This is a genomic window from Streptomyces sp. DSM 120436, from assembly GCF_055778765.1.
Map to the genome: position 1 here is coordinate 1466438 of NZ_JBSKBS010000001.1, position 56237 is coordinate 1522674.

The 56237-nt window shown below is 72.8% G+C and carries 51 protein-coding genes and 1 tRNA gene (2 of these 52 running past the window's edge); 29 read left to right on the forward strand and 23 right to left on the reverse strand.

Translation table 11 applies throughout. The features are described 5' to 3' along the window. The 5 genes from ACWH4W_RS06730 to ACWH4W_RS06750 form a co-directional block, all read left to right on the forward strand. A protein-coding gene (locus tag ACWH4W_RS06730) for a sensor histidine kinase (protein ID WP_473077433.1) crosses the window boundary here: on the forward strand, positions 1 to 831 show its 3' portion. 672 nt of this gene lie to the left of the window's left edge; 831 of the gene's 1503 nt are visible here — the last part of the coding sequence; its start codon lies off the left edge, out of view; it ends in the stop codon at positions 829 to 831. A gap of 20 nt (positions 832 to 851) precedes the next feature. Continuing rightward, positions 852 to 1466 carry a GerMN domain-containing protein gene (locus ACWH4W_RS06735; RefSeq protein ID WP_473074888.1) on the forward strand — a complete coding sequence of 205 codons (615 nt, stop codon included), beginning with the start codon at positions 852 to 854 and terminating at the stop codon, positions 1464 to 1466. A 39-nt stretch (positions 1467 to 1505) separates the two neighbouring features. Further along, positions 1506 to 1772 carry a ribbon-helix-helix domain-containing protein gene (locus ACWH4W_RS06740; protein ID WP_473074889.1) on the forward strand — a complete coding sequence of 89 codons (267 nt, stop codon included), beginning with the start codon at positions 1506 to 1508 and terminating at the stop codon, positions 1770 to 1772. Further along, the gene (locus ACWH4W_RS06745; protein ID WP_473074890.1) at positions 1769 to 2212 is read left to right on the forward strand and encodes a PIN domain-containing protein; all 444 of its coding nucleotides are present in this window, start codon (positions 1769 to 1771) and stop codon (positions 2210 to 2212) included. Before ACWH4W_RS06740 ends, ACWH4W_RS06745 begins: the two co-directional genes overlap by 4 nt. A gap of 237 nt (positions 2213 to 2449) precedes the next feature. After that, entirely contained in the window at positions 2450 to 2953 is a 504-nt protein-coding gene (locus ACWH4W_RS06750) for a lamin tail domain-containing protein (protein ID WP_473074891.1), read from the forward strand. An 84-nt stretch (positions 2954 to 3037) separates the two neighbouring features. Here ACWH4W_RS06750 and ACWH4W_RS06755 read toward each other — a convergent pair whose 3' ends face one another. Then, complete coding sequence (locus tag ACWH4W_RS06755; RefSeq protein WP_473074892.1) at positions 3038 to 4606, reverse strand: serine hydrolase domain-containing protein; 1569 nt, start codon at positions 4604 to 4606, stop codon at positions 3038 to 3040. Between the two features lie 110 nt (positions 4607 to 4716). Between ACWH4W_RS06755 and ACWH4W_RS06760 the strand changes: the two genes are divergently transcribed. The 7 genes from ACWH4W_RS06760 to ACWH4W_RS06790 all read left to right on the forward strand — a co-directional run bounded on the left by ACWH4W_RS06760 (position 4717) and on the right by ACWH4W_RS06790 (position 9692). Next, positions 4717 to 5937 carry a sensor histidine kinase gene (locus ACWH4W_RS06760; protein WP_473074893.1) on the forward strand — a complete coding sequence of 407 codons (1221 nt, stop codon included), beginning with the start codon at positions 4717 to 4719 and terminating at the stop codon, positions 5935 to 5937. Beyond that, positions 5928 to 6575 carry a response regulator gene (locus ACWH4W_RS06765; protein WP_473074894.1) on the forward strand — a complete coding sequence of 216 codons (648 nt, stop codon included), beginning with the start codon at positions 5928 to 5930 and terminating at the stop codon, positions 6573 to 6575. Before ACWH4W_RS06760 ends, ACWH4W_RS06765 begins: the two co-directional genes overlap by 10 nt. Before the next feature lie 119 nt (positions 6576 to 6694). Continuing rightward, entirely contained in the window at positions 6695 to 6916 is a 222-nt protein-coding gene (locus ACWH4W_RS06770) for a type II toxin-antitoxin system VapB family antitoxin (RefSeq protein ID WP_473074895.1), read from the forward strand. Continuing rightward, a complete protein-coding gene (locus ACWH4W_RS06775; RefSeq protein ID WP_473074896.1) occupies positions 6913 to 7323 on the forward strand; it encodes a PIN domain-containing protein in 411 nt (136 codons plus the stop codon). Before ACWH4W_RS06770 ends, ACWH4W_RS06775 begins: the two co-directional genes overlap by 4 nt. 62 nt (positions 7324 to 7385) lie before the next feature. Continuing rightward, on the forward strand, positions 7386 to 7868 hold the full coding sequence (locus ACWH4W_RS06780; RefSeq protein ID WP_473074897.1) for a hypothetical protein: 483 nt from the start codon (positions 7386 to 7388) through the stop codon (positions 7866 to 7868). Between the two features lie 535 nt (positions 7869 to 8403). Beyond that, the gene (locus tag ACWH4W_RS06785) at positions 8404 to 8730 is read left to right on the forward strand and encodes a hypothetical protein (RefSeq protein ID WP_473074898.1); all 327 of its coding nucleotides are present in this window, start codon (positions 8404 to 8406) and stop codon (positions 8728 to 8730) included. 26 nt (positions 8731 to 8756) lie between these two features. After that, positions 8757 to 9692 carry a peptidoglycan recognition protein family protein gene (locus ACWH4W_RS06790; RefSeq protein ID WP_473077434.1) on the forward strand — a complete coding sequence of 312 codons (936 nt, stop codon included), beginning with the start codon at positions 8757 to 8759 and terminating at the stop codon, positions 9690 to 9692. Between the two features lie 735 nt (positions 9693 to 10427). Here the strand turns inward: ACWH4W_RS06790 and ACWH4W_RS06795 are convergent. Then, on the reverse strand, positions 10428 to 10970 hold the full coding sequence (locus ACWH4W_RS06795; protein WP_473074899.1) for a DUF1707 SHOCT-like domain-containing protein: 543 nt from the start codon (positions 10968 to 10970) through the stop codon (positions 10428 to 10430). A 250-nt stretch (positions 10971 to 11220) separates the two neighbouring features. Continuing rightward, positions 11221 to 11991 (reverse strand): calcium-binding protein, encoded by a 771-nt coding sequence (locus tag ACWH4W_RS06800; protein ID WP_473074900.1) that lies wholly within the window; start codon positions 11989 to 11991, stop codon positions 11221 to 11223. Positions 11992 to 12657: 666 nt separating this feature from the next. Between ACWH4W_RS06800 and ACWH4W_RS06805 the strand changes: the two genes are divergently transcribed. The 3 genes from ACWH4W_RS06805 to ACWH4W_RS06815 all read left to right on the forward strand — a co-directional run bounded on the left by ACWH4W_RS06805 (position 12658) and on the right by ACWH4W_RS06815 (position 15166). Next, positions 12658 to 13332, forward strand: coding sequence for a lytic polysaccharide monooxygenase auxiliary activity family 9 protein (locus ACWH4W_RS06805; protein ID WP_473074901.1), 675 nt, complete (start codon positions 12658 to 12660; stop codon positions 13330 to 13332). Positions 13333 to 14128: 796 nt separating this feature from the next. Beyond that, complete coding sequence (locus tag ACWH4W_RS06810; RefSeq protein ID WP_473074902.1) at positions 14129 to 14578, forward strand: helix-turn-helix domain-containing protein; 450 nt, start codon at positions 14129 to 14131, stop codon at positions 14576 to 14578. A gap of 39 nt (positions 14579 to 14617) precedes the next feature. Further along, on the forward strand, positions 14618 to 15166 hold the full coding sequence (locus ACWH4W_RS06815; RefSeq protein WP_473074903.1) for a VapC50 family PIN domain-containing toxin: 549 nt from the start codon (positions 14618 to 14620) through the stop codon (positions 15164 to 15166). 131 nt (positions 15167 to 15297) lie between these two features. On the opposite strand, the gene ACWH4W_RS06820 is transcribed toward ACWH4W_RS06815, so the two are convergent. Continuing rightward, positions 15298 to 15371, reverse strand: a tRNA-Gly gene (locus ACWH4W_RS06820). 277 nt (positions 15372 to 15648) lie between these two features. Here ACWH4W_RS06820 and ACWH4W_RS06825 point away from each other — a divergent pair. The 3 genes from ACWH4W_RS06825 (at position 15649) to ACWH4W_RS06835 (ending at position 16980) form a co-directional block, all read left to right on the forward strand. Further along, positions 15649 to 15807 carry a hypothetical protein gene (locus ACWH4W_RS06825; RefSeq protein WP_167534416.1) on the forward strand — a complete coding sequence of 53 codons (159 nt, stop codon included), beginning with the start codon at positions 15649 to 15651 and terminating at the stop codon, positions 15805 to 15807. A 103-nt stretch (positions 15808 to 15910) separates the two neighbouring features. Then, positions 15911 to 16486 (forward strand): dCTP deaminase, encoded by a 576-nt coding sequence (dcd, locus tag ACWH4W_RS06830; RefSeq protein WP_473074904.1) that lies wholly within the window; start codon positions 15911 to 15913, stop codon positions 16484 to 16486. Next, positions 16483 to 16980 carry a phosphoribosyltransferase gene (locus ACWH4W_RS06835; protein WP_473074905.1) on the forward strand — a complete coding sequence of 166 codons (498 nt, stop codon included), beginning with the start codon at positions 16483 to 16485 and terminating at the stop codon, positions 16978 to 16980. The genes dcd and ACWH4W_RS06835 overlap by 4 nt, the downstream gene beginning before the upstream one ends. Positions 16981 to 17053: 73 nt before the next feature. Here the strand turns inward: ACWH4W_RS06835 and ACWH4W_RS06840 are convergent, their stop codons facing one another. From ACWH4W_RS06840 to ACWH4W_RS06895, 12 genes are all read right to left on the reverse strand, one after another. After that, complete coding sequence (locus ACWH4W_RS06840; RefSeq protein ID WP_473074906.1) at positions 17054 to 18049, reverse strand: Yip1 family protein; 996 nt, start codon at positions 18047 to 18049, stop codon at positions 17054 to 17056. Positions 18050 to 18110: 61 nt separating this feature from the next. Continuing rightward, positions 18111 to 19556, reverse strand: coding sequence for a zinc ribbon domain-containing protein (locus ACWH4W_RS06845; RefSeq protein WP_473074907.1), 1446 nt, complete (start codon positions 19554 to 19556; stop codon positions 18111 to 18113). Next, positions 19553 to 20149, reverse strand: a complete 597-nt coding sequence (locus tag ACWH4W_RS06850; RefSeq protein WP_473074908.1) for a phage tail protein — start codon at positions 20147 to 20149, stop codon at positions 19553 to 19555. Before ACWH4W_RS06850 ends, ACWH4W_RS06845 begins: the two co-directional genes overlap by 4 nt. Beyond that, positions 20146 to 22104: a putative baseplate assembly protein gene (locus tag ACWH4W_RS06855; RefSeq protein ID WP_473074909.1), complete on the reverse strand. Its 1959-nt coding sequence runs from the start codon at positions 22102 to 22104 to the stop codon at positions 20146 to 20148. The genes ACWH4W_RS06850 and ACWH4W_RS06855 overlap by 4 nt, the downstream gene beginning before the upstream one ends. After that, positions 22104 to 22562 carry a GPW/gp25 family protein gene (locus ACWH4W_RS06860; RefSeq protein ID WP_473074910.1) on the reverse strand — a complete coding sequence of 153 codons (459 nt, stop codon included), beginning with the start codon at positions 22560 to 22562 and terminating at the stop codon, positions 22104 to 22106. The genes ACWH4W_RS06855 and ACWH4W_RS06860 overlap by 1 nt, the downstream gene beginning before the upstream one ends. Beyond that, positions 22562 to 24472 carry a VgrG-related protein gene (locus tag ACWH4W_RS06865; protein ID WP_473074911.1) on the reverse strand — a complete coding sequence of 637 codons (1911 nt, stop codon included), beginning with the start codon at positions 24470 to 24472 and terminating at the stop codon, positions 22562 to 22564. The genes ACWH4W_RS06860 and ACWH4W_RS06865 overlap by 1 nt, the downstream gene beginning before the upstream one ends. Next, the gene (locus ACWH4W_RS06870; protein ID WP_473074912.1) at positions 24472 to 25209 is read right to left on the reverse strand and encodes a CIS tube protein; all 738 of its coding nucleotides are present in this window, start codon (positions 25207 to 25209) and stop codon (positions 24472 to 24474) included. The genes ACWH4W_RS06865 and ACWH4W_RS06870 overlap by 1 nt, the downstream gene beginning before the upstream one ends. Before the next feature lie 90 nt (positions 25210 to 25299). Further along, positions 25300 to 25725 carry a phage tail protein gene (locus ACWH4W_RS06875; protein WP_024886434.1) on the reverse strand — a complete coding sequence of 142 codons (426 nt, stop codon included), beginning with the start codon at positions 25723 to 25725 and terminating at the stop codon, positions 25300 to 25302. A gap of 3478 nt (positions 25726 to 29203) precedes the next feature. Then, entirely contained in the window at positions 29204 to 29362 is a 159-nt protein-coding gene (locus ACWH4W_RS06880; protein WP_473074913.1) for a DUF6760 family protein, read from the reverse strand. Next, positions 29359 to 29877, reverse strand: a complete 519-nt coding sequence (locus tag ACWH4W_RS06885) for a hypothetical protein (RefSeq protein WP_473074914.1) — start codon at positions 29875 to 29877, stop codon at positions 29359 to 29361. Before ACWH4W_RS06885 ends, ACWH4W_RS06880 begins: the two co-directional genes overlap by 4 nt. Next, positions 29877 to 30320 (reverse strand): phage tail protein, encoded by a 444-nt coding sequence (locus ACWH4W_RS06890; protein WP_473074915.1) that lies wholly within the window; start codon positions 30318 to 30320, stop codon positions 29877 to 29879. The genes ACWH4W_RS06885 and ACWH4W_RS06890 overlap by 1 nt, the downstream gene beginning before the upstream one ends. 88 nt (positions 30321 to 30408) lie before the next feature. Beyond that, a complete protein-coding gene (locus ACWH4W_RS06895) occupies positions 30409 to 31998 on the reverse strand; it encodes a phage tail sheath subtilisin-like domain-containing protein (RefSeq protein ID WP_473074916.1) in 1590 nt (529 codons plus the stop codon). A 310-nt stretch (positions 31999 to 32308) separates the two neighbouring features. Between ACWH4W_RS06895 and ACWH4W_RS06900 the strand changes: the two genes are divergently transcribed. Further along, positions 32309 to 33697, forward strand: coding sequence for a ricin-type beta-trefoil lectin domain protein (locus tag ACWH4W_RS06900; protein WP_473074917.1), 1389 nt, complete (start codon positions 32309 to 32311; stop codon positions 33695 to 33697). Between the two features lie 57 nt (positions 33698 to 33754). Here the strand turns inward: ACWH4W_RS06900 and ACWH4W_RS06905 are convergent, their stop codons facing one another. The 3 genes from ACWH4W_RS06905 to ACWH4W_RS06915 all read right to left on the reverse strand — a co-directional run bounded on the left by ACWH4W_RS06905 (position 33755) and on the right by ACWH4W_RS06915 (position 37254). Next, positions 33755 to 35773: an ATP-binding protein gene (locus ACWH4W_RS06905; RefSeq protein ID WP_473074918.1), complete on the reverse strand. Its 2019-nt coding sequence runs from the start codon at positions 35771 to 35773 to the stop codon at positions 33755 to 33757. Beyond that, a complete protein-coding gene (locus tag ACWH4W_RS06910) occupies positions 35770 to 36414 on the reverse strand; it encodes a Pvc16 family protein (RefSeq protein ID WP_473074919.1) in 645 nt (214 codons plus the stop codon). Before ACWH4W_RS06910 ends, ACWH4W_RS06905 begins: the two co-directional genes overlap by 4 nt. A 156-nt stretch (positions 36415 to 36570) precedes the next feature. Further along, positions 36571 to 37254, reverse strand: coding sequence for a helix-turn-helix transcriptional regulator (locus ACWH4W_RS06915; protein ID WP_473074920.1), 684 nt, complete (start codon positions 37252 to 37254; stop codon positions 36571 to 36573). A gap of 383 nt (positions 37255 to 37637) precedes the next feature. Between ACWH4W_RS06915 and ACWH4W_RS06920 the strand changes: the two genes are divergently transcribed. Beyond that, a complete protein-coding gene (locus tag ACWH4W_RS06920; RefSeq protein WP_473074921.1) occupies positions 37638 to 40565 on the forward strand; it encodes a helix-turn-helix transcriptional regulator in 2928 nt (975 codons plus the stop codon). A gap of 493 nt (positions 40566 to 41058) precedes the next feature. Here the strand turns inward: ACWH4W_RS06920 and ACWH4W_RS06925 are convergent, their stop codons facing one another. Further along, a complete protein-coding gene (locus ACWH4W_RS06925; protein ID WP_473074922.1) occupies positions 41059 to 43365 on the reverse strand; it encodes a (Fe-S)-binding protein in 2307 nt (768 codons plus the stop codon). A gap of 322 nt (positions 43366 to 43687) precedes the next feature. Here ACWH4W_RS06925 and ACWH4W_RS06930 point away from each other — a divergent pair, with 322 nt between their 5' ends. The 7 genes from ACWH4W_RS06930 (at position 43688) to ACWH4W_RS06960 (ending at position 51536) form a co-directional block, all read left to right on the forward strand. Beyond that, positions 43688 to 44725: an MraY family glycosyltransferase gene (locus ACWH4W_RS06930; RefSeq protein ID WP_473074923.1), complete on the forward strand. Its 1038-nt coding sequence runs from the start codon at positions 43688 to 43690 to the stop codon at positions 44723 to 44725. 93 nt (positions 44726 to 44818) lie between these two features. Beyond that, positions 44819 to 46663, forward strand: a complete 1845-nt coding sequence (dnaK, locus tag ACWH4W_RS06935) for a molecular chaperone DnaK (RefSeq protein ID WP_473074924.1) — start codon at positions 44819 to 44821, stop codon at positions 46661 to 46663. Then, complete coding sequence (gene grpE, locus ACWH4W_RS06940) at positions 46660 to 47331, forward strand: nucleotide exchange factor GrpE (RefSeq protein WP_473074925.1); 672 nt, start codon at positions 46660 to 46662, stop codon at positions 47329 to 47331. The genes dnaK and grpE overlap by 4 nt, the downstream gene beginning before the upstream one ends. A 36-nt stretch (positions 47332 to 47367) precedes the next feature. After that, positions 47368 to 48540 (forward strand): molecular chaperone DnaJ, encoded by a 1173-nt coding sequence (gene dnaJ / locus ACWH4W_RS06945; protein ID WP_473074926.1) that lies wholly within the window; start codon positions 47368 to 47370, stop codon positions 48538 to 48540. 4 nt (positions 48541 to 48544) lie between these two features. Further along, the gene (locus ACWH4W_RS06950) at positions 48545 to 48997 is read left to right on the forward strand and encodes a heat shock protein transcriptional repressor HspR (protein WP_006134641.1); all 453 of its coding nucleotides are present in this window, start codon (positions 48545 to 48547) and stop codon (positions 48995 to 48997) included. A gap of 274 nt (positions 48998 to 49271) precedes the next feature. Beyond that, positions 49272 to 50375, forward strand: a complete 1104-nt coding sequence (locus ACWH4W_RS06955) for a sugar ABC transporter substrate-binding protein (RefSeq protein WP_473074927.1) — start codon at positions 49272 to 49274, stop codon at positions 50373 to 50375. 129 nt (positions 50376 to 50504) lie between these two features. Then, the gene (locus ACWH4W_RS06960; RefSeq protein WP_473074928.1) at positions 50505 to 51536 is read left to right on the forward strand and encodes a helix-turn-helix transcriptional regulator; all 1032 of its coding nucleotides are present in this window, start codon (positions 50505 to 50507) and stop codon (positions 51534 to 51536) included. Here ACWH4W_RS06960 and ACWH4W_RS06965 read toward each other — a convergent pair. Continuing rightward, positions 51499 to 52473, reverse strand: coding sequence for a helix-turn-helix transcriptional regulator (locus ACWH4W_RS06965; protein WP_473074929.1), 975 nt, complete (start codon positions 52471 to 52473; stop codon positions 51499 to 51501). The two genes, ACWH4W_RS06960 and ACWH4W_RS06965, sit on opposite strands and share 38 nt — an antisense overlap. Before the next feature lie 20 nt (positions 52474 to 52493). After that, on the reverse strand, positions 52494 to 53438 hold the full coding sequence (locus ACWH4W_RS06970; protein WP_473074930.1) for a helix-turn-helix transcriptional regulator: 945 nt from the start codon (positions 53436 to 53438) through the stop codon (positions 52494 to 52496). A gap of 360 nt (positions 53439 to 53798) precedes the next feature. On the opposite strand from ACWH4W_RS06970, the gene ACWH4W_RS06975 reads away from it, so the two are divergent. Continuing rightward, positions 53799 to 54134, forward strand: a complete 336-nt coding sequence (locus tag ACWH4W_RS06975) for a hypothetical protein (protein WP_473074931.1) — start codon at positions 53799 to 53801, stop codon at positions 54132 to 54134. 168 nt (positions 54135 to 54302) lie between these two features. Here the strand turns inward: ACWH4W_RS06975 and ACWH4W_RS06980 are convergent, their stop codons facing one another. Beyond that, positions 54303 to 54719: a pyridoxamine 5'-phosphate oxidase family protein gene (locus ACWH4W_RS06980; protein WP_473074932.1), complete on the reverse strand. Its 417-nt coding sequence runs from the start codon at positions 54717 to 54719 to the stop codon at positions 54303 to 54305. Positions 54720 to 54853: 134 nt separating this feature from the next. On the opposite strand from ACWH4W_RS06980, the gene clpB reads away from it, so the two are divergent. Continuing rightward, positions 54854 to 56237: the 5' portion of an ATP-dependent chaperone ClpB gene (gene clpB / locus ACWH4W_RS06985; protein ID WP_473074933.1), read on the forward strand. Its footprint extends 1214 nt past the window's final position; the window shows 1384 of its 2598 coding nt (coding positions 1-1384); its start codon is at positions 54854 to 54856; its stop codon lies off the right edge, out of view.

Consider the following 56237-nt stretch of genomic DNA (forward strand, 5'->3'; position numbering starts at 1 on the left):
GTCCGGCTGAAGGTCACCGGCTCCGACGAACTGGCCGAGCTGTCCCGCTCCTTCAACGAGACGGCCGCCGAACTGGAGCGGACGGTGGCCGAGTTGCGCCGCCTGGAGGCGCGGGGCCGCCGCTTCGTGGCGGACGTCTCCCACGAGCTGCGGACCCCGCTGGCGGCGATGACGGCGGTCACCGACGTACTGGACCAGCGGGTGGAGGGCGAGACGGGCGAGGCGCTGCGGCTCGTCAGCGAGGGCACGCGGCGGCTGAGCGTGCTGGTCGACGACCTGATGGAGATCTCCCGCTTCGACGCGGGGGCGGCGCGGCTCAACCGCGACGACATCGACCTCGCCGAGTCCGTCCGGCGCACGGTCGCTGCCCGCTGGCGCCCGGAGGAGGTCGAACTGCGGCTGCCCGCACCGGGCGGACTCCGCGCCCGCGTCGACCCGCGCCGGCTCGACCTGGTGACCGCCAACCTGGTCGGCAACGCCCTGCGCCACGGCGAACCGCCGGTCCGGGTGACGCTGGAGGCGCGGGACGGCCGGGCCGTCCTCGAGGTGACCGACGACGGCCCGGGCATCCCGGAGGAGGCGCTGCCGCACATCTTCGACCGCTTCTACAAGGCGAGCACGTCACGGGCGAGGAGCAGGAACGGAAGCGGGGACGGGGGCGGGGACGGGGGCGGAGACAGGGACAGCAGCGGCCTCGGCCTGGCCATCACGGCGGAGAACGTCCGCCTCCACGGCGGCCGCATCCACGCGGCCAACCGCCCCGGCGGCGGAGCCGTCTTCACGGTCGAACTCCCCCTGGACCTGAGCGAGGACGACGGAGGCACGGAGTGAGGCTCACGCCGGGACCGGTCATGACGCGCATGGGGCTCGCAGGGCTCGCGGGGCTCACGGCGCTGACGGGGTGCGGTGTCCCGGCGTCCGACGTCATCGAGGCGGGCGCCCCGGCGAGCGGCATGCCGGGTCCCCCTCCGACGGGCCCGGCCGTCGTCCCCCTCTTCTTCCTGGCCGACGGCGAGCTGACGGCGTACGGCCGCCCGGTCGCCGAGGCGGGCGACCTGGCCTCGGCGGTCCGCCTCCTCTTCGAGGGCCCGAACGATAAGGAGAGGGCGGCGTCGGTGACGACGGACCTCCCGCGCCTGACGAGCGCCCCCTCGGTGACGGTGACCGACGGCGCCACGGTCAGGGTCACCCTCCCGGACACCCCTACGCCGGTGTCCCGCACGGCCCTCCTGCAACTGACCTGCACGGTCCGCCACGCCTCCCCGCCGGCCCCCACCGCGGTCCCCCGCACGTCGGGCGCCCCCGAGGAGGCCGGCCCTCCTCCCGCCCTCACCCTCCGGGTGACCGGGACGTCCTGGACGATGACGTCCTCCACGACGGACTGCCTGCCGGAGCCGTCGAAGCCGCCGATCGAGACCGGAGCGGGGGACCTGTTCCACGGGAGTGCGGGTGGGGGCGGCGACTGAGCACCTACACCACAGTGGTACATGGGCTACCGTTGGTACATGTCCATGAAGCGCACGAACGTCTACGCCGACCCCGAGGACCTGGCGATCATCAAGGAGGCTGCCAAGCGCCGGGGCGTCAGCGAGGCCGAGATCATCCGGCAGGGGATCCACCTGGCCGCCATGGCGAACCGTGTCTGGGACGAGCCGCTGTTCTCCCGCACGGTGGAGGGCCGGGGGCGCACGCCGTCGAAGGCTGAGGTGCGCGACACGGTCGCCGACGCCGTCCGCCGTGAGTCCGCCGCGGATCCCGGGACCGCCGCGTGATCATCCTCGTCGCCGACACGTCGGGTCTGCTCGCCGCTCTCGACTCGACGCACCCGGAGCACCAGGCGGCGAACGAGGCCATCATGGCGGCGGGCCTTCTGGTGATGTCCCCGCTGCTGCTGGCGGAGCTCGATCACGTGGCCACGCGGGAGTTCGGACGCGAGGCGGCCGTCGGTGCGGTCGACGACCTGAGGCGCTGGATGGGCCGGGGCCGGGTCGTCCTGCCCGAGATCACGGAGGACCACCTGGCCGCCGCGCAGTCCGTCCGGGCCCGTTACGGTGCACTCGACCTGGACCTCGCCGACGCGGTGAACGTCGCCCTCGCCGCCGACTACGACACGGACGCGGTCCTCACCCTCGACCGCCGCGACTTCCGGGCCGTACGCCCGTTGAGCCGGCACAAGGCCTTCCGGGTGCTGCCGGACGACCTCCCGCTCTGAGCCGGACGCCCCGGCACCTTCAGTCTCTTGTTCCGCACCCCACCACCGCCGTCCTCGTCGGACCATGTGCCGGCGATGCCCGCTGATGCCTGCTCAGCGACGGGCGTGAAGAGGGTCAGGAGTGCTCGGAGTGGACCGAAGTGGCCGACTGTCACAACTTCTTCACATCAACATCATCGTATGAACACCTTAGGTAAGCTCCGGATGCTCCATTCGCACCACTGAGGGGGGAACCTCATGATCATCCGGCGCACCGTGACCGCTGCCGCCACCACCGCGGCCGTCGCCGCGCTCGCCCTCACGGCGGCCGTGCCGGCGCACGCCGCCGAGTACTCCTCGGCGCTCAAGATCAAGGGCGTGCAGTACGACGCCCCTGGACGGGACTCCAACAAGTGCTCCGGCGGGAACACGAAGAACGAGTACCTGACGATCAAGAACTACTCGAAGAAGTCGAAGGTGAACCTGAAGGGCTACAAGGTCAAGGACCGGGCCGGCAACACCTTCGTCTTCAGGGCCAACCACATCCTCGAGCCGGGCGACTACGTCCACCTGCGCGGAGGCCGGGGCACCGACTCGGACGGCAAGAACGTCGTGTACCGCCAGAACTGCAACTTCCTCTGGAACAACGACAAGGACACGATCTACTTCTACAAGCCGGGTGGCAAGCCGGCCGACATCCACGCCTACACCAAGAAGGCGCACGACAAGGACGGCAACGGCTACATCAAGTACCACGGCTGATCGCGGACGCCCGGACGCCCGGACGCCCGGCCCGGCACGGGAGGGCCCGGGGCATCGGCCCCGGCCCCTCCCCGCCGCACGGACCTAGGCACGCCCCGTCACGGCGACGGCCTCCCGCGCGCCCGGCCCTCCCGTCCCCTCCTCCGGACGCCGCCCGCAGCGGACCAGCGCCACGCCCCGCGCGACGACGACCGCGCCCGCCGCCAGCGCCCCGGCCCCCGCGCACACCGCCAGCGCCGGCCAGGCATGGGCCGCCTGTGCCAACGTCCCGGCCCGGAACATCAACAGGCCCACCAGCGTGCCCAGCTGCGCGAAGAACAGCACCGGCAGCACCAGCGGCGCCACCCGCAGAACGGTCCGCCACCACGGCCGCCCCGCCCTGCGCCGCGCCCACCTCCCCGCCCGCAGCACCCCGCGGCCACCGAGCCCCGCCGCCCCCGCCGTCAGCACCGCCAGCACCCAGTCCGCCGTCATCGAGAACGGCTTCTCCACCTTGGGCTCGACGCCCCGCGCGAGGTCCACGAGCCCCTGCGTGATCCGCTCGGCGTCGTCCCCGGCGAGCATCCCGGTGTTGGCGGCCACCGCGATGCCGACACCGCTGTCCGGCAGCAGGGTCGACGTGGCGTTGTGGGTGAGGAGCTGGCCGTTGTGCCGGATCACCTCGGTGCCGGCGTCGTCCCGGTGCCGCCACCACCCCATCGCGTACTCGGTGTCTCCTGGAGTCTCCGGCGGGGTGTGCGTCAGCGCGACGGTGCGGGCCGTGGCGACCCGGCGCCCCTCCGCCGACACGCCCCCGCCGTTCTGGGCGATCAGCCACCGCGCCAGGTCGTCGGCCGTGGTGACGACCCCGTGGCCCCCCGCCGCGAACCACCGCGGATGCGGGCGGGTGAACACGGTGCCGTAGGCACGGACGTACCCCCGCGCGCCGTCGGGCATCTCGCTCGTCGTGTCGACGGACACGGTGTCCCTCATCCCCAGCGGCCGGAACACCTCCGCGGACAGGTACTCCGCGAACGGCCGGCCGCTCACCACCTCCACCAGCCGTGCCGCGACGAAGTAGTTGGGGTTGTGATAGCGGTACCGGCTGCCGGGATCGGCGGAGAGCGGCGCTCCCCTCATCGCGGCGACGGCCTCCTTCAGTGTGTGCGGCTGCGCCCGCGTGAGGTCCGGGTACGCGAAGTCGTCCATCCCGGAGGTCTGCGTCAGGAGCTGCCGCACGGTGATCTCCCGGTGGCGCCCGTCGGCCATGACGAACTCCGGCAGACGCCGGACGACCGGCTGGTCCAGTTCCACCTCCCCCGCCTCGACGAGCCGCATGACGGCCAGCGCGGTCATCGCCTTCGACAGCGACGCGACGGGCACCCGCGTCCGCTCGGTCATGTCCCGCCCGGACGCGGTGCGCCCGTACCCGGCCGTGCGCACGACCCGGTCGCCCTTCGTCACGGCCACCACCGCACCCGGCAGCCCGGTCCGCTCCAGGTAGTCGTCGAGGAACCGGTCGATGGAGGCCGCGTCCAGCACGGCGCCGGGGGACGCCGGAGAGGCGGAGGCCGAGGGGGTGACACCGGCGGCGACGGCGGCCGCGACGCCGAGCGCGGCCAGCACCGTGGCGCACCGACGACGCCCGCCGCCGAGAACAGAGGTCAGCTTCATGCCGCCCAGTGCACCGCCCCCCACCCCTCCGGCACACGGGCGCGCACGCCACTCCCGGAGGTAGTGCACGCACTACTGTCCCGAGCCCACCGCCCCGCTAGGTTCGACGGATGCGACACCGAACCGCCTGGCAGGCGCTGGGCCAGAACCCGCTGAAGGTGCTCGGCTCCGGCTGGCCGTGGCGCTCGCTCGCGTACCTCCTGACGGGCGTCGTCCTCGGTGCCGTGACCGTCACGGTGCTCCTCGTGGCGCTCGTCGCGGGCGTCGTCTCGCTGGTGGTGCTGGTCGGCGCACCGATCCTGCTCGCCGTCGCCCTGTCCGGCGTCGCCGTCACCCGCTTCGAGCGCCGGCGCCTGCGCCTGGTGGACCTCGACCCCGTACCCGACCCGCACCGTGCTCCCGACGCCCCGGGCCTCACCGCCTGGGTACGGACCCGGCTGCGCGAGCCGGCGACCTGGCGTGAACTGGGCTTCACGGTGGTGTCGGCGACGGCGCTGTGGTGGGTGGACCTCCTCGTCCTGGCCTTCGCCCTCGCCGTCCCGGTCCTCCTGATCCTGACGCCCGTCGACGACCCCGGCGCCTGGCCGGTGGCGGTGGCCGGTGTGGGCCTGCTCGCCGCCGCGCCCTACACGATCACCGCCTGGACCGGCGCCCGCGCGGCCGTCACCCGCCTCATGCTGGCGCCCCGCGACGACGAACTGGGCCGCGAACTCACCGACGTACGAGCCTCCCGCGCCCGCCTCGTCGACGCCTTCGACGCCGAACGGCGCCGCATCGAGCGCGACTTGCACGACGGGGCGCAGCAACGGCTGGTCTCCCTCAACGTGATGCTCGGCCTGGCCGCGCTCGACGCCGCACCGCACTCACCGGTGGCGGCGCGTCTGGCCGAGGCGCAGGAACAGGTCGCGCTCGCGGTCGAGGAACTGCGCGAACTCAGCCGCGGCGTCCACCCGAAGTCGCTGACCGACCAGGGCCTGGCCGCGGCGGTCGAGAACCTGGCGGCACGCTCCGCCCTGCCCGTCACGGTCGACATACGCCTGCCGCACCGGCTCCCGCCGTCCGTGGAGACGGCCGCGTACTTCGTGGTCGCGGAGGCGCTGACCAACGCGGTGAAGCACAGCGGGGCGAGCGGGGCGGAGGTGCATGCGCGCCTGCACACCGACGTACTGACGCTGTCGGTCGGCGACGACGGCGTCGGCGGCGCCGAACCGTCCGCCGGCACCGGTCTCCTGGGCCTGGCCGACCGCATCGCCGCGGCGAACGGAAGATTCCGTGTGTCGAGCCCCCAGGGCGGGCCTACCCTGCTGCACGTGGAGCTGCCGTGCCGCTGACCGTTGTACTCGCCGAGGACTCCCCGCTGATGCGGGACGGCCTGGTCGGCGTGCTCACCCGCTTCGGCCACCAGGTCCCGGCCGCCGTCGGCGACGCGGACGCCCTGACCGCCGCCGTCCGGGAACACCGCCCGGACATCGTCGTCACCGACGTCCGCATGCCGCCGGACCACACGGACGACGGCCTGCGCGCCGCGGTCGCCCTGCGCCGCGAACACCCCCGCCTGCCGGTCCTCGTCCTCAGCCAGTACATCGAGCAGTCCTACGCCGCCCACCTGCTCGACCTGGGCAGCGACAGCGGGGTCGGCTACCTGCTCAAGGACCGGGTCAGCGCGGTGAGCGAGTTCGCCGACGCGGTCACCCAGGTCGCGGCGGGCGCGACGGTCGTCGACCCGGAGGTGGTGCGCCAGCTGCTCAACCGCCGCCGCGACCCCCTGCGACGCCTCACCCCGCGCGAGCGCGAGGTCCTCGCCCTGATGGCCGAGGGCCGCACCAACACGGCCATCGCCCGCGAGCTGTACGTCACCGAGGCGGCGGTCAACAAGCACGTCGGCAACATCCTGCAGAAACTCGACCTCCACCTCGACGGCCACACCCACCGCCGCGTCCTCGCGGTCCTCACCTACCTGCGGGCCTGACCGCCGGCCGGACCGGGAACGGTGCTCGTGCTTTCACCCCGGAGACAGGTCTGTGGACCCGGGAATGTTGGTGACGTATTCTTCTATGTACATCACCAACATTCCAGGGAAGGTGCGGCATGGCCGTGACCCAGATCGACATCGACGACGACGCCCTGGAGCGTGCCATGGCTCTGGCCCGCGTCCGTACCAAGAAGGAGGCCGTCAATCTCGCTCTGAACTTCTACGCCGACCAGCAGGAGCGTGCGGCGCGCATCAGCCGCCACTTCGAACGTGCTCGTGAGTGGGGTGCGGTCGAGGACGCCGAGCGACTGCACAGGGCGGAGAAGCACAGCCGGTGATCTACCTGCTCGACACGTCCGGCCTGGTCCGGCTGCTCCGTGATCCGAAACTGCAATCGGCCTGGCATGACGCGATCGATGCCAGGGCCATCGCATCCTGCCACGTACAACGCACCGAGTTCCTGTACAACGCCCGGAACCGTCGCGAGTACGACGAGATCGCGGAAATGTTCTCCGACCTCTACCCCGATGCGGCGGTGCCGAAGAACGCGGGGCGCTGGATCAGCGCGGTACAACACCGCATGGCCCAGGCCGGAGAGCATCGCAGTGCCTCGGCAGTGGACCTGGTCATCGCAGCCACTGCCGCCCACCACGGGCTGACCGTCCTTCACGATGACGCCGACTACGGCACTGTCGCCCGGCACGCGTCCGACCTGGCCGAACACAACATCCGCGACGTCGTCTGAGCACACCGCCCCGTGTCGAACGGAAACTCGGGGTTGTCGGTCCCGCATGACACCGTGCCGTCATGACGACAACGACGGAGCTCACCCTCTTCGCCGACTACTTCCAGATACACGTCTCCGATGCGGACTCGGACGGAGATCTGAGCGACGCGTGGACGGACCGGGCCGTTGCCGATCACCTCGCGGTTGCGCGGGACGCGCTGGGGGTCGGCACGGCGGTCAACGTCAACGTGTCCGTCATGGTCGCCGTGCTGCTCCAGGAACCGAGTGACGACAGCCCGGAATTCGATCACGTGGTCGAGGCCGGCCTCGATGTGCCGTCGGGCCGCCTGATGGTCCACGGTTGCACGGATTACGCCCCCGATGCGGCTACGTTCGAGGTCCCGCCGGGCTGGAACCGTGTCCGCGTGTCCCGGAGCAACCTGGCCCAGGCGGTCCAGGCCGGCATCGACTCCGACGAGAGCCCCGAGACCATCGAGAAGATCCGCATCCAGGTGTGGCCGGCCCCGGAACTTCCGGCAGAGGTCATCAAGCGGTGGCCGTGACCCGGCAACCCGGTTCTACGCTCTGACGATGGGTGCAGACGGCACGGGAACCGACGCCTGTGGGCGCCTGCCCCCTGGAGGCCGGCGGGCGCCTGCTGGAGATCAGCAACGCCCTGAACGGGGAGGAATGAGAGCCGCACCGCGCTTCTCCCGGCCGACCCCACCGTGTGCACCGCCCGCACGTGAGCGTAGCGGCCGACGGACGTGCCGAGCCACGGAGTTCCCCGCTCCCGCCCCGTCCGCCGACGACCCACCCACCGGGGAGCGGGTGACGAGAGCCGAACTCGCGCTCCCAGTCAGGGAAATGACGGCGCCAAGACAGACCCCGTGGATCCGACCGACAGGGACAGCCGTACTTCGAGGCGGCACCGAGGCGACCGGCGGCGGCAGCACCACGAACCCGTATGTCGTGTCCTCCACCGCCAGTTGTAAGGACGTACGGCCCTGCGTCTCCACCGGCCCGGTCCCGGACCACGCCCCGGCGACCGGTGTGACCGGTGCGCATATCTCGCCTCAGCCCGGCAGCACGAGGGAAATGGACTCGGACGGTGGCCTGTTCGTACCGCCGACGCCCTTCGCTTGTGCGGAGGTGCGCGGCTGTGTCACGGCGGATCCGGGTAGGGAACACGTACACCACCCGGACGGGGTGGTGCCGCTGACCGCGGAGGAGTACGTGCGGAAGACCGCCGAGTTCGACGCGCAAGGCAAGACCAAGGACCAGGCGGTCCGCGAGGCGCTGTCGGCGCTCGGGACGCCTGAGGAGACGGCGGCGCGGCTGGGTGGCTGCACTCCGCCCGCCGACGACGAGGACGACGACGAGACCGGCGGCGGCGAGCCGCCGGATCTCAAGGGCGGTGACTGATGGCCTGGTGCCCTTTCGTGAAGAAGATGGAGCTCCAGCCGGAGAGCGACCAGCAGCAGGCGATCCGGCCGACACAGCTCATCGTGCACAGCATCGTCGCGCCGTGGACGCCTGAACGGACGTACGAGTACTGGCGGGACTCGACCAACCTCGAATCGCACTTCGGGGTCGGGTACGACGGGTCGGCAGCGCAGTACATCGGTACGGAGACGCGGGCGGACGCGAACGCGGGCGCGAACCGGCGGCCGGACGGCACCGGCGCGGTGAGCATCGAGACGGCGTCGAACACGTCCGCCTCCGACGCGTGGACGGACGCGCAGATCGACACGATCGCCCGGATCGCGGTGTGGATGCACGAGCGGCACGGCATGCCGTTGAAGGTGTGCACCAGCCACAGCGCGCCGGGCATCGGCTACCACCGCATGTTCCCGCAGTGGTCGACCGGCGGCACGCAGTGTCCCGGCCCCGCCCGCATACGCCAGTTCACCGACGTACTCATGCCGCGGATCCTCAAGCTCGCCGCCGGCCAGAGTGAGAAGGACGACGAGATGCCCAGCTATGTGAACCTCGGTCTGGACAAGCCGTACCAGCTCAGGCCGGGGGTCTGGGACGCGATCGAGTTCACGAAGGAGTGGACCGACGAACTCAACCACCACCCGGACGACAACAGCGTCTTCGTGCGGGGGCCGGCCCGGTTCACCGGCACGCTCTCCCTGGGCTTCGACGACCTCCCGGCCGGGGAGGTCGTGCAGGTCCGCGCGTACGAGGCGGAGGGGGCGGAGATCACCGCCTATCACCCGATCGACGAGGTGGTCGGGAACGCGGGCGGCACCGCGCACGTCCTGCCGATCACGCAGCGGGTCCGGAGGAACCGGGCGATGCGGGTGCGGCTGAAGAACCTGTCGGGCCGGACCGTCACCGTCAGCAGTGCGGTGCTGTCGGCCCTCGTGTGGAAGGAGTGACCGCGCTTGCGAGTCGAGGACGACCGAGCGGATCTGGTTACGCCGAGGAGGACGACCGGGAGTTTCGCGTTCTGATCCGTGGCTCTGGCCGGGCCGGTCAGCAACGGCCGGTCCGGCCGCCCCGGGGCCCGGCGAGGGCTACCGGCCGGGGGCCGGCTGCTGGGGTGGTGGTACGGCTCCGTTGTACTGCCTCCAGTCCGGAGACCCCATCGAGCGCATGCGGGCGCCCCGTACGCGCCCACACCTCAAAGAGAACGGCGAATCTCGCATGCGCGTCCCCATGCGTCTGGTCCCCCTGGGCCTGCTCGCCGTCGCTGGTGCGATGGCCTCGACGGCTCCTGCCACTGCGGTGGTTGATCCCGTCTCCGCACTCGTCTGCCTGGCCGGTGCTCCCGGCAGTCTCCTCGATCCCACCGACGCGACGGCCCTCACCGTGCCTGAGGTCCCCCTGACGGGGCGCCTTGCTGATGTCGGCCAGTCAGGGTGAATCTTGGTGAAGTCTCTGAAGGGCCCGGAGTGACGGCTGTGTCTCGTGCTGTGCGAGGTATGCGGAGGGGGCGGGCCGACCGGCCGCGGGTGAGGCTGGAATCGGCCTGTCAGTGGCACCGACTGTGGCGGGACGACGGTCGTGAGGCCCTGGCTTCCCGTGGCTCGGGTGGCCACGCCGGCCGGCCGGAAGTTCCCTGTCTCCTGCGGCGTCTCGGGTGCGACGAGGCCGATGCACCGGATGGGGCCTTAACGCAGGGCGTGGCGGACCTTCAAGCGTCCGTATCCCATGGCCCCGGAGATCCGAATCGTCGGCCCGCCCGGCCGGGAACGCCGCGGGACCTTGTAGCGCAGGTCCTTCCATCCCGTGCTCAGACCTTCGATGTCGACCACCGCGTCACGAGGCACCGTGATCCTGGCCCCACCGGTTCCCAGTCGCAGCTCCATGTCGACCACCGGGTGCTCGATGATCGCCCGGGACAGGTCCAGGCGCACCCTTCCGTATGCCGAATCGACCTTGAGGACACGAGGCACCCGCCACGCGCCACGCCGCTTGATCCGTCCACCGGCGGCGGCGATCGTGGCCTTGCTTCCCGGTTGCTCCTCCGGGAGCCGGGCCAGAACGGGCGCGAGTTCGCTTGGGGTCCTGGCGCTGAGCACCTGGTGAAGGTACTCGTCCAACACCTCGTGTGCGATGAGTCCTTCCGCGTACGCCTTCTGCAGGCGTCGCACGGCTGCCTCGCGGTCCTCTTCGCCGATCAGCGACGGCGATTCTTCCGGTAAGGAGGTCACGGGTTCACCGTACTGCCGAGTCGGCGAAGTGAACCCGTCAAGAGGGCTTGGAGGGCGGGGTGCCTCCTGCCCCGCAAACCCCCCTTCGTGCGGGGCCCGCCGGGTCTCCAGCACCTCGCGCAGCGCGGTGCTGGAGGTGTCCCTCCTGGTGCTGGTGCCGAGAGCCCTGGCCACGTCCGCCGACAGTCGCCCGGCGCCCGCCGCGCTGTTCCGCGCGGCGGGACAGGACCTCCGGAGCAGGGAAGCGCGCTTACGGGAGAACGAGGTCGCGGCCGGGCCCGCCTTCGAGGACGTCCCTTCCGCCGCCACCGCAGACGATGTCGTCACCGCCTTCGCCGTCCAGTGTGTCGTTGCCGGAGCCGCCGAGGAGGATGTCACGGCCGTCCCCGCCCCTGGCGTGGTCGTCGCCGGGGCCGGCGTGCACGGTGTCGTCACCGCCGTAGCCCTCGATCACGTCATCGCCCCGGCCGCCCCACATCCGCTGGTCGCCGCCGTCGCCCATCAGGTGGTCCGTGCCGTCACCGCCGTGCAGGACGGCGGGTCCCATGACCATGTCGTCCCCCGCGCCGCCCAGCACCGTGCGTGCGGTGTGGGCGTGCAGTTCGTCGTCGCCGGTGCCGCCGCTGACGGTGCCGATCCCGGGGGTGAAGGCGGCGATCTTGTCGTTGCCGTCACCGAGTAAGACGTCGATCCTGTCGGGCCGGGGACTGTCGGCGGGCAGTTCGCAGACGACGGAGGTGGTGTCCCCGGCCCTGGAGTACGCGCAGTGGTCGCCCGGTTCGAGCGGAACCACGTCGCTGAAACCGATCCGCCGGATCCCGTCGCTGGTGTACATGGAGAATACGTTCAGGTTGTTGACCTGCCCCGCGGCGGCGGTGAAGAGGATCGACTGGGTCGCCCAGTCGGCTCCGACGCGGGCCTTCGCCTCGGTGGCGGTGGCGACGGCTGCCGGGCCGACGGCGAGGCCGGCGGTGAACAGGGTGACGGCGACCGCGCTGACGGCGGCTCGGTTTCGGTTCATGAGACCTCGTCTCGGTGGGGTGACGGTGGGCCGACCTGTTCGACGTGGTGCCGACGGGCACCGGGCGGCCCCGATCGTGAGGGCAGTCTTCCCTGCTGCTCCGGATCCGCAAGACCGCGAAGTGACCCGGCAACGTGGTGAGTTGCTGTCCTTCCGGAGTGCTGGTGGGGCTTCTCCGGTCAGGCATGTCACCGGTGGCGCCGCGGCAGGTGCCGCCGGCCGGCGTCCGGCTCGGCCCGGGGGAGCCGATCGACACGGCCGACGGTCGGAATCACCCGGGGGAGCGGAAGACGGCTGCCCGGATGCGGGCGGAGGGCTCGGCGGGGGGACCGCCGTCAGTCACGGAAGCGCACCGTCGGGACCGGGGACCCCGCGTGTGGTGGAACTGGGCCGCCCGCACGCCGGGACCAGGGCCGGTCGCCATGCCGCGAACGCGCCTCCCCGACACCTCCCCGCCACCTCCCCGACACCGCTCCGCGGATCGTTCCAGGCCGCATCCTCGCGTTCCGGTCCGGGAACGGTCCTGACTCCCCGGCTTACGGCAGATTGTCTGATCGCCACCCCTCCCTGTAACCAACTCCGCCCGCTCCATTGACATTTCACTCAGCTGTCCTACCGTTGGGAGCGCTCCCATCACAGCTCGCGACTGGAAGGAGTTCCCCCCACATGAGCAAACGGACTTCGTCAACCGGACGTTCGCGGCCGCTCCTCCGCCGGCCTCTCCAGGTGTTCGTCATGCTGTTCGCCGTAGTCGTCGGAGCGCTGACCTGGTCGGCCCCCGCCCAGGCTCACGGCACCATCGTCGGCCCCGCCTCCCGCGCCTACCAGTGCTGGAAAACGTGGGGCAGCAACCACATGAGCCCGGCCATGCAGACCGAAGACCCCATGTGCTGGCAGGCCTTCCAGGCCAACCCCGACACCATGTGGAACTGGATGAGCGCGCTCCGCGACGGCCTCGGCGGCCAGTTCCAGGCGCGGACCCCCGACGGGACGCTCTGCAGCAACAACCTCTCGAGGAACGACAGCCTGAACAGGCCCGGGCCGTGGAAGACCACCACCGTCGGCAACAACTTCTCGGTCCACCTGTACGACCAGGCGTCCCACGGTGCCGACTACTTCAAGGTCTACATCAGCAAGCAGGGTTTCGACCCCAAGACCCAGACCCTGGGCTGGGGCAACCTCGACTTCATCACGCAGACCGGCAGCTTCGCCCCGGCGCAGAACATCACGTTCCCCGTCCAGACCTCCGGCTACACCGGACACCACGTCCTGTTCGTGATCTGGCAGGCCTCGCACATCGACCAGGCCTACATGTGGTGCAGCGACGTGAACTTCGGCTGAGCCGGGAAGCGCCGCACACGGCAACGGCCCCGGTCGGGCGCCGGTGACCCGCCGCCCGACCTGCCGGCCGAGCTCCGTCGGGACAGGGGACCCCTCCGGTCACCCTGCCCCGACGGGGCTTCCCGCGCTCCTGGCACTGTGACCGGGAACCCTTGCCGGACCGACCTCGTCGTGCCGGATGCCTGGACGGCGTGCGGCAGGAAGCGGGTACGGCATCACCGGTGAGGGACGGCCCGTCGGCTGACCGAGCAGGAGGGGCAAAAGCCGCGGCAGGCCGGCGTCACAAGCGGCGCGGCCCTGCGACTCAGGGCACACCGCCGCCGGATTGGACCAGGCAAGAAGGGAATCCCCGGGTCGATGACCCGGGGGTTTCGCAGGGAGCGGGCGACGAGAATCGAACTCGCGCTCTCAGCTTGGGAAGCGACGGCGCTTGGGTGGTACCGGGCCTGTGACCTGTGGTTTCACCGTGCACGGCCGGCGGTGCAGGTGCCGGGAATCGCCGCTGCAGACCGTGGTTGTCCGTCCGTACGGGCACGCGAAGGGCACACGGCTCAGCGGCCTGCCGGGGAGCGGCCCAGGTGGCCTGAAGCAGCGGTTACCTGTTGCCCTGGAGGGCGGCCGTAAGTGCCCGGTTGCGACTGCGCATGGCCGATCGTCTGGGACGCCTCTCGCCTCAGCCTCACCTCGTTCGAGCCGCTGTTTCTCGGGAGCGACGCTGTATCGCTGGCGTGCGGCCCGATCTGAGGTTACGGTTATTTCAGATATGGTGGGCTTGGTTCCTCAGCAGGAGGCGGACATGGTGCGGAGCAGCGTTCTCGCTGGGGCGACGAAGGTGGATCCCGTTCCTGCCCACCGTGGTGCGCTGAGGGAGGCCAGTCGTCTGGGTGCCGACGACGTCGAGGCGGTGTTGCGGACGGCTGATGGCTCTGAGCTGGTGCTTCCTTCGGAGCTGGCCCGGATACTGATCGCTTCGGCCGGTGAGCTGGCTGCCGGGCATGCGGTAACGGTTCTTGCGTCGGAGACGCAGCTGACCCCGACGGAGGCCGCCGAGCTGCTCGGCCTGTCCCGGCCGTTCGTGGTCCGGCTCCTGGACTCGGGTGAGATCCCATCGGATCGCCTGCCCGGAAGTACCCATCGGGTGGTGCGTCTTGCTGATGTCCTGGCGTTTCAGGCTCGGAGGGAGCGCAGGCGGGAAGGCCGTCGGCGCATCGCGGACACGGTGGAACAGGCCGATCTGCCCTACTGATCGGTGACAGTCGGCAGGTGGCGGAGGGGAAGTCGTCCCGTGCGGGTCTTCGTGGATACCAATGTGCTCTTCCCGTTCTCGGTGATGGACCTGATGCTGGCTCTCACCGAGGACGCGGTTCACGAGCTCGTGTGGTCCGAGCGGCTGCTGGCCGAGTGGGAGCGTGTGATCGTCCGTGAGCAACGGCGCTCGGCGGCCTCGGCCGCGGCGGTCACGGGGGTGATCCGTGAGTTCTTCGCCGACTGCGAGGTTGGCGAGCATCGGTACGCGCATCTCGTTGATGTCATGCCGGGAAGCGACCCGGATGACCGGCACCACGCGGCAGCTGCGATCGCGGGCGGCGCGGGCTCGTTGATCACCTGGAACCTTGACGACTTCCCTGCCGAAGAGTTGGCAGAGCATGGCCTGCGCGTCGTAGACCCGGACAGTTACCTCTGCAGGCTCCTCGAGGAGTGGCCGCGCGAGGTGCGTGCGACGGTCATCCGGCTGGCGGCGGAGAAGCGCAACCCCCCTGTCACTCTTCACCAGGTTCTCGCCCGCCTGGCCAAGGCGGGTGTCCCGCACTTCGTCGACCGTTTCGGCGAGTAGGTCGCCCGTGGGCTCGCTCCGGCGCGGAAGGCGGGTGGGATGCCACCCGCTATGGGCACGTCGAGGGCACGCGGCACCGAAATGGTCTAGACAAGCAGTGAGCCCCAGGCCGTTGACCTGGGGCTTCTTCATGGAGCGGGTGACGAGAATCGAACTCGCGCTCTCAGCTTGGGAAGCTGATGTTCTACCATTAAACTACACCCGCGCAAGATCCAGATCCGCTCCGTCGGAGTGGTCCGGACGCTCGCTCACTCTACCTCATGCCAGGCCCCCGGTGTCCAAGACCCGGGGGCCTGACCGTGTTTCAGGATGTTCCAGGGTGTGGAAGACGCTGCGGGGGGCAGACGGCGGGGCGTACGGTGAGGCCGTGGCGTACGTCCGGGGTGCCGCCTGGAGGGCCGTTCCTTTCATCCCGTAACGTGGCTTTTGTCGTCAGGGCAGCAAGCCAGACGCGGTTCTTGGGGAAGGGACTCTTGGACTTGATGGAGCGCACCGTCGTCCGCTGTGCCGATGGGCACGTGTTCACCGCCACCTCGTTCCCGATGCAGCAGGCCGAGCGCCTCGGCCCCGGCCGGCTGCTGCGGTGTCCGCGCTGTGCGCGGCTTCGCAGCGTCGTGCCGGTGACCTTGCAGAAGCGGTAGCCGGCAGCTGTAAGCAGCGGCGGGGGAAACTCGCAGACAGAGGGCGTGGGCGCGTGGGGCGGCCGGTTTCGGCCGTCGCGCGCGCCTTGCGTATTCTCGGGGCGTGCTTCTCTCAGACAAGGACATCCGGGCCGAGATCGACGCCGGACGGGTGCGGATCGATCCCTACGACGCATCCATGGTGCAGCCGTCCAGCATCGACGTACGTCTCGACCGCTTCTTCCGGGTGTTCGAGAACCACCGGTACCCGCACATCGACCCCTCCGTCGAGCAGGCGGACCTCACCCGGCTCGTGGAGCCGGAGGGGGACGAGCCGTTCATCCTGCACCCCGGTGAGTTCGTGCTGGCCAGTACGTACGAGGTCATCACGCTGCCCGACGACCTCGCCTCCCGGCTGGAGGGGAAGAGCTCGCTGGGGCGGCTCGGGCTGGTGACCCACTCCACGGCCGGCTTCATCGACCCCGGGTTCTCCGGGCATGTGACCCTGGAGCTGAGCAACCTCGCCACGCTCCCCATCAAGCTGTGGCCCGGCATGAAGATCGGGCAGCTCTGCATGTTCCGGCTCAGCTCGCCGGCCGAGCACCCCTACGGCAGTGAGCGGTACGGCTCCCGCTACCAGGGGCAGCGCGGGCCCACGGCCTCGCGGTCCTACCTCAACTTCCACCGGACGCGGGTGTGAGCGGCGTGCGCGAGAACCTCAGCTACGAGCAGTTCGGCGTCGCCGTCCGCGAGCTCGCCCAGACCATCGCCGACGACGGCTACCGGCCGGACGTGGTGCTCAGCATCGCGCGCGGCGGTGTCTTCGTCGCCGGCGGGCTCGCCTACGCGCTCGACTGCAAGAACATCCACCTGGTCAACGTCGAGTTCTACACCGGCGTCGGCACCACGCTCGAGATGCCCGTCATGCTCGCGCCCGTGCCGAACGCGATCGACTTCACCGACAAGAAGGTGCTGATCGCGGACGACGTCGCCGACACCGGCAAGACCCTCAAGCTGGTCCGCGACTTCTGCCTCGACGCCGTCGCCGAGGTGCGCAGCGCCGTCATCTACGAGAAGGCGCAGTCGCTGGTGAAGTGCGAGTACGTGTGGAAGCGCACCGACGCGTGGATCAACTTCCCGTGGAGCGTGCAGCCGCCCGTGGTGCGGCGGGACGGGCAGGTGCTCGACTCCTGAGGCGGGCGGTGCCGGGGCCGGAACAGGAAGAAGGGGCTCCCCTCGGGGAGCCCCTTCTTCCTGTTCCGGCCGGTCAGAACGTGCCGAGCTTCACGATCGACAGCAGCGCGATGAGCTGGATGGACGACGCGCCCAGGGCCTTCGGCCAGGGGAGGTCGTGGGAGCGGCTGACCATCAGGGTGAGCAGCGCGCCGCCCGCCACCCAGGTGGCCCAGCCGAGGAGCTGCACGAACATCGCGTCGCCGCCCGCGAACATGGCGAAGACCAGGCGCGGGGCGTCGCTGAGGGACATGATCAGCATGGACAGGCCGACCGTGGGCTGCCACGCTCCGTTGCCGCCGAGCTGGCGGGCCAGCGTGTGGGTGACCACGCCGAGGATGAACGCGCTGAGCACCATCGCCACGGCCGTCGTCAGCACGATCGGGATCGCGTTGGACAGCGTCGCGTTGATGGCGTCCTCGCGGGCGCCGTCGAAGCCGAAGACGGCGAGCAGGCCGTAGAGGAACGTCACGATCAGGGCCGGGCCCCACACCGTGTAGTCGCGCATCTGGAAGAACGTCCGCTGCGGGGACGTGACGATGCCCTTCAGCAGGTCCTTCCAGGGCAGCCGGGGGCCGACCGGTCCGGGGGGCGCCTGGTAGGCGTCGTCCGGGTGGTAGTGGTCGTCGATCGAGAAGGCCTGGGTGTGACCGGGGTTGTTGGCCGCGTACGGGTCGTGCGGGGCGCCGTGCGGGCCGGGAGGGTAGCCGCCGTCGCCGAAGTACTCCGGCTCGCCGTGTCCGCCGTAGCCGCCCGGTCCGCCCTGGCCCGTGTGCGGCTGCGGCCACGGGCTGCCGCCTCTGCCGTGTCCGTGGGCGGGAGGCTGCGGCGCCGGGGGGTAGCCGTACGACGGCGCCGGCGGTGCCTGCCGCCCGTGCGGGGGGTGGGGCGGTCGCGCCTGGGGCGCCCCGTCGTTGTTCCGTCCGCGTCCGATCCTGAATCCAGCCACGTCCTTGAACGTACCTGTTCCCGGGCGGCCGTGTGTCCGGGGCCGGCCACCCGGCGGGGCATTGCTGCCGAGCTGTGACATCCCCTAAGGGGAGTACCCGGACCGGTACCCGGGCCCACCCGAGGCGGGCCCGGCGGGGGCGTCAGGAGGTGGTGTGGGACGGGCCGAAGAACTCGATCTCGGCGATCGCCACCTGCTTCTCCGGGCCGGCGCCGTAGGCCGACCGCAGGACGAAGCGCACGGCCGTCACCTCGCCGACCCGGAACGCTCGGCGCTGGCCGCCCGCGCTCTGGTCCAGGGTGAGGGTCCGGGTGATCTTCTCGCCGTCGGCGCGGGTGATCTGGGCGTCGATGCGGCGCGGGAGGGCGGACTCCGACAGCTCGTTCGCGCGGGTGGAGGTGCCGGGGGTGATCACGAGGTCCAGCAGGCGGGTCGGCTGGTCGAAGGTGACCTCCAGCCACTCGCCCTCCGCGGCCTGCGCGATGCCGGGGCCCCACCAGGTGTTGTTCAGCTTGTCGAAGGCGAGGCCCGCGCCGTGCCCGGTGTACGAGCGGGACGCCTTCACGGCGGACGGACCGACCGGGGCGCGCTTGGCGAAGTGGTCGCGGGTGGCCTGGATCATCGTGCCCAGGTTCATCACCAGGGCGACGACCAGGCCGATCACGACGGCGGCGACGACCCAGTTCCAGACCCGGCCGAAGCCCCGGCGCAGGCGCGGGCGTTCGCCCGCCCAGGCCGGCTCGGCGGTGCGGTCCGCGAACATCCGGCGCCACCACGGCAGCCGCTGCGGGGCGTCCTCGCCGCGGCTCATCGACATGGCGCAGCGCGAGCAGAAGTGCCGTTCGGGGCGGTTGAGGGTGGAGCACCAGGGGCACGGCACGCCGCCCTCCGCGTCCGCCTGCGGGCCCACGGCGCGGACCTGGGGGCGGCGGGCGGCGGTGCGGCCGGGCAGGACCGGTGCGACGGCGGGGTCCTCGGGCGCCTGCGGTCCGGGGTCGGCGACGGGGACGAGGAGGGACCTGGCCCGTTCGGCCGCGTCGGAGGCGGAGGCGGGGGCGGAGGCGGAGGCGGAGGCGGGGGCAGCGGGGGTGGGGGCGGAGGAGGGGCTGCCCGCCTCGCCGTCGCCCCTGCCGGGGCCGCCGGCGTCGTCGTTCCCGTCGTGGTCGGCGGGCCGCACGTGGGGGAGGGGCTCGGTGTCGTCCTCCGGCGCGGTGGACTGGTTCCGGTCGTCGGTGCGGGGAGCGGCCGTCCGGTCCGGGTCGCCCGTGCGGGGTGCCGTTGCGCGGTCCCGGTCATCGGTGCCAGGTGCCGCGGCACGGTCCCAGTCGTCCGTGCGGGGCGCGGTGGCGCCCGGGGCTCCAGTGTCACCCGCAGCCGCATCACCCCCGGCCGTACCGGCTGTACCGGCCGTACCGGCCGTCGCGGTCCGCGCCGCCGCCGTGGGCCGGGGGCGGCCCGCGCGGCTCTCGCCGGCCCAGCCGAGGACCGCCCCGCAGGAGTCGCAGAAGGACTGGCCGGGCTCCGCCGGGGTGCCGCAGTCGGCGCAGCGGGAGGCGGGCCGGCCGGGGCCGGGGGACGGGCTGGTCATCGGTCGGTGGTCCTTTCGGCGGCGGTCGCGGCGATGACCTCGACCGTGTACGGCATGTGGGCGGGGCGGGCGGCCGCGACGAGGGTGTCCAGCCGGTGGTGGTCGGCGGGGGTCGGGTCGGGCAGCGTGAGGGAGACGTGCAGGTGTGGGCGGCGGTCGCCGGGGACCGGGCCGAGCGGGCGGGCGTGCCAGTCGGCGGCGCCGCTCTCCCTGATCTCGGGCGGGACGCCGAAGACCAGGCGCACCGCCTCGGACAGGCCGTGCCGGGTGCCCCGTACGCGGTGCAGGCGGGCGGCGGCGGCGACGGCGGCCCGCAGGCGGGGTTCCGCCGGAGGGGCGCCCGCCGGGGTGGTGTCGTCGTCGATGCCGTCGGTCTCGGCGCCCACCCAGTCGGCGAGCCAGCGGGTGAAGTCCAGCGGGGCGAGCGCCGGGTCGAAGTACGCGTCCAGGTTGTCGAGGACGACCAGGAAGGGCGCGAGGACCTCGTCGAGTCCGGCGACGAAGCGCTGCGCCAGGTCGTCGTCGGCGAAGATCGCGGGCAGCATGGGGCCGATCGGCGCGGAGGAGCCCAGCCCGTCGACGGAGCCCCTCATGCGCCGTCCCCGATCACGCGGACCCGGTGGTCGAAGGAGAAGACGAGGGACGGGGCGGACAGGTCGATCCGGTCGGTGGCCTCGCCGCGCTTGCCGGTGATCGGGTCGGCGGGGTGGAGCAGGACCTGGTCGACGAGTTCGACGCCGGGGACGCGCTGGAGGACGGCGAAGATCTCGCCGGCCTGGACGGGCCGTCCGAAGGGCCAGCCGGTGCCGTCGGCGCCGCCGGTGAGCGGGTCGAGGTGCCGGTAGAGGGCGTCGTGCGCCTGGCGGCGGACCCGGTCGGTGTCGGTGCCGCGGAAGGCGTGCACGGTCGCGACGACGGTGACGCCCTGGTAGTACGGCGGGCCGACGGCGAGGCGGGTGCCGATCAGCCGGCGTTCGTCGAGGTGGCGGGTGATGCGGGAGAGCAGCGCGTCGCCGGGGACGAGCTGCTCGAAGCGGAGCCGCCCGCCCGGGTCGGGGACGGCCTGGGGGACGACGAGGACCCGCACCGCGTAGGCGCCGTGTTCGCTCTCCTCGCCCTCCAGGCAGGTGATGCGGGCGGTCTCGGGGGCGGCGCGGCGGGCGAGCTCCTCGTAGTCGCGCAGGGTGACCGCGCGTTCCTGGGCGCGCAGGGTGATGGGCGCCCGGCGCTTCGCCTCCTCGACGGTCTCGCCGTCGACGCCGCCGCGCGCGGCCTCCCGGTTGACGACCTCGGCGACGTACGGCACGGAGCGGCGCAGGACGCGGACGGCGCCGCGGGCGACGTTGCCGGCCCTGCCGCCGCCGGTGCGGTAGCGGCGGGCGCGGATGACGGCGCCCTTCGGGGGGACGGCGCCGTACTGGCGCAGGGAGCCGTCGGGTTCGCGGACGGCGGGGCCGAAGGCGATCTCGCCGGTGGTGGCGTCGAGGGTGATGTGCCGGTCGCGGGGGCGGGAGCCGGCGAAGTGGGGGACGACCTCCCAGTCGGTCCAGCCGTCGTGCTCGGCGGTCTGCAGCAGCACGGGCGGGGTGTCGCCCACGACCGGTGCGTGCGCCAGGCGGAGCCGCTGCCCGGGCAGGCCGGTGGACTCGCCGAGCGGTTCGTCGTGGACGGTCTCGGCGTGCACGGTGGAGGTCGTGCCGCCGAGCGTGTACGCCTCGGCGGCCCGCACGGACGGGGAGGTGGTGTAGAAGGGCTGGCCGGGGAGGGGTTCGGTGACCCGGCAGCGCAGCCAGCCGCCCTCGTGGCCGCCGTTGCGGGAGAGCACGTGCCCGCCGGGGACGTGCAGCACGACCTCGCCGGGCCGGTTGAGGCCGCCGGTGACGTCCCGCTCGACCTCGCACTCGGCCCAGCCGTCCTCGGTCCACGCCTCCCACACCAGCGGCGGCTGGCGCGGGTCGACGCCGACGCCGTCGACGCGGCTGTCGAGTTCCAGGGCGACGGCGCAGTGCGGCACGGCGCCGCTCAGCCCGAACAGCATGCAGTCGCCGGGCCGCGGCGCCTCGGAGAAGCACAGCACGTCCTTGCCCTCGGCGAGGTCGTCGGTGCGGTCGGCGACCGGCTCCCCCTGCTGCTGCACGGCGAGCCTGCCCAGCGAGCAGGGCACGAGGACGAGTTCGCGTTCGGTGGCGAAGACCACGGCCTCCTCCCGCTCGGTGCGGGTGGTGGCCACCTCGGTGCCCTCGGGCAGCACCACCGGCTCGTCCTGCGGCGCGGACAGCCAGAAGGTGACGTCGGTGCGCGCGGCGGTGGGCGGGAACAGGGTGACGCCGACGAGGTCGAGGAAGGCCAGGTGGTTCTTCTCGGGCACCCGGTTGAGGCGGTAGACGATCTGGTCGGCCATGTGCGCGACGGTCTCGATGAGGGTGACGCCGGGGTCGGAGACGTTGTGGTCGGTCCACTCCGGGGCGCGCTGCTGGATGTAGCGCTTGGCGTCGTCGACGAACTGCTGGAAGCGGCGGTCGTCGAGGTTGGGGGAGGGGAGGGCCATCAGCGGTCGCTTTCGGGGTGGGGGCCGGACTCGCCCGCGCCGGCCGTGCCGCTCGTGCCGGGCTCGTCGTGGGAGGGGATGACGTAGAAGGGGAAGACGAGGCTGCGCGGGTTGTTGGTGCCGCGGACGGAGTAGCGGACGTCGATGTGCAGCACACCGTCGCCGGGGCCCGCGGTGACCTGCACCTCCTCGACCTCGATGCGCGGTTCCCAGCGGTCGAGGCTCGTGTACACCTCGTGCTGGATGCGGCCGGCGGTGGCCTCGTTGACGGGGGCGAAGACCAGCTCGTGGATGGCGCAGCCGAACTCCGGGCGCATCGGCCGCTCGCCGGGCGCGGTGGCCAGGATGAGCCGGATGGCCTCCTCGATCTCCTTCTCGCCGCTGACCAGGGCGATGCCGCCGGTGGGTCCGATGCGCATCGGGAACGCCCAGCCGGAGCCGACGAACTGCTCGGCCATCAGATCACCGGCTTTCCGTTGGCGGTGAGCAGGCCCATGACCGGCACGGTGGCCGCGCGGATGCCCACGGCGGCCGCCGCGTTGATCTGCACGCTGCCCAGCGCGGTGAGGCTGGCCAGGCCCATGGCCTTGAGGGAGAGGGCGCCCTTGGCGTCCACGGAGACCGCGCCGACGGACGAGCTGAGGCTGACCGTGCCGCGGCCCTGGAGGGTGAGCGGTCCGCCGCTCTTGATGGTCACCGACCGTTTCCCGTTCAGGGTGAGGTCGGTGCCCGCCTCGACGGAGACGGAGCGGCCGCCCTTGATGACGACGGTGCCCTCGCTGTCGACGGTGATCTCCGTCTTGGTGCGGTCCAGGTTGATGACCAGTTTCTCGTCGCCGGAGACCACCCGGACGCCCTGTTTGCGGGCGCCGTTGGTCTGGCTGAGCAGGTCGACGCGGTTGGCGTCGCGGTCGGACAGGGTGTGCCGGATCGCCCGCCGTTTCACGTTGTCGTGCAGCGGGACGTCCCGGACCGGGGACGGCTTGTCCACGCCGTTGTAGAGGCCGCCGATGACGAACGGGTGGTCCAGCGCGCCCCGGTCGAACGCGACCAGCACCTCGTCGCCCACGTCGAGCGGGAAGACGCCCCCGCCGCGCTTCCCGCCGAGCTGCACGGTCCGCGTCCAGTCGGAGACGTACGTGTCGTCCAGCCACGGGAACCGCAGCTTGACCCGGCCCTGCTTCAGCGGGTCCTGCACGTCGGTGACCAGGGCGTTGGCGACGCTCGGCAGGCGGGGCGCGGCGGCCGCGGAGCCGCTTCCGCCGCCTCCGGAGGTGAGCCCGAACAGGGAGCGCCACTGGCGGCCGCTGACGGTGATCCAGGTCTCGTAGTGCTTGCCGTCGCCGAACACGTGCCGGGCGGACGTCACCGTGTACTTGCCCTCGAAGGGGGCGCCGACGTCGGTGAGGGTGACCGGCACGCCGGGGCGCAGCTTCGGGTTGCCGCGCACGACGACCTCCAGCTCGGCGAAGGACGAGGTGACGTCGTCGGCGAGGGAGTCGGCGGCGTGCTTCACCTCGTTCTGCCGGTCGTACGGCTTCTCCGTCTCGACGAGGGTGACGGTCCCGAAGGCGGAGGCGGCCTTCTGCGGGGTGGTGCCGATGGCGATGCCGGGGTGGGCGGTGGTCGGCGCGGTCGCGGTGAGCTCCTTCTTCGCGACGACGTCCCAGCCGCGCGCCTCGACCCGCCCGAACTGGTCGGCGGCGGTCACCGCGGCCCGGCAGCGCAGCACGTCGGCGCCGGCCTGGAGGACGTACGGGCTCTTCTCGCCCGGGGTGCTGGTGGGCGGTGCGCCGGACGCCGGGTCGGGGCCGGTGAACTGGAAGCGGCCCTTGGCGTCGAGGGACATCACCCGGTCGTTCTCGTCGGCGAGCCGGGACAGGAAGTCCCAGTCGGTGACGTTGGCCTGGCTGATGAACTCGTAGACCGTCCTCGTGCCCTGCACGGTGCCGACGGCGAGGCCGTCCTGCGCGGCGAGCGTGCGGGCGATGTCGGACGCGGTCTGGTTGCGGTAGGCGGCGACGCGGCGGCGGCGCATCATCCGGTGCCCGCGGTCGTACCCGCGGATCACCGTGAAGGTGCCGGTGCCGTCGTAGTCGGTCTCCATGCCGGTGACCTCGCCGGTCAGCAGCGGGTCACCGGCGCCCTTGCCGTGCGCGACGGGCGCGATCACCACCTCGGTGCCGAATTTGACGCCCAGTTTGCCGAGCACCAGCCCGTGCGCGTCCCGGAACGTCACCCGGAACGCGCCCGGCACGCCCGCGCCCAGATCGACCCAGCCGCCGACCAGCAGCGGCGCGAAGTACGGCGGTACGGGCTTCCCGTCGAAGGTGACGTCGACGATGTTGGAGAAGGAGGGCTTGACCATCAGTACGCGACCTCCCCGGCCGCCGGAAGGATCAGTTCGGTGCCGTTGGGCAGCCGGGACGGGTCGTCGATGTCGTTGGCCTCGGCGATCGCCCGCCAGGCCGCGGCGTCCCCGTACTCCCGCCAGGCCAGCGACTGCAGCGTGTCGCCCGCGACGACCCGGTGCACGCGCCGCGCGGTGAGCGCGCCCGACGTCGGGTTCTGGCCCTTGGTCTGTCCGGGGATCTCGTTCAGCTCCACCTGGCAGGCCGCCCGGATCGGCACACCGGTGGTGCCGAACAGCGTGTACGCCGCCTGCACACTGCCGATGTACGCCGTGAACCGCGCCGTCGAGAACGACCCCCACTCGAACACCACCCACGGCGTCGACGGCTGGTCCGCCGCGATGGACTTCGCGGTCACCTCGCAGCAGGAGAACAGCGCCTCGACCTTCTTCAGCACGCTGCTGTCGCCCGGGTCGCCGGAGGAGTCGAGGAAGATCTCCATCGACAGGCTCCGTCCCTCCACGCCCAGGAACTCGGGCAGCGGGCCGTCGCGCAGGGCGGCGGACGGGGTGCTCTTCCAGTGGGCGCGGCGGCTGAGGGTGAGCTGCGCCGGGTTGAAGTCGAAGTCGAAGGTCTTGATCAGACCGCCCGGTGTGGTGCTGTCGCCGATGGGGGGCTCGTGGATGGCGAGCGTGGCGCGCACCAGGCTCTTGCCCGCGCCGCCCCTGGAGCCCTTGCCTCCCTTGCCTGCCATGTCCTTCGTCTCCGTCCTCGGTGCGGTGGTGTGCTGGTCGTGCTCGTGGTCGTGGTCGTGCTTGTGCTCGTGTGTCGGGTGGGGCGTGGGTCAGTCGGTGAAGCCGTGGTGGGCGATCTCCAGGACCTCCGTGGCCACACCCGGGTTCGCGGGGTCCAGGGAGGGCCCCTGCCAGCTCACCGGCAGCACGTCGATGAGCCCCCAGCGCGCCACCTCGGAGCCGTCCGCGCGCAGCGCCGAGATCTGGGCGGTGGGGCGGGTGACGCCGGTCGTCACGGACGAGATCCACGCGGCGACCTTCGACGTGTCCGGGGTGAGCGGGCGGGTCAGCCGGATCGTGGAGAAGGTGACCCGGGTCGGGAGCTGCCACACGAACCCGTTGTTGCCGCCCTCCTGGTACTGCTCCACCTCCACCGTCGACGCGAGACCCTCACAGCCGTTGAAGGCGCCGAGGCTCTCGCCGTCGATGGTGAGGGTGAAGAAGATCGTGGATCCCGGATCGAGATCGCTGGGCATCGCGGGGCCTTTCGGGGCGGGTGGGGCGGTCGGAGGGGCGGGCAGGAAGGGCGGGCAGGAGGACGGGGGCGGGTCAGGCGCGCGGGTCGCGGAGCCGGCCGATGCGTTCCCGGTCCATCCGCAGCTCGGTGCGGAGCAGACGGGTGAGCGGGCCGACCAGACGGTGCGTCAGCTCGTCGAGCTGCCCGTCGGTGAGCGCACGCGGATCGAACGCCGGCTCACCGCGCGAGCCCCTCGCCCCCGGGTGCGGGTCACGGGCGCTGTACGGCGGGGGCGGCCCCGGATCGTACGGCGGGGGCGGCGGAAGCGGCCCCTGCGGGGGTGGGGTGTCGGGGGGCGTCGGCTGCGGGGTCGGGGTGGGGGCGGGGGCGGGGGTGCGTTGGACGGGGGGCGGCGGGGGTGCCGAGGGGGGTGCCGCCGGGGTGGGGGTGGCCGGGGTGGGGGTGGCCGGTGTCGCGCGTTGGACGGGGAGGGAGGGGGGAGCAGCGGATCGTGCGGGGGGTGCGGGGGCAGCGGTTGGCGCGGGCCGGAGGACCGGGACGGCGGGGGTGGGGGCACGGAGGGGGACGGGGCGCGTGACCGCGGCGCGCGGGGGTGTGGGCGTGGACGCGGGGGTGGGCGAGGGCGTGGAAACGGGTGCGGGGGAGGGGATGGGTGAGGGGGTGGGCGTGGCGGTGGTCGGCGAGGCGGTGCGCTGGACGGGGGTGGTGCCGGGAGCGGTGGCGGTGCGCTGGACCGGGGTGGTGCTCGGCCCGGCGGGGGTGGGGCTTTGGGGGGTCGGTGGAAGGGGCTGCCGGGGGGAGGGGCCGGGCAGCGGCGGTACGGATGTGGCCCGGGGCGCGGGCCCCGGGGTGGCCGGAGTGCTCGCACGGGCGGGGCTCGGCGCGGGCGCGGTGCTGCGTTGCAGGGGGGCGCCGAGGCCGGGGCGTGCGGCGGGGGTGGTTCCGGGGCGCGGGGCGGCGGGCGCGGGGCGGTGCTGTGGGGGTGTGGGGGCGGCCGGGCGGGTGGACGTCGACGGGGTGGGCCGGGTGAGGGGGCGCACGGGGGTGCTCGTCGTTTCGCTGCGGGGGGCCGGCGCGGGGGCGGGCACTGCGGTCCGGTCCTCACCGGTCGGGGCGGATGCGGTGGCCGGGGCTTCGTCGGCCGGGGTGGTGGCGGCGGAGCGCTGCACCACGGGCGCGGCGGGGGCGGACGGCGGTGCCGGAGGCGTGGGGCGTCCTGCCGCGAGCCGCTGGATGGGGGGCCCGACCGGCGTGGGGGCGGGGGCAGGCGCGGTGGGCGACGGGCCGGTACCGCCCGGCCTCGGCACGGAGACGGAGGTGGAGCCGAGCGGCGGCAGCACGGTACGGCCGCCCACGGGCTTCGGCGCTTCCCCGGAGGGCGTGCGGCGCCGGAGGGCGGGGGTGTCGAGGGGGGCGGCGGGTACGGAAGCGGCGCGGGGCTGGGGCCCGGAGACCGCCTGTTCGCCCACGCCGGGCACGGCGGCACGGGGAGTGGCCGCACCGGGAACGGACGGACCCGCGCCCGGAACGCCGGCCCGCTGGACGGGGGCCGCCCCGGGCGCCGGAACCGCGGCGGGCCGAGGGGCGCCGGACGCGGCCGGGGCCTCGCTCACGACGGGGTGAACGGAGGGAGCGGAGGAAGCAGGAGGAGCGGAGGGCACGGAGGGTGTGGAGGGTGTGGGCGTGGCGCCCGGAGTCGCGGGGACGTCCACGGCCCGGGGCACCGGTGCCGTCGGGATCCGCCGCAGCGGTGCGACGGGTGCGGCGGAACCGGGCCGGGTGAGGCGCTGAACAGCGGTCACGGGGAGGGGATTCACGGGAGCAGCGGTCGTCGTGGGCGCGGACGTGGGTGTGCCGCCCCCGACGCTCGCGGCCTTCCCGGTGTGCGCGGCGTTCGCGGGCGGCTCCGCCGACGCGTGCCGCAGTGCCGGAGCACCGTCCTGCGGCCCCGGCGTGACCGCCGGACGTGCCGACGGTGCCGGGGCGACAGGAGCAGCCGCCGGGACGGCGCCCGTGGGCACGGTGGCCGCCGCTGGGCCGCCGGACGGACCGGAGGGCTCGGGTTTCCGTGCGCCCGGGGCGCCCCCGCCGGACCGGGCGGCCCGGCGTTGCACGGTGGGCGCGGTCTGCCGCAGAGGCACGGCCGCGGGTGCGGGACGGAGGTGCGGGGCCACCGGTGACAGCGCGGACGGCGCGGAGGGAGCCAGCGCACGGGTCGGCGTCAGTGACCGCACCGGAGGTGCCACGGCGGGCGACACCGGGACCGGCGCCGTCTCCTCCGGCGTCCCCGGGACGGCCCGCTGCACCACGGGCTCCTGCCCACCGGCACGGCTGCCCGGCTCCCGGGAGACGGACCGCACCGGGGCGTCCGGGGTCACCGGAGATCCCGAGACCGCGCGGGACACCGGAGAGACCGACGACTTCGAGGAACCCGAGGAATCCGAGGACGCCGACGGTCCCGACGACCCCGAAGGCACCGATGGTGCTGAGCCCGACGGCACCGACGGCACCGCAGACACCGGAGAACCAGTACCTCCCCCCGCTCCCGAGCCGCCCGAAGCCCCCGCACCCGGCTCGGGCGCCCCCGACGGCGCACCCGGCGGCGGAGTCGTCAACGGCGCTCCGAGCAACGGCCGGCGACGCTGCACGGACGCACCACCGCCTTCGCCGGACCGGGCGTCCGGCCTGCCTCCACCGGACCGGGTGGCCGGCGCGTCGGCCGGTCCGGACGGGGAGACCGCACCGGACGGGGAGACCGCCGGGGCACCGGCCGGAGCGACCGCCGTGGCACCGGCCGGACCCGTGCCGGAGCCCCGCGTGCCCGGTCCCGCCGCCGCGACCGGCAGGGTCCGTCGCTGCACGGTCGCCGCCGGCGCCGTCGTCCGCGTCAGGGACGCGGACCGGCGGGCCGGGGCGGGAGCGGGGGTGACCCGCGGGCCCGCCGGGCGGGTGACGGTGAAGGGGACTGCCGCGCGCTGCACCGGCGGCAGCTCCTCGCCCTCGCCCGGGTGGCCGGCGCCGTGCTCACCGGGAGGCGTGGCGACGGGCAGGTCGAGCGTGGGCAGTTCCAGCCCCGCCGACGGACGCGCCGACGCGGTGAGGACGCCCTGGACCAGTCCGCCGGGCGCGCCGTCGAGCACGGCGTGGGAGAGCGTGCCGGCGAAGGCCGGGTTCTGCCAGGTGCTCAGCCGGCCGGCGAACCCGGCGTCGGCGACCGGCCACGACGGCCGTGCGGTCGCCCGCTGGATCGGCGGCAGCGCGGGCCAGGCGGCCGTACGCGCCGGGGCCGTGGAGCCGGGCGTACCGCCGCCGCGGCCACCGCCGCCACCACCGGTGTCCGCGGGAGCCGCCCCCGCGGGACCCGCGGAACCGGCGTCCGCGGGAGCCGCGGGTGCGGGAGCCACAGGTGCGGGAGCCACAGGTGCGTCGCCGCGCCGCGCGCCCTTCCGCAACCGGTCGAGGAATCCCATGCCGGGTCAGCCTTCCGCCGTGGCGCGGGTGACGAGCGCGGTGATCTGCTCCGTGTACCGGCGGCGGTCACCGTGTTCGAGGTCCAGGATGTCCTCCAGGCTCCAGTGGAAGTGGTAGGCGATGTACGCGATCTCCTCGTGCAGCCGGTCGGTCGCGTACGTCACGATTCCCCCAGGCGGCTCCCGCCGAGTTCGACCTCGAACGGCTGCTCGCAGTGGGGGCAGGTCACGCCGGCCCGGGTGTGGCCCTCGGCGTTCACCTGCCGGTAGAAGTCCTGGAGGAAGGCCAGGTCGGAGGCGAACATGTTCTCCACGACCCCGTCGTGCACCATCGGGAGCGTCCCCAGCCGGGTGATGACCCGGCCGAGCAGCACCACCGACAGGTAGGCGGGGTTCTCCTGCACCCGGACGTCGCGCAGCGGGACCAGTTCGTCCCGGGCGGTCGCCAGCCGCATCACCCCGTGCTTGTGCACGGTGCCGGTCTCGTCGACGTAGCCGCGCGGCAGTTCGAAGGGGAACTCGGTGCGCAGCGTCCCGCCGCCCGCGGGCTCGCCGGACGCCGCCGGGGAGGCGGGCCCGCCGGGAACGGCCTCCTCCGGCTCCGCGACCGCGACCGCGGTCGCGTCGGCGGGGGCCGGGCCGGCCGGGGGGATCCCCGGCCGGGCGGTGGTGCGTCGCATTACTCGATGACCAGTTCTTCGAACGTGATGGTCACCGTCTCGGTCAGCGCGGAGGCCTCGCCGGCCTTCACGGTGCTGGTGTCGATCTTGCTGCACCAGGCGTTGCGCATGTTGTACCGCTTGACCGGATTGTTCTGGTAGTCCATCACCATGATGGTCGCGTTCTTGCGGGCCGTGGCCATCGCGCCGTTGACCGACTCGTTGATCCACTCGTTGAACGCGGCGGACTGGGTCATGCCGCGCACGACCGTGCAGGTGCCGGCCTTCTTCACGCCCGGCATCTTCTTGGTGACGGGTTTGCCCTGGGCCGAGACCTGCTGGTACTCGATCACGTCCTGCTCGATGCTGAGGCCGCTGACCTCGGCGAGGTACTCGACCATCACGCCGTCGATCTGGAGGCCGAAATTGTGTGACGTGAGGGCGTCACCCGGCTGCAGACTCATCTGTCGTCACTTTCCTTCGGGAAGAGGAGGGGGAGCGGAGTTCGCGGGGGAGAGGGGGAGGGGGCGGGGAGCCCTCCGGGACGGCCCCCTACTCCTCCAGCTCCCCGCTGCCGCTGGAGAACTGGGCCAGCCGGAAGATCACGAACTCGGCGGGCTTGACCGGGGCGATGCCGATCTCGCAGACGACCCGGCCGAGGTCGACGGACTCCGGCGGGTTGGTCTCCTCGTCGCACTTGACGTAGAAGGCCTCCTCCGGGCGGGCGCCGAACAGGGCGCCGGAGCGCCACTCGTTGACGAGGAACGCGGAGACGTTGCGCCGGATCCGGGCCCAGAGCTGGTGGTCGTTGGGCTCGAACACCACCCACTGGGTGCCGATCAGGATCGACTCCTCCAGGTAGTTGAAGTACCGGCGGACGTTCAGGTAGCGCCAGGCCGGGTCGGAGGAGAGGGTGCGGGCGCCCCAGACGCGGATGCCGCGGCCGGGGAAGGCGCGGATGCAGTTGACGCCGATCGGGTTGAGCAGGTCCTGCTCGCCGCGGGTGATCTGCAGCTCCAGGTCGACGGCGCCGCGCACCACCTCGTTGGCGGGCGCCTTGTGCACGCCGCGCTCGAAGTCGTTGCGGGCCCAGACGCCGGCGATGTGGCCGCTCGGCGGGACGGTCCGGCTCTGGCCGCTGGCCGGGTCGAACACCTTGATCCACGGGTAGTACAGCGCCGCGTACTTGGAGTCGTAGCCGGCGGTCTCCTGGCGCCAGACGCGGATGTCGCGGGCGTTGAGGCCGGGCGGCGGGTCGATGACGGCGACCCGGTCGCCCATCAGCTCGCAGTGCGCGATCAGGCCGAGCTGGACGGCCTTGACGGCCTCCAGGTCGATGTCGCCGCGCTGGTAGGCGGCCATCAGGTCGGGGACGGCGACCATGGAGATCTCGTCGACGGCCTCCAGACCGCCGAAGCCGGTGCGGTCCGCGGAGTCGCCGACGTACTGGGCCGGACCGGGGTGGCCGGCGCCCTCGGCGGCGGCCGGGACGGCGGGCGCGGGCGCCGGGGCGACGAGCGCGACGGTCTGGTTCTCCGGGCGGGCGAGCTGCGCCGCCGGGGCCGCCTCCTGCACGGTGATGAGCTTGGAGCGCTCCTTCACCTGCGTGACGACGTAGGTGCGGCTGCTCTTCTTGGCGCTGACGTCGAACGTCTCGACGGGGCGGTCGCCGTCCTTGACGGTGAGCCGGAACCGCTCGGCGGGGCCCTCGCCCTCGGGGTCGGAGACCTCGACGCTGAGCGGGCCGGAGCCGGCGGCCACGGCGGTCACGGTGAAGGTGCCGAGCTGCGCCGGCGTCCCGGCGGGCAGGGCGGCCCGCGGGGCCGCGCCGGTCACCTCCGCGGGCGCGCCGGACGCCTCGCCCGCGATGCCGCCCGGGGCGCCGCCGACCCGCACCACGTAGGCCGCGCTGCCGCCGTTGTTGAAGAAGCCGTAGACGGCGTGCGCCAGGTGGTAGCCGTCCGTGAAGGCGCCGAAGGAGGCGACGAACTGGGTCCAGTTGGTGACCAGGGTCGGCTCGTTCAGCGGGCCGGAGGGGGCGAGGCCGACGAAGGCCGCCACCGATGTGCCCACTCCTTCGATGGGGCGCGAGCCGCTGGCCACCTCCTCGACGTAGACGCCCGGCGACAGGTAGGACGGCATGCTCTGCTCTCCTCGGGGTACGAGTCAGGTCTGTACGCACCCTCGCGCGCGCGGTGCGCCCACCGGAACGGCTGCGAGTGCCGTGTCCGGGGCATCGCCGTTGCCCGGAAAGGCAGGACGCGCGCCGCTGCGCCCCCGCGCGGGCGGGAATCCCGCGGTGGGAGCGGGGCGTCCGGCGGCCCTCCGGTCCCGGCGTGCGCGCCCTGCGGGACGCCCCGGCACCGCGCCGGGCAAGCGGGTGCCTTTCCGGGCAGCCGGCCCTGCCTCGCAGCCTCCTGACGCCTTCGGCGCCCGACCGTAGCGTCGACGCGTGAGCCTATGGACTTCTCTTGAACCGGCGTCGGCGACGGTCGACCCCGGCGGCCGTGCGACGGTGCGGCTGCGGGTGCGCAACACCGGCGACGTGGTGGACGAGTACCGGTTCGAACCGGTGGGCGACCTCGCGCCGTACGCGCGGGTGGAGCCGCCGTCGCTGCGCCTGTACCCCGGGACCACGGGGACCGTCGAGGTGTCCTTCGACGTGCCGCGCACCCCGGACGCGGCCGCGGGACCGCATCCGTACGCGGTCCGGATCACGCCGACGGAACACCCCGAGGCGACCACCGTCCCCGAGGGGAACATGACGGTCACCCCGTTCACCGAGGTGCGGGCCGAGCTGGTGCCGCCGGTGGTGAAGGGGCGGCTGCGGGGCAAGCCGGTGCTCGCCGTGGACAACCTCGGCAACACCAAGGTGACCGCCTCGCTGAGCGGGAGCGACAACGGCGACCAGCTCTCCTTCGACCTGGACCCGGGCAACGTCCAGATCGAGCCGGGGCGGGCGGCGTTCGTCAAGGCGCGGCTGAAGCCCCGGGAGATCATCTGGTTCGGCTCCAAGCAGGAGCGTCCCTACACCCTGACCGTGCAGCGCTCCGGGGTCGATCCGCTGGGCGTGGACGGGAAGTTCGTACAGCGCGGCTTCCTGCCCGGGTGGCTGGCCACGGTGCTGGCCACGACCCTGGCGCTGGCGGTCGCGTTCCTCGTGATCTGGCTGACGTACAAGCCGGACGTGCGGTCGCTGGCCACCGAGAAGACGGCGCAGGCCGAGGCCGGTGCGATCCCCGCCCCCAGCGCCTCGGCGGCCGCGCCCCTCACCCTGCCGAGCGCCGGGGCGTCCCCGGAGCAGAAGCCGCCCGAGCAGGAGGAGCCCGCGGACACCGGCGCGGAGGACGCGGGTTCCGGCGAGGAGGAGGAGCCGGCCTCCGGCGGGGGCGGCGGGGGCGGCGGAGGCGGCGAGGAGAAGCAGGCCGAACCCGAGTCCCTGGTCGGTGACTTCATCGTGGGCGTCGGTTCCGACCGGTGCGTCACCGTCCCGCTGAAGAAGGGCCAGGCGCACGACGGCACCGGCCTGGTGATCCGGGACTGCGACCCGAACGCCGCCAACCAGCGCTGGGAGTTCCGCGGCGACGGCACCGTCCGCTCGATGGACATGTGCATGGACGTGGCCTGGGGCTCGCGGGACGACGGCGCGCTGATCCAGCTCGCCCGGTGCAGCGGCAACCCCGCCCAGAACTTCGCGATGAGCCCCGCCGCCGACCTGGTCAGCGTGCTGGCCGACAAGTGCGTGGACGCCATGTGGAGCGGCACCGGCAACGACACCGGGCTGCACCTGTGGACGTGCGGGGGCACACCCAACCAGAAGTGGACGGTGCGCACGCCCTGACGGTGCGCCGCGCCCTCGTGGTCGGGGCGGCTGCCAGGTGCCCCGCGGCGGGGGCGGCTACCAGGTGCCCTCGCCCGGCACCAGCCGCCCCGCCTTGCGGTACTCCCGCCGCGCCCCCTCCAGCAGGTCGGCCGTGGTGACCGCGCCGTCCCGGTCCGCCGCCGCGTAGGCGGCGGTGACCACGGCGCTGCGGATGGAACCTCCGGCCAGCTCGAAGTCCCGCGCCACCCGGCGGACGTCGACGTCGTCCGCGCACGGCACCCGGGACAGGCAGTGCTCCCACAGCGCGAGCCGCTGCCCGGCGTCCGGGAAGGGGAAGTCGACCACCAGGTCCAGCCTGCGGGTGAACGCCTCGTCGATGTTGGCGCGCAGGTTGGTGGTGAGCAGCGCGATGCCGTCGAAGGACTCCAGCCGCTGGAGCAGGTAGGCGCTCTCCAGGTTGGCGTACCGGTCGTGGGAGTCCTTGACCTCGGAGCGCTTGCCGAACACCGCGTCCGCCTCGTCGAAGAGCAGCACGGCGTCGGTGCGGTCCGCCTCGGAGAAGACCCGCTCCAGGTTCTTCTCGGTCTCCCCGACGTACTTGTCCACCACCGACGACAGCTGGACGACGTAGAGGTCCAGGCCCAGTTCGGCGGCGACGACCTCGGCGGACAGGGTCTTGCCGGTGCCCGACTCGCCCGCGAACAGGCCCAGGACGCCCCGGCCCCGGCCGCCTCCGGCGCTCAGCCGCCAGTCGCCGAGCACCCGGTCGCGCAGCCGGGCCCGTCGGGCCAGTTCGCGCAGGTGCGCGAGGGGCGCCTCGGGCAGCACCAGGTCGTCCCAGGTGACCGCCGGCCGGATGCGCCGGGCGTGCTGCTCCAGGCCGGAGGTGGACTGCTGGCGCGCGCCGAGCCGGAGGTGGGCCGGGGCGAGGGGGGCGCCGTCGAACGCGGCGAGGGCCCGTGCGGCCCGCACCGCCCGCGTCACCCGGTCGGTGCCCAGGTGGTACGGGGCCACCGTGGCGGCCAGGTCGAGGCGGAGGTCCGGGTGCGAGGTGTCCGTCGGGGCGGCGGTGTCCGCCGTGCCGTCCCCGTCGTGCAGGGCGGCGGCCCAGGCGTGCACGACGTCCGTCCCCAGCCGGGGGGCGTCCAGCACCAGCGGGTCGTCGTCGCACCACTGCGGGTCGTAGGGCCGGGGGCCGGTGAACACCACGGGCACATCGGGCACCGACAGTGCCCGCACGAATGCCCCCGGGTCGTCCGGCAGCGCGGAGACGACCACCGCGCGGTCCAGCAGCCGGGCCTCGCGGACCAGGGCGGCCAGCGGCTCCTCGGTGTGCGGGCCGCGGGGCCGGTAGTGCAGGGCGCCGCCGGGCAGGGCGCGCGCGGCGTGCGCCAGGCCCTCGCCCTCACGGTGCTCGCGCAGGTAGACGGTGAGCGGCTCCTCCTTCAGCCGGGTGGCGAGCCGTCCGGTGAAGGTGTCCTCGCCGGCCGGCTCGGCGGCGGACGGCACGGTGAGCGGGCGGACCCGTCCGGTGAGCGACGGGTCGGGGGTGTCGTCGCCGAGGAGGTGGGCGACCACTCGGCCCGGCACCCGCAACGACCGGCTGAGGAACGGGCGTTCCGGCTCCTCGACGTCCAGCAGGGCGAGCGTCCGGAGGGGGGCGGAGGGGTGGAAGACCGCGCGTGCCTCGGGGCGGTGCACGGGCGCGCCGCACAGGTCGAGGGCGAGCCCGGTGGTGGCGCGGCGGCGGCCCACGTCGTCGTTGAGGTAGCCGTACAGCGGCTCGAAGGAGCGGTCGAGGTCCGGGGCGAGCGCCGCCAGCAGCACCATGACCTCCAGCGGGCGCAGGCCGAGCCGCCGCGCGAGCGGGCCGAGCCGGTCGCCGGGGGGTTCCTCGTCGTCGGCGGGTTCCGCCGGGGCCGCGGGGGCGGCGTGCAGGTGGTGGCGTACGGCCGCCTCGGAGAGGTAGAGGCCGCGCAGGGGGTCGTCGGCGGTGGGGTCGCCGGCGGAGCGGTGCTCGACCAGCCGGGCGACGCGGTCGCGGAGCCGGGTGACGCGGGTGAGGAGGGCGTCGGCGGGGTCGTGGGCGGTCACCGGGTGCGCCGTCCGCGCTCGACGTGGTGCGGGCGGTGGGCGCGGCCGGGAGTGCCGTCCTGGACGCCGTCGACGGACCGGACCCGGACGACCGCCCCCTCGGTGACGGGCGGGCCGGCGTCGTACTCGGGGTACGACGGGAACGGCACCAGCGCCACCAGGTCGAGGGACGGCTTGAGTTCGCCGCCGAGCGCGGACCAGATCTCGGCCAGCGACCGCGACTCGGTCTGCGTCCCGGAGACCGACAGCGTGACGGACAGTCCCAACGCGGCGAGCGGCGGCGGAAGTTCGACGGGCGGGAGGATCTCGCGGGGGAGCAGCGTGGCGAGCGCGGCCGACAACAGGCGGTGCTCGTCCTGGGGTTGCCGGGTCCAGGCGGTGACCAGGTACGACAGACGGAACCAGCGCGGCGGCACGCGGCGCTTCACCACCTGGCCCCGGTCGTCGGTGACCGCGACCGTGCCGCGCTCCCGCCGGGACACCTCCTCGCGGATGTCGTAGAGGTAGGCGTTCAGGGTGGGCGCGTTGCGGCGGGCCGCCCAGTCCCGGGTCGGGGCGTCCAGCGACACCTCGACGCCCGAGCCGGCCAGGGCGCCGCCCTTGAGAAGCTCCTTGAGGACCTCGTCCACCTCGTGGATCACCGTCGTACTCCTGCTCTGCCGTCGCGCGGTCCGCCGGCCGCCGCACCGTCCGGATCCGTCGATGGTGCCCGGGGCGCACGGCACAGGTGCGGGCGCCGGGGCGTGAGCGCGGGCAGCACGGGATGCCCGAGGGCGCCAATTCGATTGCCTGTGCGGTCAGATGTAACCTTCCCGAAGGGCGTACGCGACGGCGTGCGCCCGGTTGCGGAGGTGCAGCCGGGTGGTGATTCCGTGCAACACGTTCTTGACCGTCCGCTCGGAGTACGAGAGCTTTCCGGCGATCTCTCCCGTGTCCAGTCCCTCGGACACGAGCCGCAGGACGTCGACCTCGCGGGCCGTCAGGCCGCTCGCGGGGGAGCCGGAGTGCCCGGCGGACGTGCGGTGCAGCGTGCCCACCCGGTTGATGAGCCGGCCCAGCAGGTCACCGGGGAGGTCCCCGTCGCCCCGCGAGGCCGCGACGACGGCCCGCACCAGCCGCTGCGCGGTGGCCTCGTGACGCCAGACGATCGCGCCGACGCCGCACTCGACGACGTCGAGCAGTTCGTTCTCCCGGATCGCGCCGACCACGAGCACGGCGCGGCTGCCGTCGCTGCGGACCAGCTTGCGCATCCGTGTCAACAGCCCCTCGTCGAGCTGGTCGTTGACCAGGAGGGCCACGGTGCCGGGGCCGGGCCGCCCGTCCTCGACCAGGTCGATGACCGGGTGGCGGCGCAGTTCGCTGGCCGCGCCGGCCCGGGAGATGGGGTCCGGGGCCTCGACCACCACGGGGATACGGCTGCCCGGTCCGGCGGGCGCGGCCGTCTCGGGGCCTGTCAACGAGCTGTGCAACCGATTCCCCATACCCGACCGTGCGACCGCCGACGGGGCGGCCGCGTCCGACGCTTCGGTCCCACACTCCTGTGGCGGGTGGGGCGCGGGCAATCGTGGAGAACCACGAGACGCACCACGAGATCAGGGGCGGCGACCGCGCACGTCCCGGCGGGGTCCCCGCACCGGCGGCCGGGGGCTCGGTCACGGCTCTGCCCGGATGGAACACGACCGGGCACTCCGCGTCCATACCCGCGGCACGCATTCACCCCTCCGTCCCGTTCTCTGCCTCAACAGGCCGTCCGCGTCCGCCCGTCAGGGCACCCGAACGGCCGTTTCCGCGTCCTTCAGACCGGGGCCGGTGTCCGGAGCGACTCCGTCCCCCTTCCGCGATCCGTCCGGCCCAGGAGGAACCGTTGCCGTTAGGAGAACGCCTGAGCGAACGGGACGACGCCCTGCGCCTGCTGGCCGCGCAGGGCGAACGCGCCCGTGCCGGAGCGGGCCGGCTGGTCCTGCTGCGTGGCGCCACCGGCACCGGACGCACCGCGCTGCTGAGAGCCGCGGCCGGACAGGCGGCGCACCAGGGGATGCGGGTGCTGCGGGCGCGCGGGATCCCGGACGACGGCGGCACGGACTGGGGCGTGGCCCGGCAGCTCTTCGGCGCCGACGCGGGCTTCCTCCTGGAGCTCCCGGCGGCGGCCGGCACGTCCCCCGCCGAGCACCGGCGGACGCAGGGCGCGCTGCTGTGGCGGCTGCTGGAGACGTACGCGCGGCGGGGCCCGCTGTTCGTCGCCGTCGACGACGTGCACGCCGCCGACGCGTCCTCGCGCCGCTGGCTGACGGAGGCGGCGCGGCTCGTCGACGGGCTGCCGGTGCTCCTCGTGGTCACCGAGCGCAGCCAGTACGACATCGACCCGGCGGGACACGGACTCGTCCACGGGCTGTCCCCCGCCTTCGTCCACACCCACACCCTCGCCCCGCTGAGCGCCGGCGCCGCCGCGGAACTCGTGCGCGCCGCCCTCCCGGACGCCGGGCCCGGCCGGGTGGCCGACTGCGTACGCGCCGGGGCGGGCAGCCCGCTGCTGCTGCGGGCCCTGCTGCACGACCTGTCGTCCTGGACGGAGTCCTCGCCGGAGTCCTTGTCGGAATCCTCGTCGGAGCCGTCGTCGGCCGCGTTGCCGGACACCTGCGCGGCGCTGTACCCGGGCGCCTACCCGGAGGCCGTCTCGTGGTGGCTGGCCGGCGCGGGCGGGGCCACGGCCCGGGTCGCCCGCTGCCTGGCCGTGCTGGAGAGCGCGGAGGCGGACCGGGCGGCCGCCCGCGCCCCGGAGGGGGAGGGCACGGAGACCCGGTGGGACCGGTGCCCCGGGTACCGCCCCGACGAGCGCCGTGACACGCAGGCGCGGACCCTCGCCCGCATGGCGCGGGCCGATCCGGACCGGGTCACCGGCTGGCTCACCGCGATGACCCGGCTCGGCCTGCTGCGGCGGGACGCGGGCGGACCGCACCGGTACGCCCACCCGCTGCTGCGGGACGCCGTGCTCAGCGGCTGGACCGGCGGGCGGCGCCGGGAGGCGCACCGCGCGGCCGCCGAGGAGCTGATGCGGGAGGGCGCCCCGGTCGCCGTGGTGGCCCGGCACCTGCTGCACGGCTCCGCGGTGGCCGAGCCGTGGGCCGTCGACGTCCTGCTGGAGGCGGCGGCCGAGGAGGCCCGCGCCGACCGGCCGCGGTGCGCCGTGGCGTTCCTGCGGCGCGCCCTCGACGAACCGATGGAGCCGGTCCGGCGGGCCGCCGTCCTCATCCAGCTCGGCTCCCTGGAGTGCGCCGCCCACCCGTCCGGCGGACTCGCCCGGCTCGCCCAGGCCGTACGGCTGCCCGGCGACTCGCGGGACCGGGTACGGGCGACGGTCGCCCTGGCCACGGCGCTGGCCCGCAGCGGGGACACCGTGGCGGCGCAGCGGATGCTGCGGGAGGAGGAACAACGGCTGGCGGGGCGGCCCGGACTGGCGCGCACCCTGCGCGCGGTCACCGTGCTGCTGTCCGACGCCACCCCGCACGCGGCGCGCGCCGACCACGAGCCGCCCCCGTCCCCGCCCGCGCCGGACGAGGACGGGCCCGACCTGCTCGACGCGGCCCACCGGATGCTCGCCGTGCGGCACGGGGCGACGGCCGGCCTGATCTCCTCGTGGGAGGCGATGGAGCGCGTCCGCGCGCTCACCGAGGGGCCCGCCGACCCGCTCGCCGCGCCGTTCCTGCACGGCATGGCCGCGCTCGTGGCGCACTGGGCGGACGAGCTGGACACGGCCGAGCGGCTGGTCCGGCGGGCGCTGGACCCGCTGGCGTCGTTCCTGCTGCACCCGATGCACCACATCCTGACCGACGTGCGGGTGGACGTCGCGGCGGCCCGCGCCGACTACGACGCCGTCCTGGCGGAGCCGCGGGCCCGCACGCCGGGGACCTGGTCGTCCGGACCCGGCCCCACCAGCGCGCACACGCAGGCCGTGATCGCGCTGGTGGAGACGGGACGGCCGGAGGAGGCCGCGCGGCTGGTCGACGGGTTCGACCTGCCGACCGCCCCGGACTCCTGGCGCACCCACCGCTTCCTGTACGCGCGGGGCGTGCTGCGGGCCGCGTCCGGGCAACCGGCGCGGGCGCTGGAGGACTTCCTGGAGTGCGGGCGCCGCCAGGCGTCCCTCGGGGCGCGCCTGTCCGTGGTGTCACCGTGGCGCGTGGGCGCCGCCGAGTGCCTGCTCGCGCTGGGCAGGCCGCACGAGGCGCTGGCGCTGGCGGAGGAGGAGGCGCGGCTCGCCGAGGTCTGGGGCACCGCGCGGGTACGGGGCCGGGCGCTGCGGACGCTGGGCGAGGCGACGGGCGGCCGGCGCGGTCTGCGGCTCACGTCCCGCGCGGTCGGACTGCTGCGGGGGACGCCGGGCGGGGCCGAGCTGATCGCCGCGCTGATCGCGCACGGCAGGCTGCTGCTCGGTTTTCGGGAGCGCTCCCAAGCACGGGAGGCGCTGCACGAGGCGGTGGAACACGCGGAACGCCTCGGCGCGGTGCGGTTGCGCGGCGTGGCGGAGGACCTGCTCCACGAGGGCGGCGCCCGCCGCCCCGGCGCCCCCCGCACCGGCCCGGCCGCCCTGACCGACAGTGAACGCCGCATCGCCGGCCTGGCGGCCGAGGGCCGCACCAACGCGGAGATCGCGGCCTCCCTCCACCTGGCCCGCCGCACGGTCGAGACCCACCTGACGGCGGCCTACCGCAAACTCGGCATCACCCGCCGCACGGAACTCCCGTCGGCCCTCCCGCCGCCGTCCCCCTACGGACCTCCGGCCCGCGCGGGGTAGGGGACGGCGCCCGCCGCGGGGACGGCGGTCGCTCCGGCTCCTCCGCGCCGCCGCGCTCCGGTCCACGACGGCGCGGGCCGGTCCTCCTGCGGACCGCCGGACCGCGTCGGCTGAGGGGCAGCGCCGCCGTGCCCGCCCCGTGGGGACGGTGGCTGCTCGTACTCTGCCGGGTCGCCGCGTTCCGGCCTGCGTCGGCGCGGACGGCTTCCCCTGCGGACCGCCGGCCCGCGTCGGCTGAGGGGGTGGCGCGGCCGGGACGCCGGTTGTTCCGGCCCGCGTCGGCGCGGGCCGGTCCCCTTGCGGACCGCCGGACCGCGTCGGGGCGGGAGACCACGCTGCCGCACCCGCCCCGCAGGGACGGCCGTCGCTCCGCCCCGCCGCGGCGCGAGCCGTATCGCGTGGCGCGGCGGACGCGTGCCGGCGTCTCCGGAGACGCTCCCGGATCATGCCGAAGGGGCCGCCCGGAGGCGGCCCCTTCACTGCGCGGTGTGCGTCACTTCACCGGTTCCGGTTCGGGAGCCGGCTCCGGCTCCTCCTCGCCGGCCGGGCCGGCGGGGGTCTTGACGGACTCCAGCAGGAGCTGGGCGACGTCGACGACCTGGGTCGACTCCTTGGCCTTGCCCTCGTTCTTCTTGCCGTTGACCGAGTCGGTCAGCATGACCAGGCAGAACGGGCAGGCGGTGGAGATGATGTCCGGATCCAGGGAGAGGGCCTCGTCGACGCGCTCGTCGTTGATGCGCTTGCCGATCCGCTCCTCCATCCACATCCGGGCGCCGCCGGCGCCGCAGCAGAAGCCGCGCTCCTTGTGACGGTGCATCTCCTCGTTGCGCAGACCCGGGACCTTGCCGATGATCTCGCGCGGCGGCGTGTAGATCTTGTTGTGACGGCCCAGGTAGCACGGGTCGTGGTAGGTGATCAGACCCTCCACCGGGGTGACCGGGATCAGCCTGCCCTCGTCCACCAGGTGCTGCAGCAACTGCGTGTGGTGGATGACCTCGTAGTCACCGCCCAGCTGCGGGTACTCGTTGCCCAGGGTGTTGAGACAGTGCGGACAGGTCGCGACGATCCGCTTCGCCGACTTCGGCTTGCGCGAGGCCTCAGTCACCCTGCCCTCGTCGTCCGTCTCCTCGCCGAACGCGGCATTGAGGGACATCACGTTCTCCATGCCGAGCTCCTGGAACAGGGGCTCGTTGCCCAGCCGGCGGGCGGAGTCACCGGTGCACTTCTCGTCACCGCCCATGATCGCGAACTTCACACCCGCAATGTGCAGCAGCTCCGCGAAGGCCCGGGTGGTCTTCTTCGCACGGTCCTCCAGCGCACCGGCACAGCCCACCCAGTACAGGTACTCCACCTCCGACAGGTCCTCCACGTCCCTGCCCACGACCGGGACCTCGAAGTCGACCTCCTTGGTCCACTCCAGACGCTGCTTCTTCGCCAGACCCCAGGGATTGCCCTTCTTCTCCAGGTTCTTCAGCATCGTGCCCGCCTCGGACGGGAACGCCGACTCGATCATCACCTGATAACGGCGCATGTCGACGATGTGATCGACGTGCTCGATGTCCACCGGACACTGCTCCACGCACGCACCGCAGGTGGTGCACGACCACAGCACGTCCGGATCGATGACACCGCCCGCGGCGAAGCCGCCCTCGGACACAGCCCCGGCGGTGCCGACCAGCGGACGCCCGGCCTCGGCGAGCGCGGCGGCCGGCACACCGGCCAACTGCTCCGCCGACGCCCTCTCCTCGCCCTCCACGGTCCTGCCGCCACCCGCCAGCAGATAGGGCGCCTTGGCATGCGCGTGGTCACGCAGCGACATGATCAGCAGCTTCGGCGAGAGCGGCTTGCCCGTGTTCCACGCCGGACACTGCGACTGACACCGCCCGCACTCGGTACAGGTGGAGAAGTCCAGCAACCCCTTCCAGGAGAACTGCTCCACCTGCGAGACGCCGAAGACGTCGTCGTCACCGGGATCGCTGAAATCGATCGGCCTGCCGCCCGAGGTCATCACCGGCAGCGCACCCAGCGCGGTGGAACCGTCCGCCTCACGCTTGAACCAGATGTTCGGGAACGCCAGGAAACGATGCCAGGCCACCCCCATGTTGAGGGTGAGCGAGACGACGATCATCCAGACGAACGACGTCCCGATCTTGATCATGGCGGTCAGGTAGACCAGGTTCTGCAGCGTCTCGACGGACAGGCCGTCGAAGGCGAGGACCAGCGGGTACGAGGCGAAGTACGCGGGCTCGTAGCTGTCGACGTGGTGCAGGGCGCCCTCGAGGCCGCGCAGCACGTAGATGGCGAGGCCGATGGTGAGGATGACGGCCTCGACGAAGTACGCCTGGCCGGACTTGGAGCCGGTGAAGCGGGACTTGCGGCCGGGCCGGGTCGGCAGGCTGAGCAGGCGGATCACGATCAGCGCCAGGATGCCCAGGACCGTCATGACGCCGATGAACTCGATGTACATCTCGAACGGCAGGAAGCCGCCGATGACCGGCAGCACCCAGTCGGCCTGGAAGAGCTGGCCGAAGGCCTGGGCGAGGGTGGGCGGCAGGGTCAGGAAGCCGACGGCGACGAACCAGTGGGCGATGCCGACGATGCCCCACCGGTTCATGCGGGTGTGGCCGAGGAACTCCCGCACCAGGGTCACACTGCGCTGGTAGGGATGGTCGGTCCGGGCGCCGGCCGGGACCGGCTGGCCCAGCTTGAAGTACCGGACGAACTGGCCGATCGCGCGTGTGAGCAGCGCAACGCCGACCACGGTCAGGAGCAGCGACACGATGATCGCGGCGAGTTGCATGGGGGCTCCTCGGGCCTGCGAGGGGTTCAGGGTGTGGAGTGGGTCGTCGGGGGCTTCGCCAGGGCGCGCCGTCCGACTTCCCTGAGATTACTAAGCGGTAACTTACGCAGTTCGTCCGAGGTTACCCCCATCCTCGGCCGCACTGTAACCGGGTGTGGGGTGATCTGAGTCGCTGAGGGTCGCCTGTGCGGGCGACCCGTGCGCCTGCCCCGCACACCCGCAAGGGTGCCAGGTGAGGGCACCGACGACCGTACCGGAGGGCGTCCGGGACCCGATCGTGTTATTCACGCTAAATCGGTCGATACGCCCCTAACGTATATCCGTGCTCTACGGGACCGCCGCCGCCGCCACCGCACTGCTGCTCTCCGCCCTCCTCACCGGGGTGCTGCGGGTCCCCGCGCTGCGCCTCGGGATCACCGACCGCAGGCGGCGCCGGGCCGTGCCGCTGTCCGGGGGAACGGCCGTCGCCCTGGCCACCGCCCTGGTCGCGACGGCCGCCGACGCCACCGGTCTGGTGCCCCTCGGCGCCGGGGTGGGGCGGGTGGTGGCCGCGGCCGGCGGTGTCGCGGCGCTCGGGCTGGCCGCCGACGCCTGGCGGCTGCGCCGGTGGGTCACGCCGGCCGGTACGGCGGTGGCGGCGGCCTTCGTCGTGCCGTACGGCGAGACCGGGGTGGTCGGCGGGGTGCTGGCCGCCGGGTGGATCGTGGCCGTGACCGTCGCCTTCCGCGGGCTGGACCACGCCGACGGGCTGGCCGGCACGGTCGGCGCGGTGGGCGCGTTCGGGGTCGCCGCGTGCGCCACGGCCGAGCTGATGGACGGGATGGCCGCGCTGCTGGGCGTGCTGGCCGCCGCGCTCGCCGGTTTCCTGCTGCACAACTGGTTCCCCGCGCGGGCGGGCCTCGGGGCCGGCGGCGCGCTGTTCACCGGTTTCGTGCTGGCGTCGTCGGCGGTGTTCGTCCGGGCCGGGCAGGGGATCGGCGCCGGTGTCGCCGTGGTGTCCGCGCTGACGGCGCCGGCGTGTGCGGACGCCGTCCTGGTGGTACTCGGGCGGCGCCTCGACCGCCGTCCGGTCACGCGCGGGCGGCCGGACCACCTCGGGCACCGGCTGCGGCGGCTGGGCCTCGCGCCCCGCGCGGTGCCGGTGCTGCTGGGCACCGGGGCCGTGGGTGCGGCGCTGGTCGGGGTGTGCGTGCACACGGGCGCCCTGTCCCCGGGGGCGGTGGGGTGGGTCGTGGCGGTCGCCGCGGTGCTCGTCCTGGTACTGGTGAGGCATTCCGTCACCCCTGTTTTCCGTCCGCGTCAACGTGTCGCCAGTGTGTCGTCGCAGGTCAGTGAGCGGTTGCGTGTAAGGAGCGGATAAGAGTTGAGTCTGGCTGACTCAGCTCTGTTGACCCGACGGCGGGCGTCATGCATGCTTGAGTCTGATCCACTCAAGTCAGCTGGAGGAATCGAAATGGCACGTGCGGTCGGCATCGACCTGGGCACGACTAACTCCGTCGTCAGCGTTCTGGAGGGCGGCGAGCCCACCGTCATCACCAACGCCGAGGGCGCCAGGACCACGCCTTCCGTCGTCGCCTTCGCCAAGAACGGTGAGGTGCTGGTCGGCGAGGTGGCCAAGCGCCAGGCCGTGACCAACGTCGACAGGACCATCCGGTCGGTCAAGCGCCACATGGGCACCGACTGGAAGATCAACCTGGACGGCAAGGACTTCAACCCGCAGCAGATCAGCGCCTTCGTGCTGCAGAAGCTGAAGCGGGACGCCGAGGCGTACCTGGGCGAGAAGGTGACCGACGCGGTCATCACCGTCCCGGCGTACTTCAACGACGCCGAGCGCCAGGCGACCAAGGAGGCCGGCGAGATCGCCGGTCTGAACGTGCTGCGCATCGTCAACGAGCCGACGGCCGCCGCCCTGGCGTACGGCCTCGACAAGGACGACCAGACCATCCTCGTCTTCGACCTCGGTGGCGGTACCTTCGACGTCTCCCTCCTGGAGATCGGCGACGGTGTCGTCGAGGTGAAGGCCACCAACGGTGACAACAACCTCGGTGGTGACGACTGGGACCAGCGCGTCGTCGACTACCTGGTCAAGCAGTTCCAGGCCGGTCACGGCGTGGACCTGGCCAAGGACAAGATGGCGCTGCAGCGTCTGCGCGAGGCCGCCGAGAAGGCGAAGATCGAGCTGTCCTCGTCCACCGAGACCTCGATCAACCTCCCCTACATCACCGCGTCCGCCGAGGGCCCCCTGCACCTCGACGAGAAGCTGACCCGCGCCCAGTTCCAGCAGCTGACCGCGGACCTGCTCGAGCGCTGCAAGACCCCGTTCAACAACGTCATCAAGGACGCCGGCATCGCCGTCAGCGAGATCGACCACGTCGTCCTGGTCGGCGGTTCGACCCGGATGCCCGCCGTCGCCGAGCTCGTCAAGGAGCTGACCGGCGGCAAGGAGGCCAACAAGGGCGTCAACCCGGACGAGGTCGTCTCCATCGGCGCCGCGCTCCAGGCCGGTGTCCTCAAGGGCGAGGTCAAGGACGTCCTCCTGCTCGACGTCACCCCGCTGTCCCTCGGCATCGAGACCAAGGGCGGCATCATGACCAAGCTGATCGAGCGCAACACCACGATCCCGACCAAGCGCTCCGAGATCTTCACCACGGCCGAGGACAACCAGCCGTCCGTGCAGATCCAGGTCTACCAGGGCGAGCGCGAGATCGCGGCGTACAACAAGAAGCTGGGCATGTTCGAGCTGACCGGTCTGCCGCCGGCGCCGCGCGGCGTCCCGCAGATCGAGGTCTCCTTCGACATCGACGCCAACGGCATCATGCACGTCACGGCGAAGGACCTCGGCACCGGCAAGGAGCAGAAGATGACCGTCACCGGCGGTTCGTCGCTCCCGAAGGACGAGGTCGAGCGGATGCGCCAGGAGGCCGAGAAGTACGCGGAGGAGGACCACGCCCGCCGCGAGGCCGCCGAGACGCGCAACCAGGGCGAGCAGCTCGTCTACCAGACCGAGAAGTTCCTCGCGGACAACGCGGACAAGGTGCCCGGCGAGATCAAGACCGAGGTCGAGGCCGCCGTCGCCGAGCTGAAGGAGAAGCTCAAGGGCGAGGACACCGCCGGGATCCGCACGGCCACCGAGAAGGTCGCGGCCGTCTCGCAGAAGCTGGGCCAGGCCATGTACGCCGACGCCCAGGGCGCGCAGGCCGCGGGCGGCGCGTCCGCCGGCGCCGGTGAGGCCAAGGCCGACGACGACGTCGTCGACGCGGAGATCGTCGACGAGGACCGTAAGGACGGTGCGGCGTGACGGAAGAGACCCCGGGCTTCGACGAGCAGCAGCAGCCCGATGTCCCTTCCGGCGCACCGTCCGAGGACGCCGAGCCGCAGGCCGCCGCTCCCGCTGAGGAAGAGGCGGCCCCGGCCGGGGACACGGAGCAGAACGTCGCCCTGGCGGCTCAGCTGGACCAGGCCCGCACCGCGCTGAACGAGCGCACCGCGGACCTCCAGCGCCTCCAGGCCGAGTTCCAGAACTACCGCCGGCGGGTGGAGCGTGACCGGGCGGCGGTCAAGGAGGCCGCCGTGGCGAATCTCCTGTCCGAACTGCTCCCGGTGCTCGACGACATCGGCCGGGCGCGGGACCACGGCGAGCTGGTCGGCGGCTTCAAGTCGGTCGCCGAGTCGCTGGAGACCACGGTGGCGAAGCTGGGCCTCCAGCAGTTCGGCAAGGAGGGCGAGTCCTTCGACCCGACGATCCACGAGGCCCTGATGCACTCCTACGCGCCGGACGTCACCGAGACGACGTGCGTGGCGATCCTGCAGCCGGGGTACCGCATCGGCGAGCGCGTCATCCGCCCCGCGCGGGTGGCCGTCGCCGAGCCGCAGCCCGGCGCGCAGACGGCTCTGCCGGCCGAGGAGGGCGCCGAGGACCGGGCCGACGCGGAGAACAAGGAGAACGGTGGCCCGGAGGAGGGCTGACGTTATAGCTGACGCAGGGAAGGAGGGACGTCGGGGATGAGCACCAAGGACTTCATCGAGAAGGACTACTACAAGGTCCTCGGCGTCCCCAAGGACGCCACCGAGGCCGAGATCAAGAAGGCGTACCGGAAGCTCGCCCGCGAGTACCACCCGGACGCCAACAAGGGGAACGCCAAGGCGGAGGAGCGGTTCAAGGAGATCTCCGAGGCGAACGACGTCCTCGGCGACCCCAAGAAGCGCAAGGAGTACGACGAGGCACGCGCCCTCTTCGGCAACGGCGGGTTCCGTCCGGGGCCGGGCGCGGGCGGCGGCTCCTTCAACTTCGACCTGGGCGACCTCTTCGGAGGTCAGGCCGGCGGCCAGGCGGGCGGCTTCGGCGGCGGCCTCGGTGACGTCTTCGGGGGCCTGTTCAACCGGGGCGGCACGGGGACCTCGCGGACCCAGCCGCGCCGGGGCCAGGACATCGAGTCCGAGGTGACGCTCAGCTTCACCGAGGCGATCGAGGGCGCGACCGTTCCGCTGCGGATGTCGTCGCAGTCGCCCTGCAAGGCCTGTTCGGGCACCGGCGACAAGAACGGCACCCCGCGCGTGTGCCCGACCTGCGTCGGCACCGGACAGGTGGCGCGGGGCTCCGGCGGCGGCTTCTCGCTGACCGACCCGTGCCCGGACTGCAAGGGCCGCGGTCTGATCGCGGAGGAGCCCTGCGAGGTCTGCAAGGGCAGCGGCCGGGCCAAGTCCTCGCGGACGATGCAGGTGCGCATCCCCGCGGGGGTCAGCGACGGCCAGCGGATCCGGCTGCGCGGCAAGGGGGCGCCCGGCGAGCGCGGCGGACCCGCGGGCGACCTGTACGTCGTCGTGCACGTCGGCGCCCACCCGGTGTTCGGCCGCAAGGGCGACAACCTGACGGTCACCGTGCCGGTCACGTATCCCGAGGCGGCCCTCGGCGGCGAGATCCGGGTGCCGACGCTGGGCGGTCCGCCGGTGACGCTGAAGCTGCCTCCGGGCACACCCAACGGGCGCACGATGCGCGCCCGCGGCAAGGGGGCGGTCCGCAAGGACGGCACCCGCGGTGATCTGCTGGTCACCGTCGAGGTGAGTGTCCCGGGGGACCTGTCGGGGAAGGCTCGTGACGCCCTGGAGGCGTATCGCGAGGCAACCGCGGACCAGGATCCGCGGGCGGAGCTGTTCCAGGCCGCGAAGGGAGCTTGATGCGATGGACGGCCGTCGACGCAATCCGTACGAACTGACCCAGGACACCCCGGTCTACGTCATTTCGGTGGCGGCCCAGCTCTCCGGCCTCCACCCGCAGACGTTGCGTCAGTACGACCGGCTGGGGCTTGTGTCGCCGGACCGCACGGCGGGCCGGGGCCGCCGCTACTCGGCCCGTGACATCGAACTGCTCCGTCAGGTGCAGCAGTTGTCGCAGGACGAGGGCATCAATCTGGCCGGAATCAAGCGCATCATCGAACTGGAGAACCAGGTCGCCGCCCTCCAGGCCCGCGTGGCCGAACTGGAGGACGCGCTCGACGGCGCGGCGGCGGCGATGCGTCAGCGTGAGGCCGCCGTGCACGCCTCGTACCGCCGTGACCTGGTGCCTTACCAGGAGGTGCAGCAGACCAGCGCGTTGGTGGTCTGGCGTCCCAAGCGCCAGCAGCAGTCGGACTGACCGCGCGCGGACGCGGAGAGGGGCCCGGGAGTCCACGCGACCCCCGGGCCCCTTCTCTCCTGCCTGAGCACACCTGTGGCTATGGTATGCCTGCGTGCCCAGGTGATCCTCGCGGTGTTTCCGCAGGACTTTCACGAGTTCAGCGCGCTGTGTCGTGTCCATCTCGTTAAGTGGTTGCCCCTTGACGCGGACGGGCGTCGAAGCGTTGGCTTTTCAGTCACATGGGCCGCAAAGCTGTGCCCACGTCCAAAACGCACCTGAAGTGAGCCCTCGCATGCGTCGTATCGCCATATCCGTGGCCGCCGTCTCCATGTCCGTCACGCTCGCCGGCTGCGGCCTCGACGCGGCGGGCGGCAGCGACGACGCGAGCCCCGCCAAGGGGGACGACATCACGGTGGGCCTGCTCCTCCCGGAGAAGGCCAACACGCGGTACGAGCAGTTCGACTACCCCATCTTCAAGAAGAAGGTGGAGTCGCTCACCGACAACAAGGGCAAGGTCGAGTACGCCAACGCCGAGGCGGACGCCGACAGGCAGGCCGCCCAGATGCAGGGCATGATCGACAAGAAGGTCGACGTCATCGTGCTGGACGCGGTGGACGCGCACGCCATCGCGGAGAGCGTCAGCAAGGCCAAGGACGCGGGCATCCCGGTCATCGCCTACGACCGGCTCGCCGAGGGCCCGATCGACGCGTACATCTCCTTCGACAACTCGCTGGTCGGCGAGGTGCAGGGGCGCACCCTGCTGGAGGCGCTCGGCGGCGACCTGAGCATCACCGACAAGATCGTGATGATGAACGGCTCGTCCACCGACCCCAACGCCAAGCAGTTCAAGGCGGGCGCGCTGTCCGAGCTCAAGGGCAAGGTCACCATCGCCAAGTCCTTCGACACCAAGGACTGGGACCCCGAGAACGCCGAGAAGAACATGTCCGAGGCGATCAGCGAGATCGGCCTGGAGAACATCGAGGGCGTCTACTCCGCCAACGACGGCATGGCGGGCGGCATCGTCAAGGCGCTGCGCGCCGCCGGCGCGACCGATCTGCCGCCCATCACCGGCCAGGACGCGGAGATCGCCGCGGTGCAGCGGATCGTGACCGGCGAGCAGTACATGAGCGTGTACAAGTCCTACCCGGAGGAGGCCGAGAGCGCCGCGGAGATGGCCGTGGCGCGGGTCCAGGGCCGGGACATCCAGTTCGACGCGCTCACCCGCGACCGCGTCGACAGCCCCACCCAGCAGGACATCCCGGCGCAGCTGGTGCCGGTGGTCGCGCTGACGAAGGACAACATCGAGGACACCGTGATCGCCGACGGGTTCTACGAGGTGTCGGACATCTGCACCGGGGAGTACAAGGCCGCGTGCGCGGAGATCGGCCTCAAGTAACAGCCGCACGAATCCGGCCACCGGCCGGCCCCCCGGGTCGGCGCGGTGGCCCGTCCCGTGTTGCACGGCAGGTTCCGGCCGCGCATAGTTGCGCTGCGGAAAGACGCTGAACCGGGGGTGGTATGGGCGATGGCCGGGCACGGGGCGGAGGAGCATCCGCACGGTGCTGACCGACTGTGCGAGGCCGGGGACCGCGTGTACTCCCGGGCCGTACGGCGCGGACGGCTGCCGCGCCGGGAGGCCGAGCGGGTGCCCTGCCTGCTGGAGCTGGCCCTGCTGCACCCCGACCCGGACGACATGGACTGGCTGGTCCCGACCTCCCCGCAGGAGGTCATGACCCGGCTGCTGCGCGGCATGTACGACGAGGTGAGGGCGAGTCAGCGCCGCGTCGGCTCGGCGGTCGCCGCCTTCGAGTGGTACGCCGGTCTCGGCCGCCAGGTGCCGGCCGCGGGGGTGTCGTCCGAGGGCCCGGCGATCCGGGTGCTGGACGGACTGGCCCGGATCCAGGCCGCGATGGACGAGGCGACGCAGGCGTGCACCACCGAGGTGCTCACCGTCCAGCCCGGCGGCATCCGGCGCGAGGCCGAGCTGTCGGAGGGCCTGCACCGGGCGATGGCGCTGCGCGGGCGGGGCGTGCGCATGCGGGACCTGTACACCCATGTCGCCCGCCACGGGCACGGGTTGCTCAGCTACCTGGAGCTGATGGGCGACGCGGTGGAGGCGCGCACGCTGGACGAGGTCGTCGAGCGGCTCATCCTCTTCGACCGCACGGTCGCCTTCATCCCTGCCAACGCCGAGCGCACCATGGCGCTGGAGCTGCGCCATCCGGCGCTGGTGGAGTACCTGGGCACGGTCTTCGAGCGGCTGTGGCGGCTCGCCATCCCGCTGACCGCCCCGCTCCCGGACACCGGCATCGAGGGCATCTCGCACCGCGAGCAGTCCATCGCCGCCCTCCTCGCGGAGGGCCACCAGGACGCGGTGATCGCGGAACGCCTCGGCATCAGCGTGCGCACCTGCCGGGCGCACATCGCCCGCCTCTCCGAGACGCTGGGGGCGGCGAGCCGCACGCAGTTGGGCGTGCGGATCGCCCAGGCGGGGCTGGACGGCGCGCGCCCGCCGGTGGTCACTCCTCCCGGTCGAGGATCCCCGACCGCGCGATGAGGTAGCCGAGTTGGGCGCGGCTGCCGCTGCCCAGCACCGCGGCGAGCTTGGCGATGTGCTCCCGCGCGGTGCGGATGTTCATGCCGAGCCGGTCCGCGACGACGGCGTCGGTGTGCCCCTCGACGAGCAGCGCGGCGATGGCGCGCTGGCGCGGGGTGACGCCGTTGAGGGTGGGCTGCCGGTCCGCCCGCGGGTACATGGGGGAGCCGAGGCGCCACAGCCGGTCGAAGGTGGTGACCAGGAACGTCACGATCGCCGGGTGCCGGACCTCCAGGGCCGTCGCGCGTTCGGGACCGGCCGGGATGAAGGCGACCGCGCGGTCGACGATCACGAGGCGGTCGGTGATCTCGTCCAGGGAGCGGGCCTCGACGTCGCCGGTGAGGCGTTCGTAGCGGGCGGCCAGGGTGGGCGCGTGGCGCAGGGTGTGCTGGTACAGGGCGCGGATGCGGCCGCCGCGGTTCAGCAGGGCCTGGTCGCGCCGGATGGCGGGCTCGTGGACGGCCGGGTCGGACCGGACGTACGTGCGGTACGGCTGGACGGCGAGGAGTTCCGAGGCCTCGGCCATCGCGTCGTCGATGACCCGCCCGATGCGCTCCGTGCCGCTGTGCCGGGTGACGAGGGGGGGTTCCTGCTCCGGCGGTCCGGCGGCGCGCAGCAGCGGCGCCAGGGCCTGCGCGAGCTGTTCCTGGCGCCGTCGCTCCTCGGCGACGCGGTCCTCGGAGGCGCGCAGCAGCCGGTGCAGGGCGAGATGCGGTGCGACCGGCTCCAGCCGGCCGGGGTCGTCCCCGGCGGGCCGCAGCAGGCCGAGGCGGAGCAGGAGCGGGGTCTCCGCGTCCGCCGAGGCGGGCAGCCGGCCCTGGTCCAGGGCGCGGGCGTACAGGTCCAGCGCCTCCGCCCGCAGCGCGTCCGTCCCCTCGTGTGGCGCGTCGCCGCTCATGCCTGGTCGCCCCCCCCGGATCAGTGATCCTGCTCGAGAATGCCGGACTGTGCGATGAGGTACCCCAGTTGGGCGCGGCTGCCGCTGCCGAGCGCGGTGGCCAGCTTCGCTATGTGCGCCCGGCAGGTGCGGACGTTCATGCCGAGGCGGCGCGCGATGGCCTCGTCGACGTGTCCCTCGACGAGCAGTTTGGCTATCGAGTGCTGGATGTCGGTGAGACCGTCCGCGGCGGTCTCGTACGGGGTGCCGGCGGTGAGGGGGACCGCCCGGCCCCACATGAACTCGAAGACCTTGATGAGGTAGCGGACCAGGCCGGGGTGGCGCAGTTCGAGCGCGACCTGCCGGTCGTCCCGGACGGGGATGAAGGCGACCGCGTCGTCGCAGATGATGAGGCGCTCGACCAGTTCGTCGATGGTGCGGTACTCCACCTTGCCGTCGGCGAACTGCTCGGTCCAGGCGATGCGCTCGGGGTTGTACCGCGCGGTGTGCTGGTAGAGCGTCCTGATCCGCACCCCGCGTTCGATCAGGGGCCGGTCGCGCTCCAGCGCCTCGATCAGGCGCTGCTCGGGGTGCCGGTTCTTCGGCTGGACGGTGAGCACTTCGTTCCGGCACTGGGAGGTCGCCAGGTCGAGCGCCTCGTTGATGCGGTCGAGTCCCTCGAGCACCGTGATGGAGTGGACCGGTTCCGTCAGGGGGGCGCCGAGACCCATGAACGGCTCGAACGCCTCCGCCAGTTCCATGCTCAGGCGCCTGCGTTCGGTGATCTCGCGCTCGATCGGGTCCAGCCGCTGGGCCAGCACCACGGAGGGCGGTACGGGGCGCAGCCAGTCCGGGTCGTCGGGATCGGGGTGGAGCAGGGAGAAGTCGGCCAGACAGGGTGCGGCTTCGGCCTCCGCCCGGGCGATACGTCCCGTGCGCAGTGCGTTCGCGTACAGACGGCTTCCTTCCGCGCACAGCTCCGTCATGGGATGGGGATGCACGGTTTTGGTCCGATTCGTTGTCAAATCTCCACCCCCCAGGCTCCTGAACATGCAGGAACATGATGCACCGATCGTGTGGCCATGACGTGCCCGAATGAGCCATCGTCTTACTTGACGGGGGAAAAGGGGACCTTCGAGTGAGGACGAAGCCGACTATGCGTAAGAGAATGCTTCGCTCGGTGCTTGTCGCCGCCTTGTCCGCCGTTGTGGCCTTCGGTGCGCTGAGTGGCCTCTCTGGTGCGCAGGACAACGCGGAGGACGACACCGTCTGGTCGAGTGGCGCCGTGGGCGCGGGTGGCGGCGGGGACGCGGTGTTCCTCCCGGCGGACACCGTCTGGAGCTGACGTGACCACCCCACCAGACGACCGCTCCTTCCGGCGGGAGATGGCGACCGCCTACCGGTCCGGATGGCACTTCATCGACCTGGTCACCGCCCTCCCCCACAGCGGTGACTCGTTGATGGTGACCGTCTTCGGTGAGCCCGTGGTCGTCACCCGCGACGAGGACGGGGACGTGCGGGCGTACCGGTGCCTGCGCCGGCCCAGGGGGGCGCCGAAACCCGTCCGGTGTGCCGTCCGGTACGGCATGATCTTCGTGAACCTGGACCAGCGGGACCACCGGCAGGTGGAGTCCGACTCCCCGGTCCCCCGGACCATCTCGGCCACCCCCCGCAGTGCCTGACGCGATTCCCCCGTCGTAACAGATCGCGCAGGTGCTTCCCCCCGCAGCGGCGTCACCGTGACCTGAACACGGTGACGCCGCTGCAGTTTTCCGGGGACATTTCCGGGTATCGGCCGGATCGGTCGATGGCCGGAAGGCATCGCCCCCCGGTACGTCCCACCGCTTCCCTCAGTCGCGCCCCATCGCGCGCGTGAGCGCGATCTCGATGACCACCCGGTCCGGGTTGGGGCCGGGCGTCCGCCCGTAGCGCTCCGCGTACCGCCGCACCGCGTCCTCGACGCGCTCCGGTTCCGTGCGGACCCGTGCCCGTCCCTCCAGCGTCGCCCACCGTCCGCCGTCGACCTGGCAGACCGCGACGGGCGCGCCCTCGTCCCCGGCCGCCCGGATGTGGCGGACCTTCGCGCTGGTCCGGTTGGTGATCACCCGGGCGAGCGACTGCTCCGGGTCGTACGTGACGCCGACGGGTACCAGGTGCGGTGTGCCGTCCGGACGGAGCGTGGTCAGCGTGCAGAGGTGCCGCTCGCGCCAGAAGCTGAGGTACGAAGCGCCCGGATCGCCCGGATCCACCGAATACGTGAGGGTCATGACCCCGGAACTTAGCCCTGAGGTCCTCGCGGACACCACCTTGAGTGGAATAGACTCAAGTTTGTGGACGTTGGCGGAGTCAGCCACGCACACGCCGAGGGCCATCGAAGGGCATCAAGGAGGAGAACGGACACGTGGACGCCGAGCTGACCAACCGGAGCCGGGACGCACTGGCCGCCGCCGGCAACCGGGCCGTGACCGAGGGACACCCCGACCTCACCCCCGCGCACCTGCTGCTCGCGCTGCTCGCCGGGCAGGAGAACGAGAACATCACGGACCTGCTCGCCGCGGCCGACGCCGACCAGGCCGCCGTACGCGCCGGGGCCGAGCGCGTCCTCGCCGGGCTGCCGAGCGTCACCGGATCCACCGTGGCGCCGCCTCAACCCAACCGTGAGCTGCTCGCCGTCGTCGCGGACGCCCAGTCCCGCGCCCGGGACCTCGGCGACGAGTACCTGTCCACCGAACACCTGCTGATCGGCATCGCCGCGAAGGGCGGGGCCGCCGGGGAGGTACTGTCCCGGCAGGGCGCCACCGCGGACAAGCTGCAGGAGGCCTTCCAGAAGGCGAGGGGAGCACGCCGGGTGACCACCCCCGACCCGGAGGGCCAGTACAAGGCCCTCGAGAAGTTCGGCACCGACCTGACCGCCGCCGCCCGCGAGGGCAGGCTGGACCCCGTCATCGGACGGGACCAGGAGATCCGGCGGGTGGTGCAGGTGCTGAGCCGCCGCACCAAGAACAACCCCGTGCTGATCGGTGAGCCGGGCGTCGGCAAGACCGCCGTCGTCGAGGGGCTCGCCCAGCGGATCGTCAAGGGCGACGTGCCCGAGTCGCTGAAGAACAAGCGGCTGGTCGCGCTCGACCTGGGCGCCATGGTCGCGGGCGCCAAGTACCGCGGCGAGTTCGAGGAGCGGCTGAAGACCGTCCTCGCCGAGATCAAGGACTCCGACGGGCAGGTCGTCACCTTCATCGACGAGCTGCACACCGTGGTGGGCGCGGGCGCCGGCGGCGACTCCGCCATGGACGCCGGCAACATGCTGAAGCCGATGCTCGCGCGCGGCGAACTGCGCATGGTCGGCGCCACCACGCTGGACGAGTACCGCGAGCGGATCGAGAAGGACCCGGCGCTGGAGCGGCGCTTCCAGCAGGTGCTGGTCGCCGAGCCGTCCGTCGAGGACTCCATCGCGATCCTGCGCGGACTCAAGGGCCGCTACGAGGCGCACCACAAGGTGCAGATCGCCGACAGCGCCCTGGTCGCCGCCGCGACCCTCTCCGACCGGTACATCACCTCCCGCTTCCTGCCCGACAAGGCCATCGACCTGGTCGACGAGGCCGCCTCCCGGCTCCGCATGGAGATCGACTCCTCGCCCGTCGAGATCGACGAGCTGCAGCGCGCCGTGGACCGGCTGCGGATGGAGGAGCTGGCCATCGGCAAGGAGACCGACGCCGCCTCCCGCGAGCGCCTGGAGAAGCTGCGCCGCGACCTCGCCGACAAGGAGGAGGAGCTGCGCGGCCTCACCG

Bases quoted from the DNA above. Each gene is read 5' to 3' on its own strand.
- ACWH4W_RS06735 (WP_473074888.1), top strand. From the start codon at position 852: ATGACGCGCATGGGGCTCGCAGGGCTCGCGGGGCTCACGGCGCTGACG.
- ACWH4W_RS06740 (WP_473074889.1), top strand. From the start codon at position 1,506: ATGTCCATGAAGCGCACGAACGTCTACGCCGACCCCGAGGACCTGGCG.
- ACWH4W_RS06750 (WP_473074891.1), top strand. From the start codon at position 2,450: ATGATCATCCGGCGCACCGTGACCGCTGCCGCCACCACCGCGGCCGTC.
- ACWH4W_RS06755 (WP_473074892.1), bottom strand. From the start codon at position 4,606: ATGAAGCTGACCTCTGTTCTCGGCGGCGGGCGTCGTCGGTGCGCCACG.
- ACWH4W_RS06760 (WP_473074893.1), top strand. From the start codon at position 4,717: ATGCGACACCGAACCGCCTGGCAGGCGCTGGGCCAGAACCCGCTGAAG.
- ACWH4W_RS06770 (WP_473074895.1), top strand. From the start codon at position 6,695: ATGGCCGTGACCCAGATCGACATCGACGACGACGCCCTGGAGCGTGCC.
- ACWH4W_RS06780 (WP_473074897.1), top strand. From the start codon at position 7,386: ATGACGACAACGACGGAGCTCACCCTCTTCGCCGACTACTTCCAGATA.
- ACWH4W_RS06785 (WP_473074898.1), top strand. From the start codon at position 8,404: ATGGACTCGGACGGTGGCCTGTTCGTACCGCCGACGCCCTTCGCTTGT.
- ACWH4W_RS06790 (WP_473077434.1), top strand. From the start codon at position 8,757: ATGGAGCTCCAGCCGGAGAGCGACCAGCAGCAGGCGATCCGGCCGACA.
- ACWH4W_RS06800 (WP_473074900.1), bottom strand. From the start codon at position 11,991: ATGAACCGAAACCGAGCCGCCGTCAGCGCGGTCGCCGTCACCCTGTTC.
- ACWH4W_RS06805 (WP_473074901.1), top strand. From the start codon at position 12,658: ATGAGCAAACGGACTTCGTCAACCGGACGTTCGCGGCCGCTCCTCCGC.
- ACWH4W_RS06810 (WP_473074902.1), top strand. From the start codon at position 14,129: ATGGTGCGGAGCAGCGTTCTCGCTGGGGCGACGAAGGTGGATCCCGTT.
- ACWH4W_RS06825 (WP_167534416.1), top strand. From the start codon at position 15,649: ATGGAGCGCACCGTCGTCCGCTGTGCCGATGGGCACGTGTTCACCGCC.
- ACWH4W_RS06840 (WP_473074906.1), bottom strand. From the start codon at position 18,049: ATGTCACAGCTCGGCAGCAATGCCCCGCCGGGTGGCCGGCCCCGGACA.
- ACWH4W_RS06845 (WP_473074907.1), bottom strand. From the start codon at position 19,556: ATGACCAGCCCGTCCCCCGGCCCCGGCCGGCCCGCCTCCCGCTGCGCC.
- ACWH4W_RS06850 (WP_473074908.1), bottom strand. From the start codon at position 20,149: ATGAGGGGCTCCGTCGACGGGCTGGGCTCCTCCGCGCCGATCGGCCCC.
- ACWH4W_RS06855 (WP_473074909.1), bottom strand. From the start codon at position 22,104: ATGGCCCTCCCCTCCCCCAACCTCGACGACCGCCGCTTCCAGCAGTTC.
- ACWH4W_RS06860 (WP_473074910.1), bottom strand. From the start codon at position 22,562: ATGGCCGAGCAGTTCGTCGGCTCCGGCTGGGCGTTCCCGATGCGCATC.
- ACWH4W_RS06865 (WP_473074911.1), bottom strand. From the start codon at position 24,472: ATGGTCAAGCCCTCCTTCTCCAACATCGTCGACGTCACCTTCGACGGG.
- ACWH4W_RS06870 (WP_473074912.1), bottom strand. From the start codon at position 25,209: ATGGCAGGCAAGGGAGGCAAGGGCTCCAGGGGCGGCGCGGGCAAGAGC.
- ACWH4W_RS06875 (WP_024886434.1), bottom strand. From the start codon at position 25,725: ATGCCCAGCGATCTCGATCCGGGATCCACGATCTTCTTCACCCTCACC.
- ACWH4W_RS06885 (WP_473074914.1), bottom strand. From the start codon at position 29,877: ATGCGACGCACCACCGCCCGGCCGGGGATCCCCCCGGCCGGCCCGGCC.
- ACWH4W_RS06890 (WP_473074915.1), bottom strand. From the start codon at position 30,320: ATGAGTCTGCAGCCGGGTGACGCCCTCACGTCACACAATTTCGGCCTC.
- ACWH4W_RS06895 (WP_473074916.1), bottom strand. From the start codon at position 31,998: ATGCCGTCCTACCTGTCGCCGGGCGTCTACGTCGAGGAGGTGGCCAGC.
- ACWH4W_RS06915 (WP_473074920.1), bottom strand. From the start codon at position 37,254: ATGGGGAATCGGTTGCACAGCTCGTTGACAGGCCCCGAGACGGCCGCG.
- ACWH4W_RS06925 (WP_473074922.1), bottom strand. From the start codon at position 43,365: ATGCAACTCGCCGCGATCATCGTGTCGCTGCTCCTGACCGTGGTCGGC.
- dnaK (WP_473074924.1), top strand. From the start codon at position 44,819: ATGGCACGTGCGGTCGGCATCGACCTGGGCACGACTAACTCCGTCGTC.
- dnaJ (WP_473074926.1), top strand. From the start codon at position 47,368: ATGAGCACCAAGGACTTCATCGAGAAGGACTACTACAAGGTCCTCGGC.
- ACWH4W_RS06950 (WP_006134641.1), top strand. From the start codon at position 48,545: ATGGACGGCCGTCGACGCAATCCGTACGAACTGACCCAGGACACCCCG.
- ACWH4W_RS06955 (WP_473074927.1), top strand. From the start codon at position 49,272: ATGCGTCGTATCGCCATATCCGTGGCCGCCGTCTCCATGTCCGTCACG.
- ACWH4W_RS06960 (WP_473074928.1), top strand. From the start codon at position 50,505: ATGGCCGGGCACGGGGCGGAGGAGCATCCGCACGGTGCTGACCGACTG.
- ACWH4W_RS06965 (WP_473074929.1), bottom strand. From the start codon at position 52,473: ATGAGCGGCGACGCGCCACACGAGGGGACGGACGCGCTGCGGGCGGAG.
- ACWH4W_RS06970 (WP_473074930.1), bottom strand. From the start codon at position 53,438: ATGACGGAGCTGTGCGCGGAAGGAAGCCGTCTGTACGCGAACGCACTG.
- ACWH4W_RS06980 (WP_473074932.1), bottom strand. From the start codon at position 54,719: ATGACCCTCACGTATTCGGTGGATCCGGGCGATCCGGGCGCTTCGTAC.